The sequence below is a fragment of the Streptomyces sp. NPDC087270 genome (assembly GCF_044744625.1).
Lineage (GTDB): Bacteria > Actinomycetota > Actinomycetes > Streptomycetales > Streptomycetaceae > Actinacidiphila.
On record NZ_JBIUYR010000004.1, the window covers coordinates 48,071 to 105,741 of the forward strand.

Consider the following 57,671-nt stretch of genomic DNA (forward strand, 5'->3'; position numbering starts at 1 on the left):
CCCGCTGTGACCGCTCCGACTATGGTGCCGCTTAAACGGCGGTGGTCGTGTTCCACGTGGAACACGACCACCGCCGTTTGCTTCAACCCAGCGGGCCTGGAGCTGTGTCAGCCGATGAAGTCGGCGAGGTCCCTGACGAGGGCACCCTTCGGCTTCGCGCCGACGATGGTCTTCACGACCTCGCCGCCCTTGTAGACGTTGAGTGTCGGGATCGACATGACACCGTACTTGGCGGCGGTCACCGGGTTCTCGTCGATGTTGAGCTTGACGATGGTGATCTCGTCCGCGTGCTCGGCCGCGATCGCCTCAAGCGACGGGGCGATCTGGCGGCACGGGCCGCACCACTCCGCCCAGAAGTCGACCAGCACGGGCTTGTCGCTGGCGAGGACCTCCTCCGCGAAGGTTGCGTCCGTCACGTGCTTGGGCTTGGTGTCGCCCGTGGTGTTCTCGGCCACGGCGGGCCTCCTCAGGTTTCGGTGCGTATGAGAGGGAGTGCTGACGCGAGGTCAGGCGGTCTTCTCGGCGTCGGTGAGCGCCGCGAGGTAGCGCTCGGCGTCGAGCGCGGCCGAGCAGCCGGTGCCGGCAGCGGTGATCGCCTGGCGGTAGGTGTGGTCCACCACGTCTCCGGCCGCGAACACCCCGGGGACGTTGGTGCGGGTGCTCGGCGCCTGCACGGTGAGGTACCCCTCGGCATCCAGGTCGAGCACGCCCTTGAAGAGCTCGGTCCGCGGGTCGTGGCCGATCGCGATGAACAGGCCGGTGACCGGCAGCTCGGAAGTGTCGCCGTTCGTCGTGTTCCGCAGCGTCAGGCCGGCGAGCTTGCCGTCACCCTTGATCTCCGCCACCTCGCTGTCCCAGACGAAGGAGATCTTCGGGTCGGCGAACGCCCGCTCCTGCATCGCCTTGGACGCCCGCAGGCTGTCCCGGCGGTGCACGATCTTCACCGACTTGGCGAACCGGGAGAGGAAAGTCGCCTCTTCCATCGCGGTGTCGCCACCACCGATCACGGCGATGTCCTGGTCGCGGAAGAAGAAGCCGTCACAGGTGGCACACCACGAGACGCCGCGACCGGAGAGCTGGTCCTCGTTGGGGAGGTTGAGCTTGCGGTGCTGCGAGCCGGTCGTGACGATGATGGCCCGCGCCTGGTGGACCGTGCCCGCCGAGTCGGTGACCGACTTGATGTCACCGCTGAAGTCGACCGCGACGACATCGTCCGGAATCAGCTCGGCACCGAAGCGCTCGGCCTGGGCCCGCATGTTGTCCATCAGATCCGGGCCCAGGATGCCGTCCCGGAAGCCGGGGAAGTTCTCCACCTCGGTGGTGTTCATCAGCGCACCGCCCGCGGTCACGGAGCCTTCGAAGACCAGCGGGTTGAGAGAGGCACGCGCCGTGTAGAGCGCCGCGGTGTACCCCGCAGGCCCTGAGCCGATGATGATCACGTTACGGACGTCGGTCACGGATGTTTTCCTCGTCTCTGCGAACTACTGCGGGGCCCTGGCTGGACTCTCGTCCTGCCTAACGGATACTACGGGCCCGGCATTCCCCTGTCGGTACGCCGCTCGTGTGCTCGTCCGGGACCGGCTACCGACGCGGATAGGTGCCCTGGAAGAGCACGGTGCCCGGAGCATCGGCCGAGCAGGAGGCATCGACGACGAACGCGTCCACCAGCCCGCTGTCGGCCGGGTGTGGGAGCACCACAAGATACGAGTCGGTGCCCTGGTAGCGGTCCTTGCCGACGGCCAAGGGCGCCTGGGTCCGATGCGTGGCCTTGAACACACATGAAGGCGCGTCGGCCACCACGTGACCCTGGCTTTGGTCTTCACCGTTGCTCGGCGTCGAGCCGGTGCCCTGGCCGGTCCCGTTGAACATCGGGGACACGCCATCGTTGGGGGCTGTGGTGGAACCGCCGCCGGCCCGGTTCGGGGAGTAGGGATCGGCGAGCAGCTGCCGTACCTGGTCGGCGATCGAACCTGTCGCCCGAGTGGAGTCCGATCGCTTGGCGCCGGCGGCACTCGAGGCACTGGCGTCGCTACTCGACGAGTTCTGCCCGGCCGACACCACGCCGTAGACGATGCCGCCGAGCGCGAGGACTCCGACCGCCCAGCCGGCCGCGAGCGTGAAAGCCCGCCGCCGACGACGTCGGTCGGATCGGTTGGAACGCCCCGGCCCGATATCGGTGGTGGGACGACCGGCGGGAGCGGCGGATGTTCCACGTGGAACACGGCTCGCGCCGCTCGGCGATGTTCCACGTGGAACATCGCGCTGTGGAACATCGGGCCGACCGTTGTCGTCGGTTGCCGCCTCGGCCGCGAGCGCCGCGTCGATCCGGTCGGCCACGTCGGCGGGCATCTGCTCGTCCGCCGTCAGTTCGCCGAGCAGGCTGCTGATCTCCGTGAGGGAGACCAGGACGTCGGCGCAGAGCGGGCACTCCGCCAGGTGCAGGCGGACCTCGACCGCCCGCTCCGGTGCGAGCAGGTCCTCGGTCAGGTCGGAGAGCTCCGTGACCTCGGGATGCGGCCTGCTGTCCGGTGCCGATGTCATCGGTGTCCACCTCCGTCCTGCGTCGATCCTGTCGGTGGGACGGATGTCCCCTCCGCCCGGTTCCGTCCGTTCTCCGGGGCAGGCCGCTGCCCGGGTGGCCGATCAGCGGATGGCCGACCGGCCGTCGGTGCGGATGGAGCGACCGGTGCCTCTTCCGTGCCGGCCCGCAGATGGCGCAGGAGCGGCAGCAGACGGGCCCTGCCGCGGGCACAGCGGCTCTTCACCGTGCCGGTCGGCACATCGAGAACCGCGGCGGCCTCGGCGACCGGATAGCCCTGCATGTCGACCAGCACCAGCGCGGCACGCTGTTCGACGGGGAGGGTGGCGAGCGCCGCGAGCAGTTCCCGGTGCAGTTCGCCGCGCTCTGCTGGCGCCTCCGCGGACTCGTGCGGCTCCATGAGCGCGTCGAGGCTCTTCTCGTCCGTGACCGGCGAGGTGCGCCGGGAGGAGGCCCTGCGGACCCGGTCCAGGCAGGCGTTCACGGTGATGCGGTGCAGCCAGGTGGTGACGGCCGACTGGCCGCGGAAGGTATGGGCGGAGCGGAAAGCGGACACCAGCGCGTCCTGGACGGCGTCAGCGGCTTCCTCGCGGTCCCCCAGGGTGCGCAGGGCAACTGCCCAGAGCCGATCCCGGTGACGCCGTACCAGCTCGCCGAAGGCGTCAGGATCGCCCGCGACATGGCGGGCGAGAAGCTCGGCGTCCCCGAGTGCGCTTCCCTCCACTGCAGCCCCCTCGTCCGCTGACCGCCGGGCGCTCAGCCCGTGACGTGGATCTCGGACACCTGGCCACGGAAGTGGCCGTCCGAGGTGGGCGGCAGTGTGGTCAGCCAGACCAGCAGGAAGCGCGTGGTCACCTTGCTCTTCGGGGTGAGCTTCGCCTCCGTGCCCGAACCGCTGGCGACCTTGGTGAAGGTGTTGAAGTCGGTCGGCATCGTGGACGTGCCCGCGGGTGCCGCCATCAGGTCCACCGAGGTCTGCCCGACGAAGTCCACCTTCACGCTGCCGACGTTCTTGGCGCTGCCCAGGTCCAGGATCAGTCCGACTCCCGACTTGAGGTTGCCGAAGTGGGCGTCCGTGTACCAGCTGGTCTCCCAGGAGGTGCCCGGACGGTTGTCGTAGGCGAACTTCACCTGCGTCGGGTTCTCGCCGCCGTCCGAACCGAACGGGTCGTAGTCCTTGGCCGTGACGATGGGGATCGGCCCGGCTGACGGTCGCGCCGATGCCTGGCCGCCCTTCTGACCGGTGGGCGTCGGGGTGGCCGAGTGCCCTTCCCGGGATTGCAGGGTGTCCGCGAGCTGCCAGCTGCCGAGGCCGATCGCGACGATCAGCAGCGCGGCCACAGCCCACTTGAGCACCTGGCCGGTGCGGCCCGGCAGTGCGGGCGGCGGTCCGGCGATCACGGGCGCCTGGCGGGGAGCACCGGCCCTCGGGGGGGCCGGGGGCTGCTGGAAGGATGCCACTCCGTAGGCCGGTGAGGGCTGCTCCGGGGGCCGGATGCGCGGGATGCCCGCGACGACCTTGGCCAGCTCCTCCGGGGTGGTGCAGGGCGGCTCCTCGCGAGAAGCGGTGGCGCCGTCGTTGGCGAGGGCGCGCATCGCGATCTCCGACAGGCCGCGGTGGACGCCGGCCCGGACCTGGTCGGGGGCGATCAGGCCGACGCCCTTGGGCAGGCCGGTCAGACCGTGGGCGTCCTCCTCGTACGGCCAGCGCTGGGTCAACGCGGCGTACAGCAGCGCGCCGATCGCCTCGGTGTCCTGCCGCCGCTGCTGGTCCGACTTCAGGCCGCGCAGCGCCGCGGCGACGGCGAGCCCGCGGATGCGGTACTGGCCGGAGACCGTGCGCAGTACCGCGCCCGGGTCGAGCCGCAGATGGGACAGGCCCTCGCGATGGGCGGCCGCCATGCCCTGGGAGACCTGGCTGACCATCTGGTACGCCTCGTGCGGCTCCAGCGGGCCGGTCCTGAGCAGATCCCCGAGCGAGACGGCGTCGGGCAGCCATTCGTGGATCACGTAGACGAGGTCGTTGTCCTCGACGGCGTCGAGGACCTGGACGAAGCGGGGGTCGCCGAGCAGGGCGGCGGAGCGGGCCGCGGCCATCACCGGACGGGCCTGCGGGTGGTCGGCGGGCAGTACGTGGACGCCGACCGCCCGGCGCAGCTTCTCGTCGACCGCGCGCCAGCTGCTGAAGCCGTCGACCCGGGTCACGCATTCGGCGAGCTGGTAGCGGCGGGCCAGCTTGTGGCCGCTGTGCAGATCGGGAGCGGTGATCCGGGGCTTGGCCGGAGCAGGGGCGGGCGCGGGCGGCGCCGTGGCCGTCTTGGTGGCGGTCTTGGCGGACTCGGGGCTCGGCTGCGCGGGTTCGGCGGGTCGATCGGCGCCGGCGGCCTTGGCGGGCTTGCCGGCGGGCGCTACGGGTTCGGCCGGCGGGACGGCTTCGAGGGGTTCGGTCGGCTCGGCGGGACCGGTGTCCTCGTCAGCGGTCTCGATCCGTACGGTGTCCTGGGCCGTGCTCTCGCTCGGCGGCCCCGCGATCGGTTCGGCGGCCGGTTCGGTGTCGGGCTGCTCCTGGGCTGTGGTGTCCTCGGCGGTGCCGCTGGTCTGCTCGTCCGTCGTGGTGCCGTCGGGAGTGGCGCTGCCCTGCCGGGCGGAGGACGAACCCTCGCCGCCCTCGTTGGCCACTCCGACGGCGGCCGTGCTCCGATCCGCCACCGTCGTTCCTGCCTCCCCATCCATTGCACGTTCTCACGTCACGCCGATGACAATTGTGCCCGCACTCCGGCTCTATGCACGACACACAGCCCACCATGATGGTTGTGCGGTACGGAGCGGGAAAGCCGGGGCACGTGTTCAGCGGCCGAGACGACCCCGCACCATCCCGATCATCGCGGTCATCTCCTCGATTCTCATCCGCTTGGCCGCGATCACGAACACGCCCAGCAGCAGCCCGCCGCCGACCACCAGAGCGGCCATCGAGCCGGCCGCGCCACTGCCCAGGGCCTTGAGGATGACGACCACGGCGATCCCGGCCACGGCCGCCGCGGGCACGCAGGCGCCGGTGAGCCGGGCGTAGGTGCGCATGACCCGCTTGCCGTCCAGGTCGCCCTGCAACCGTCCGCGCAGCCGCTTGGCGGCCACCCCGACACCGACCGCGTACGCGAGGCCGTAGGAGAAGGCCATGCCGACGACGGCCCACCGGGTGGGCAGGATGAGGAAGGAGATGACGGAGGCGATCGCGTTGACCGCGGCCACCACCACCGTGTTGTAGAAGGGGGTGCGGGTGTCCTCGAAGGCGTAGAAGCCGCGCAGGATCACGTACTGGGCGGAGAACGGGATCAGCCCGACTCCGAAGGCCATCACGATGAAGCCGATGTTCCGGGCGGACTCCGCGCCGGTGCTGGCGTACAGCAGGCCGCACATCGGCACGCCCAGCGCCAGGAAGGCGAACCCGGCGGGCACGATCGCCACCGCCGATGTCCGCAGGCCGTAGGAGATGTCGTCGCGGACCGAGGCGATGTCGCCGTCGGCGGCCGCCCGGGAGATCCGCGGCAGTACCGCCGCCATCACCGAGACGGTGATGATGGCCTGTGGCATCTGCCAGATCAGCAGCGCGTTGTTGTAGGCGGTGATGCCTGTGCCCTGGTAGCCGCTCTTGTCCGCGTCGGCGCCCGCCCAGGTGGCGAGCTGGGTGACGACGATCAGCCCGGCCTGATTGGCCAGCACGAAGAAGAACGTCCACTTCGCCAGCTTGGCGGTGTGGCCCAGGCCGTGGCCGCGCCAGTCGAAGCGCGGCCGGAACTTGAAGCCCGCGTCCCGTAGATACGGCAGCATCGACAGCGACTGGACCACCAGGCCCAGCAAGGTGCCCATGCCCAGCAGCCGTGCGCCTTGCGGGGTGATCGTGCTGGAGTCCATCCGGGTGCTGCTGAAGGGGCCGTAGACCCAGATGAACATCAGGAAGGTGAAGATCACCACGATGTTGTTGAGCACCGGCGTCCACATCATGGCGCCGAACCGGCCGCGGGCGTTGAGCACCTGCCCCATCACGACGTGCACGCCCATGAAGAAGATCGTCGGCAGGCAGTAGCGGGCGAAGGAGATCGCCACGTCGTACGAGTCGGGGTTCTGCGCGATCTTCGGGGACATCATCTTGACCAGCAGCGGCGCTCCGGCCACGGTGATCGCCACGATGCCGCCCAGCACCACCATGACCACGGTCAGCAGCCGGTTGGCGTAGGCCGCGCCGCCGTCCTCGTCGTTCTTCATCGCGCGGGCGAGTTGCGGCACGAAGACGGAGTTCAGGCCGCCGCCGATGGTGAGGATGTAGATCATCGTCGGCAGCACGTTGGCGACCGCGTAGGAGTCGCCGAGGGTGGCCACGCCGATCGCGGCGGCGATGACCAGGGTGCGCACGAAGCCGGTCACCCTGGAGACGAGGGTGCCGGCGGCCATGAGCGCGCTGGACTTGAGGATGTTGCCGGCCTTGCCGCCGCTGGTGGGCGCGACGACCGGGATCTGACCGGTGGCGTCCCGCGGCGGCAGTCCGGTGCCCTCCCCCGGGGCGCCGGCCGGCACCCCGGCCGGGGCCGGCTGACCGGGCTGCGGCTGGTACGCCGGGGCGTATCGGGGGTCGGCGTAGCGCGGGTCCGCATAGCCGGCGCCGGCGCCCTGGCCGTACTGCCGGGGATCGACCTGCTGCGGGTCGACGTAGCCCTGCTCGACGTACTGGTGGTCGCCCTGGTAGGTGGTCGGCTGCCCGTACGGCTGTTCCTCGTACGCGGGCTCGGAGTAACCGGTGCCTTCGTTGTCGGGGACCTGCGGGTAGCCGTACGGCTGGGCGTATCCGGGCTGGGGCTGCTGGTAGTAGCCCTGGCGCGGGTCCTGCGGCTGCTGGTACGCCTGCTGGTAGCCCTGCCCCTGCTGCTGCGGGTCCTGCTGCGGCGGGGCGTACCCGCCCTGCTGCTGGTCGCGGAAGAGGTGCTCGTAGGAGTCGAAGACCGGAATCGCGCCGGTCTGGCCGAGGTCGTCGACATAGAGCGAGGCCGGGTTGTCGCCGTACGTCATCTGCTGGTAGGTCGCGGGAGACGGCTGCTGCCAGTAGTAGCCGGCCTGCTGCTGAGCTTGCTGAGCCTGCGGGGGGTGCGGCTGCTGCGGGGGGTGCGCCGACTGGTCGTAGAACTGGTCGCCGGACGGGCCGGGCCCCGCGGGGCCCGGCTGGGGGTACTGCTGCGGGTACGGCTGCTGGTAGGCGTAACCGTCCTGCGCATAGGGATCGGGTGGCGCGGCGTGCTGCTCGGGCGTGTGAGGCATCCGGCCCGCAGCGTCGCGATCACCGTCGTACGGCGCGTTCATCAGTGCCCCACCTTATTGTCCGCTGGCTATCCGTCCACTTTCTCACCTGCCGGGGACGGCTCGGTGCTGTCCTGGCCGGTGTCAGCTGCAGGGTCACCCGGCTGCTCGGGCCCGGTGCCGTCGGTGTCGCCGCCGCCGTCGCCGTTCGCTCCGCCGTTCGTGCCACCGTTCGTGCCGCCTTCCGCGGCTGCGTGGCGTTTGCGCTGACGATAGATCCGTACCCCGGCGAGCACCAGAAGCAGCAGACCGGCCGCGATGATCAGCATCACCAGGTCGGTGACGTTGGTGAGCTGGACCTTGAAGTCCACGGTGCCGCCGTACAGCGCGCCGTTCTGGGTGTAGAGGTGTGCGGTGATCTGTGCCGGACCGTTGGCGCTCGCCGTGGTCTGGAATTTCAGGGTACGGGTATGGCCGCCGTCGATGGTGATCGGCTGCTGCGGGTCCTTGATCTTGAGCCGGATGTTGGAGTTGGAGCTGAGCCGCAGCACCAGGCCGTTGATCTGCTGGCCCAGCTCGTTCTTCACGGTGACCGGAATGGTGCCGCTGCGGCCGGAGAGTGTGAGATTGGACTTCTGCAGGATGTGGACCGAGTCGATCAGGTCGGTGAGGTAGGTGCCGATCGAGTCGCGGTACGCCTTCTCGCCGCTGTCGTCGCCGCGCCACCCGGTGGAGGTCGCCCGCAGCATCGCGTTGCGGAACGGCACGGTCACGCGGTCCTTGATGGTGAGGATCACCACGAAGTCGTTGAGGTTGAGCTGCACCTCGTGGAGTTGCCGGAAGGCGTCGACGGGCAGTTCCTGCTTGCGCAGCGACTTCGGGTAGGCGCTGGACGAGGGAACCTTGTGGTTGGCCTTCGGGTCGGCCTTCGCCTTGGCGGCGGTGCCGTAGTCGGCCGACTCCGCCCACTGGCTGCTGTCCGCCGCGGCGATCGCGACCGCCATCGCCTTCGCCTGCGCGATGCTCGGCATGCGCTGCGGTGCCACCACGATGCTGCGCTGCGTGTCCGGCGCCTCGAGAGTGATCAGCAGGGTCTGCGCGAGGTAGTCCTGGATCGCGAGGCCGGCGTTCTGCGGCTTGCTCATGTCGCCGTCGAAATCGGTGGACAGCACCGCGTCGGTGTTCACCGCGGTGGTGCCCCCGCCGATGGAGCGGGCCGAGGTCGGGGTGTGGTCGAGTGTCGCGTGCTCCCGGAGGGAGTCGTTGCGGGTGATGATCTGGTCGGCGCCGGAGGCCCGCGCCACGGACACCACGGACGGGTCGATCGCGCCGTCCACCGGCCAGGCCACGTTGGTGAGGGACTGGACGCCGAGGATGAGGTCGACCGTGGTCTTGCCCAGGGCGGTGCCGGTCTTCACCAGGTTGAGGTCGCTGGTCTGTCCCTTGGCGTGGTGGGCGAGCGAGGCGATGTCCGGATCGCCGAACGGCAGCGCCACCACCTGGTGACCGGCGACGGCCGTCTTGAGTGAGTTCAGCCACTGCTTGGCCACCGTCGAGCCGGTGCCGTCGGTGGGGTGAGTGACATCACCACCTGGTCCGGCCACCCGGTAGGGCTTCGTCATCGCCTCGACGGTGGCCAGCAGATCGGGGTCGACGGCCCACGTGACCGGCAGGGTGCTGCCGAGCCTGACCATCTCGTCGAGCCGGCCGCCCGGTTTGAGCTCCTTGACCAGGTCGTCGTCGGTGAAGATCGGGCTCTGCTGGGAGTCGCTGTCCCCGCGCGGGTCGACGTGCGGCCGGTCCGTGAGCGGCCACAGATTGGTGAGCCGGGTCGACTTCGCGCCGCTGCTGTTGCCGTACCAGGGCAGGAAGACCCGCTTGATGCCGAGGACGTGGTCGGCCGGCACCTCGGCGTTCTGTCCGTCCAGCGCGATACCGACCACGTACACGCCGCCGGAAGGACCGAGGTAGAGGGCGCTCACCGGGATCTTCATGGTGAATTTCGCGCTCTGACCGGGCGCGAGGTCCGGCATGGTGACCTGGTGGCCGTTGATGTCCTTGCCGTCCAGGGTGACGTCGAATCCGGTCCTGGACTCCTCGCTCAGCAGCGCGCTGCGCGTGTGCACCGCTCCGCCGGGCGGCACGTGGGCGGCCATCCGCGCATCGGTGATCTTCGACTTGCCGTTGTTCACCACGGTGCCGGTCACCGTGATCGAGTCGCCCGAGGACGGGATGCGGGGGCTCAGGTCGGTGACGGTCACCGCGGCCGCACGCGAGCCGGTGGCGGCCGTTGCCGCCAGTTCCGGGGCGGCGTGCGAGGCGGTGGCTCCCACGGCCTGCAGCAGGCCGGTGAGGAGCGCGGCTCCGGCAAGGAGTGCTGTGCCCCGCAGCAGCCGTCGGCGCGGTGCCGTCGGAGCCCTACCGGCTGCCTGTGCCGCCTCGCCCACGCGCTCGCCCGTCCCTCGTTCGTCGTCTGCCGGTGGGTGCCACCGGTCGGTCGTCCGTCTGCCTTGTGCGTCCTGCGGAAGTGCGTGGTGGCATGTTAACGATCGTCGAGGTGTCCAAGTGCTGTGCGTCCGCCACAGGTACGCCACAGCTCGTGGGAAACCGGCGCGCCAGGGCCCGCCCGCGCCCCGTACCCTTTGACGTTGTGCCGAACGTCAGCAATGCCGCCCAGACCCCGCAGGCCCACCACCGGATCGAGCCGGTGGCCGAAGACCTCGGCCGGTTGTTCAGCGCCGCCGGTTTCAAGCTCGCCTTGGTCGGCGGCTCGGTCAGGGACACCCTGCTCGGCAGGCTCGGCAACGACCTGGACTTCACCACCGATGCCCGTCCCGAGCAGGTACTGAAGATCCTGCGGCCGTGGGCGGACGCGCTGTGGGAGGTCGGCATCGCCTTCGGCACGGTCGGTGCCCGCAAGGACGTGCCCGCCGGCGAGGGCGAGGAGGCCAGGAGCTTCCAGGTCGAGGTGACCACTTACCGGTCCGAGGTGTACGACCGGACCTCGCGCAAGCCGGAGGTCTCCTACGGCGACACCATCGAGGAGGACCTGGTGCGCCGGGACTTCACGGTGAACGCGATGGCCGTGGCGCTGCCCGAGACGGAGTTCGTGGACCCCTACGGCGGCCTGGACGACCTGGCGGCCCGGCTGCTGCGTACGCCGGGTACCCCGGAGTCGTCGTTCTCCGACGACCCGCTGCGGATGATGCGAGCGGCCCGGTTCGCCGCCCAGCTCGACTTCGAGGTGGCGCCCGAGGTGGTCGCCGCGATGACGGCGATGGCCGACCGGATCACGATCGTGTCCGCGGAGCGGGTCAGGGACGAGCTGAACAAGCTGCTGCTCTCCGACCACCCCCGCAAGGGCCTGCGGCTGCTGGTGGACACCGGGCTCGCCGATCAGGTGCTCCCCGAACTGTCGGCGCTGCGGCTGGAGCGGGACGAGCACTTCCGGCACAAGGACGTGTACGAGCACACCCTGACCGTGCTGGAGCAAGCGATCGACCTGGAGACCGACGGACCCGATCTGGTGCTGCGGCTGGCCGCACTGCTGCACGACATCGGCAAGCCGCGGACCCGTCGCTTCGAGCCGGACGGCCGAGTCTCCTTCCACCACCACGAAGTGGTGGGCGCCAAGATGACCAAGTCCCGGATGACGAAGCTGAAGTACCCCAACGAGCTGGTGAAGGACGTCTCCCGGCTGGTCGAGCTGCACCTGCGCTTCCACGGCTACGGCAGCGGCGAGTGGACCGACTCGGCCGTACGCCGCTATGTGCGCGACGCCGGCCCGCTGCTGGAGCGGCTGCACCGGCTGACCCGCTCCGACTGCACGACCCGCAACAAGCGCAAGGCCGCGGCGCTGTCCCGTACCTATGACGGGTTGGAGGCGCGGATCGCCGAACTTCAGGAGCGCGAGGAGCTGGACGCGATCCGTCCCGATCTGGACGGCAACCAGATCATGGGGATTCTCGGGGTCCCGCCGGGCCCGGTGGTCGGCAAGGCGTACCAGCACCTGCTGGAGCTGCGGCTGGAGAACGGCCCGCTCGGCGAGGACGCGGCCGTGGCCGCGCTGAAGGAATGGTGGGCGGCGCAGAGCTGATGCCGGCGGGGAACTGGCTGAGGTCGAGCGAGTCCCCTGCCGAGGGCCTGACGTCGAGAGGCTGATGCCACGGATTGATGCCGGCCGGGTCGATGTTTCACGTGGAACATCGATCGTCTCCGGTCCGGTGCCCTCAGCCGTTCTGCCTTCAGCCGTTCTCCTCCGCTTCCTGTTCCACGTGGAACATCGCCGGCCGATGTTCCACGTGGAACATCGCGTAGCCGACCCCCGCGTAGATCAGCGCCAGGGCGATCACCAGCATCGAGGAGCGGCCGTCCGACGGCAGGATCAGGGCGGCGATCGCCGCGGCTCCGACGAAGGCCACGTTGAATGCCACGTCATAGAGCGAGAACACCCGGCCGCGGTAAGTGTCGTCGACATGGGTCTGCACGACGGTGTCCGTGGCGATCTTGGCGCCCTGGGTGGTGACGCCGAGCGCAAAGGCGGCCACCATCATCGGAGTCTTCGCGAACGGTAGCGCCAACGGCGGCAGCAGGAGTGCGGACCCGGCCGAGCAGCCGGTGATCCACCCCGCGGTGCCGAACCGGGTGGTGGCCCAGGGAGTGATGACCGCGGCGACGAGGAAGCCGGCAGCGGACAGACCGAGGGCAAGGCCGAGCAGGGCGAGTCCGGCGTTGCTGTCGGACGGGTCCGACCAGGCATAGCGGCACAGCATCAGCAGGGTGACGGTCAGGGCGCCGTAGCAGAAGCGCATCGCCGTCATCGCCGAGAGCGCCTGGCGGGCGGCCGGCCGCTGCCTCAGATGCCCCAATCCCTCGGCGAGGCCGCGCGCGGTGCCGGCGAGTTCGGCGCGTACCCGGGTGCGGCCGCCCCGGATGTCCGGCCCGAGCAGGTCGCGGCCGAGGGTGAGCGCCGACAGGCCCGCGCACAGGTAGAGCACGGCTGCCAGCAGCACGGTGGCCGCGTCGGCGCCGGTTCCTGCCGCGTGGAAGAGGTGCACGACGAACGCGGCGCCGCCGCCCACCGCGGCGGCGAGGGTGCCCGCGGTGGGCGAAAGGGAGTTCGCCGTCACCAGGCGCTCGCCGTCCACCACACGCGGCAGTGCGGCCGACAGCCCGGCGAGCACGAACCGGTTGACGCCGGTCACCGACAGGGCGGAGAGGTAGAAGAGCCAGTCGGGCACATGGAGCAGGATCAGCCCGGCGGTTCCGCACGAGAGGACGGCCCGCAGGGCGTTGCAGTACAGCAGCACCTGGCGCCGCCGCCAGCGGTCGAGCAGGACCCCGGTGAACGGGCCGAGCAGGGAGTACGGCAGCAGCAGCACCGCCATCGCGGAGGCCACCGCCCCGGGCGACGCCTGCTTCTCCGGCGAGAACACCACGTAGGCGGCGAGCGCGACCTGGAAGACGCCGTCGGAGAGTTGCGACAGCAGCCGTACCGTCAGCAGCCGCCGGAAATCCGGCAGTCGCAGCAGTACCCGAAGGTCACGCAGAACACCCATGTGCACACCTTCACACGACGGACAGGGCCCCGGGTACGCGCCCCGGGGCCCTGCTCAGTCGTTCGGGTCGGTCGACCGACCGTCACATCGTCGTTCTGTCGGCCACCATTTCAGCGGTGAAGCTGTCGTGCGGTGGCCGGCGGTCCGGACGGGAGGTTCAGCGCTCGACGTCGCCGCGGATGAACTTCTCGACGTTCTCGCGGGCCTGGTCGTCGAAGTACTGCACCGGCGGGGACTTCATGAAGTACGAGGACGCCGACAGGATCGGGCCGCCGATGCCGCGGTCCTTGGCGATCTTCGCGGCGCGCAGCGCGTCGATGATGACACCGGCGGAGTTCGGGGAGTCCCAGACTTCGAGCTTGTACTCCAGGTTCAGCGGGACGTCGCCGAACGCGCGGCCCTCGAGGCGGACGTACGCCCACTTGCGGTCGTCGAGCCACTGGACGTAGTCGGACGGGCCGATGTGCACGTTCTTCGCGCCGAGGTCGCGGTCCGGGATCTGCGAGGTGACGGCCTGCGTCTTGGAGATCTTCTTGGACTCCAGGCGCTCGCGCTCCAACATGTTCTTGAAGTCCATGTTGCCGCCGACGTTGAGCTGCATGGTGCGCTCCAGCACCACACCGCGGTCCTCGAAGAGCTTCGCCAGCACGCGGTGCGTGATGGTGGCGCCCACCTGGGACTTGATGTCGTCACCGACGATCGGCACACCGGCCTCGGTGAACTTGTCCGCCCACTCCTTGGTGCCGGCGATGAAGACCGGAAGCGCGTTGACGAAGGCGACCTTGGCGTCGATGGCGCACTGGGCGTAGAACTTCGCCGCGGCCTCGGAGCCGACCGGCAGGTAGCAGACCAGGACGTCGACCTTGCGGTCCTTGAGGATCTCGACGACGTCGACCGGGGTCTCGTCGGACTCCTCGATGGTCTCGCGGTAGTACTTGCCGAGGCCGTCGAGGGTGTGGCCGCGCTGGACCGTCACGCCGGTCTGCGGGACGTCGGCGATCTTGATGGTGTTGTTCTCGCTGGCCCCGATGGCGTCCGCGAGGTCGAGGCCGACCTTCTTCGCGTCCACATCGAAGGCGGCCACGAACTCGACGTCACGCACGTGGTACTCACCGAACTGCACGTGCATGAGACCAGGCACCCTGCTGTCCGGGTCTGCGTCCTTGTAGTACTCGACACCCTGCACCAGCGAGGTGGCGCAGTTTCCCACGCCAACGATGGCTACGCGGACCGAACCCATACCGGTTGCTCCTTGTGAAATAGTCACGCGGTTCCCCGATCCCGGGTCGGCCGCCGTTCTCTTGGTTGTTGTCTAGTCGTCCCGCTCGGGGGTCGGACGCTCGACGCGTCCGGCCCGCTCGGTCTCGATCAGCTCGTTGAGCCATCGGACCTCGCGCTCCACCGACTCCATGCCGTGTCGCTGCAACTCGAGCGTGTAGTCGTCGAGCCGCTCGCGGGTGCGGGCCAGTGACCCGCGCATCCTCTCCAGCCGTTCCTCCAGGCGGCTGCGCCGCCCTTCGAGAACGCGCATCCGGACGTCCTTCGACGTCTGGCCGAAGAAGGCGAACCGGGCGGCGAAGTGCTCGTCCTCCCAGGCGTCGGGGCCGGAGTTGGCGAGCAGCTCCTCGAAGTGCTCCTTGCCCGCGGCCGTCAACCGGTAGACGATCTTCGCCCTGCGGCCGGCGAGGGGCGCGGTCAGCGGATCGCTGTCCAGCGCCGATTCCTCGATCAGCCACCCCTGGGTGACCAGCGTCTTCAGGCACGGATACAACGTCCCGTAACTGAAGGCGCGGAACACCCCGAGCGAGGTGTTGAGCCGCTTGCGCAGCTCGTAGCCGTGCATCGGGGACTCACGCAGCAGACCGAGAACCGCGAACTCGAGGATTCCGGAGCGCTTGCTCAATCCCTCGTCCCCTCGTCTCCCGATCGGATGTGCCGCGTGTGTGTCGGCTCGATGTATCGACTCGATACATCGTGACGATAGAACGGGCCGAGACATCATGCAAGGCGAGGCGCGGTGACCGGCGTCACATCGGCAAACCTGTGAGCAGCCAACTGCCCGATATGTGACGAACGTTCGTGCCGAGCGGCATTTGACCGTGCGTACTCTGTTCGCCATGCGGAGCACTGGGAACCCTGTGGCGTCAAGGTGCGTCATGATCCTTGGTGCGGTGCGGCCCGATCCAGCCGCGCGCAGGGGGACCCGACCGGAATGTCACCGATGCCTTCAGGCGATCCCGCCTGTCGAGGAGTAGCTGTTCAATGAGCGAGCACCGTCGCAAGCCGCCGCAGTCGCCTTCCGGCGGCCGCGCTGCCGCCCGGCGCGGGGGACAGCAGCCGACGCCCCCCTCCTCCGGTGGCAGGCGAGCCGCCGGAGGCACCCCGCCCGCGGACACGCCGCCGGGCGGCACCCCGGCCGGCGGTACGCACTCCGCGGGCTCGCCTTCAGGCGGCCGCGGCGCCGGCGACGAGCGGCAGCAGCCGTACGAGGGCCGCGCGGCCGCCCGCAGGGCCGCTCAGGGGCGCAGCAGGCGCCGTGCGGCCGCTACCGGCACCGCGGCGGGCGGCGGTCCGGCCGGGCGGGCAGGCCGCCGCCCCGGCAAGAAACGGTTCATCGACTACCCCCGCTTCGGCAAGGTGGGCTGGCGCCACTGGATGCCGTCCTGGCGCCAGATCGCGGCCCTGTGCGTCGGCTTCCTCGGCACCCTGGTCGGCGTGATCGGGATCGCGTACGCGATGGTGAGCGTCCCCAACGAGAACCTCGCGGCCCAGGCGCAGAACAACGTCTACTACTGGGCCGACGGCAGCCAGATGATCGCGACCGGCGGCGAGGTCAACCGCCAGAACATCACGATCGACGAGATTCCCCAGGCGATGCAGAACGCGGTGATCGCCGGCGAGAACAAGACCTTCGAGACCGACCGCGGCGTCGACCCCAAGGGCATCGCCCGCGCGCTGTTCAACATGGCCAAGGGCGGCGAGACCCAGGGCGGCTCGACCATCACCCAGCAGTACGTGAAGAACACCCGGCTCGACCAGCAGCAGACGTTCAGCCGCAAGTTCAAGGAACTCTTCATCTCGATCAAGGTCGGCGCGACGATGAAGAAGGACAAGATCATGGAGGGGTACCTCAACACCTCCTACTTCGGCCGCGGCGCCTACGGCATCCAGGCGGCGGCCCGTACGTACTACGGCGTCGACGCCATCAAGCTGGACCCGAGCCAGTGCGCCTTCCTCGCGGCGCTGCTCAAGGGCCCGACGTACTACGACCCGGCGGGCAACCCCACGATCGACCCGATCGCGACGGCGGCGAGCAACAAGAAGAACTCGATGATCCGCTGGAAGGACATCCTCGACCTCGAGGTCAAGGACAAGCTGCTGTCCGCCGGCCAGCGAGCGAAGTACACCACCTACCCGATGCCCGATCCGCCGAAGCAGAACGCGCAGATGGCCGGGCAGATCGGCTACATGGTCAACCTCGCCAAGAGCTACGTGATCAACAACAAGATCCTCACCGACGACCAGCTCAACCAGGGCGGCTACCAGATCCACACCACCTTCCAGAAGCCGAAGGTGCAGGCGCTGGAGGCCGCGGTCAAGAAGGTCCAGAAGAAGTCCATCAAACCCGGCGGCACCCATGTGGTGAACGGCGAGGACATGGACAAGTTCGTCCAGTTCGGCGGCGCCTCGGTGAACCCGTCGGACGGCGCGATCGTGGCCATCTACGGCGGCACCGACGCGACCAAGCACTTCACCAACAACGCCGACGAGACCGGCGCCCAGGTCGGGTCGACGTTCAAGCCGTACGTCCTGGCCGCCGCGATGACCTACGGCGTCCGGAACCCGAACGGGGGCGCCACCCAGAGCCTGAGCGAACGGACCCTGGTGTCGCCGGACAGCGAGTTCAGCGGTAAGGACAACCAGCTGATCAACGACTACACCGGCAAACCGTGGATCGGCTACGACAAGAACAACAAGCCGTTCCAGTGGCGCCAGCCGAACGACGACGGAGACAACTTCGGCAGGGTCACCCTGCGGGTGGCGCTGGACAAGTCGCTGAACTCGCCCTACGTCCAGCTCGGCCAGGACGTCGGCACCGACAAGGTGCACGACGCCGCGGTCGCGGCCGGGCTGGTCGCCGACGCCTCCAACGGCCTCGACGACTACAAGAACAGCGTCACGTACTCGATCGGCACCTCCTCGCCGAGCGCGATCCGGATGGCCGACGGCTATGCCACCTTCGACAACCACGGCCGGCAGAACGACCCGTACTCGGTCAGCACCGTCGTCCACAACGGCAAGCAGATCTACAAGCACCAGCTCAAGACCAAGGTCGCCTTCTCCCCGACGGTCGCGGACACCATCACCGACATGCTCACCGACGTGGTGAAGAAGGGCACCGGTACCCCGGCCCAGCTGCCCGGCGGCCGTCCGGCGGCCGGCAAGACCGGTACCACCGACGACAACAAGTCGGCCTGGTTCGACGGGTACACCCCGCAGCTGGCCACCTCGATCGTGATGTTCCGTCGCGACGACCAGTCCCACGACGGCAAGCAGAACGCCTTCCTGCCGATGTACGGCACCGGTGGCGCCATGAAGGTGCACGGTGACTCCTTCCCCGCGCAGATCTGGAAGGACTACATGAGCGCGGCGATGAAGGGCCAGCCGAACAAGGACTTCGAGCAGCCGGCGGAGGAGATCGGCAAGGTCATTTACGGCAACGTGACGAGCCCGACGCCCCCGCCGCCTCCCACCACGCCGCCGACCACGCCGCCGACGACGCCGCCGACGACCCCGCCGACGACGCCGCCGACCACCCCGCCGACGACGCCCACCACGCCCACCACCCCGCCGTGCTCCATCTTCGGCTGCCCCACGTCGCCCACCACGCCGCCCACCGGTACGGACAGCGGCAACACCAACGGTGGCAACACCAACGGTGGGACGGGCAACGGCGGCAGCAACGGCGGCAACGGGTGGCAGGGGACGACGAACAGCACACGAAAGCAATGACCCGGCCGTGACCCCGGCGCCGAGCCGCCGGTGGCACGACCTCTGAGACAGCCTGTGAGAGCCCCCGGAACCGTGACGGTCCCGGGGGCTCTCGCGCACACAGTCCGGTACGGCAGGATGGCGCCATGACGAGCGTGCGCTACCGAGCAGACGACGACCGGCGAGAGTCCCCCGTGCGCCCCACGGACGAGGACCCGGTGGCCGCGGCGGGCAGCGAGTTCATCGGCGGCCCGGCCGGCCGCTGGGCGCTGTCCGGGCACCGCTGGTGGAACCCGCTGCGGGTGATGGTGCTCGTCGTGATCGGCATGTTCGCGCTCGGCATGGTGCAGAAGACGTCCTGCTACTCGGGCGGCTGGTTCCAGCCGCCGCCCAGCGACCAGCAGTACGCCCACGCCTGCTACTCCGACATCCCGCACATGTACACCCAGCGCGGCTTCGGCGCCGACCTGGTGCCGTACTTCGACCGCATCCCCGACTCCCTCAGCGGCTCGGCCGACCTCCACTACCTCGAGTACCCGGTGCTGACCGGGCTGTTCATGGAGGTGGCGTCCTGGCTGACCCCGCCCGGCTCGGGGCAGCACAGCGCGCAGATCTTCTGGATCGCCAACTCCGGGATGCTGATGATCTGCGCGGTCGCGCTGGTGGTGTGCGTGGCGCGCACCAACCGGCGGCGACCCTGGGACGGCCTGTTCGTCGCCCTGTCCCCCGCGCTCGCGCTGACCGCCACCATCAACTGGGACCTGTTCGCGGTCGCCCTGGCGGCGGGCGGGCTGCTGCTGTGGTCGCGCGGCCGCCCGGGCCGGGCCGGCGTACTGATCGGGCTGGCCGCCGCCGCCAAGCTCTACCCGGTACTGCTGCTCGGCGCGCTGTTCCTGCTCTGCCTGCGGGCCGGCCGGCTACGGCAGTTCGGCCGGACCCTGGGCGCCGCGGTCGCTGCCTGGCTGGTGGTGAACCTGCCGGTGATGGCCTTCGCGCCGCACGGCTGGGCGCAGTTCTACACCTTCAGCAAGGACCGCGGCACGGACTACGGCTCCCTGTGGATGATCGTCAGGGACCGCTCCGGCAACGCGCTCGACGGCGTCAACGAGTACGGCATCGCCCTGATGCTGCTGCTGTGCGTGGGCATCGCCGCGCTCGCCCTGTACGCGCCGCGCCGGCCGCGGCTGGGGCAGATGGCCTTCCTGATGGTGGCCGCGCTGCTGATCAGCAACAAGGTCTACTCGCCGCAGTACGTGCTGTGGCTGCTGCCGCTGGCGGTGCTCGCCCGGCCGCGCTGGCGTGATCTGGCGATCTGGCAGGGCGCGGAGGTGCTGTACTTCCTCGGCATCTGGTACCGGCTGGCCTACCTCAACAGCGCCAAGCACCACGGCCTGACCGCCGACGCGTATCACCTGGCGATCGGTGTGCACCTGCTCGGCGTGCTGTACCTGTGCGCCCTGGTGGTGCGCGACATCCTGCTGCCCGAGCACGACGTGCTGCGGCAGGACGGGTCGGACGACCCGGCCGGCGGTGTCCTGGAGGGTGCCGAGGACGCGTTCGTCCTCGGCACACCCGTGCATGAGCCCAAGCACGCGTCGGCGCCGCCGGTGCCGTACGCCGACGGCGGGCCCCACCCCGAGGGCGGGTCCTACACAGGCTGAGCTGGCTTCGGCCGACCGACGCCGGCCGAGGCCCTACGCCGACTGGCGGTCCACGACGCGGTCGAACTGGGTGGTGGTGTGCCGCAGGTGCGCCACCAGCTCGTCGCCGACCGCGGGCGGCGCCACATCGCTGGGCAGGTACAGGATCGACACCTGCATGTGCGGCGGCTCGGCGAACCAGCGCTGCTTGCCCGCCCACACGAACGGCGACAGGTTGCGGTTGACCGTGGCCAGGCCGGCCCGGGCCACGCCCTTGGCCCGCGGCATCAGGCCGTGCACCGCCTTCGGCGCCTCCAGGCCCACGCCGTGCGAGGTGCCGCCGGCCACCACCACCAGGTGCCCGTCGGCCGCGGCCTTCTCCTGCCGGTAGCCGTACCGCTCGCCCTTGGCGATCCGGGTCACGTCGAGGACCGCGCCGCGGTACTCGGTGGCGTCGTGGTCGCCGAGCCACATCAGCGTGCCGATCCGGGCCCGGAACCGGGTCTGCGGGAACTGCTGCTGGAGGGTGGCCATTTCGGTCGCGCTGAGGTGGCTGACGAACATCGTGTGCAGCGGCAGCCGGGCCGCCCGCAGCCGCTCCATCCAGGCGAAGACCTCCTCCACCGCGTCGCTGCCGTCGGCGCGGTCCAGCGGCAGGTGGATGGCGAAGCCCTCGAGGCGCACGTCGTCGATCGCGGTGTGCAGCTTGACCAGGTCGTCCTCGGAGACGCCGTGCCGCCGCATCGAGCTCATCACCTCGATCACCACCCGGGCGCCGACGAGCCCGCGCACCCCCTCCACCGAGGAGACCGAGCGGATCGCCCGGTCCGGCAGCGGCACCGGTTCCTCGCCGAGCCGGTACGGGGTGAGCACCAGCAGATCGCCGCCGAAGTAGTCCTTGATGCGGGCGGCCTCGTAAGTGGTGCCGACCGCGAGCATGTCCGCGCGCAGCCGGGTCGCCTCGTCGGCGAGTCGTTCGTGGCCGAAGCCGTAGCCGTTCCCCTTGCAGACGGGCACGATGCCGGGGAACTGGTCGACCACGGACTGCTGGTGCGCACGCCAGCGCGCGGTGTCGACGTAGAGGGTGAGCGCCATCGCGTGGTCAGGACCTTTCTTCGGTGCTCCGCCCGGAGCCGGTCCGAGCGGAGAGTCGGCCGGTCAGCGGCGCGACATGTAGATGTCGAGTGCCTTGTGGAGCAGCTTGTTGAGCGGGAAGTCCCACTCGCCCAAGTATTCGGCAGCCTGGCCGCCGGTGCCCACCTTGAACTGGATCAGGCCGAACAGATGGTCCTTGTCGTCCAGGGAGTCGCTGATACCGCGCAGGTCGTACACGCTGGCGCCCATCGCGTACGCGTCACGCAGCATTCGCCACTGCATCGCGTTGGACGGGCGCACCTCACGCTTGTGGTTCGCGGAGGCTCCGTAGGAGTACCACACATGCCGGCCGACGGTCAGCATGGTCGCCGCCGCGACCGCCTCGCCCTCGTGCATGGCGAGGTACAGCCGCATCCGGTTGGGCTCCTCGCCGTTGAGCGTGGTCCACATCCGCTGGAAGTAGCTCAGGGGGCGCGGCCGGAAGTGGTCGCGGGTGGCGGTGATCTCGTAGAGGTTCTGCCACACCGGCAGGTCGTCGTAGCCGCCCTGGATCACCTGCACGCCGGCCTTGTCGGCCTTCTTGATGTTGCGGCGCCAGAGCTGGTTGAAGCCCTTGAGGATGTCGTCCAGCGAGCGGTTCTCCAGCGGCACCTGGTAGACGTACCGCGGCTGCACGTCGCCGAAGCCCGCGCCGCCGTCCTCGCCCTGCTGCCAGCCCATCCGGCGCAGCCGGTCGGCGACCTCGAAGGCGCGCGGCTCGACGTAGGTGGCCTCGACATCGCGCAGCCGCTTGACGTCGGGGTCGGCGATGCCCGCCTTGACCGCCCCGGCGTCCCAGCGGCGGATGATCACCGGGGGACCCATCTTCACGGTGAACGCACCCTGCTGCTTGAGGTGCTTGAGCATCGGCTGCAGCCACTCGTCGAGGTTCGGCGCGTACCAGTTGATCACCGGGCCCTCGGGCAGGTACGCGAGGTACCGCTTGACCTTGGGGAGTTGGCGGTAGAGCACCAGGCCGACACCGACCAACTCCCCGGTGCCGTCATCGAACCAGCCGAGGTTCTCCGAGCGCCATTCGTTCTTCACATCGGCCCATGCCGGGACCTGGCAGTGGCTCGCCGAAGACAGGCCCTGGATGTAGTCCAGGTGCTGCTTTCGGCTGATGGTCCTCAGGGACAGGCTCATACGGGGCGCTCCCCATGCTCCGACTGCGGGCTTTTGCTGGCCCGAAGCCTACTGCGGGAGGGGAGCGCCGCCGCTACTGCCCGTCAGCCGTTCCCTCGACGACCGACCGCCGTTTCGCCGAAGGAGGACGGACGGCGGGCGGGCAGGCGACGGAAGGGGCACGAACGGAGGACGGGAGGAGGAACGGCCTACGAGAAGCCGCCGTGTGCCACGCCCAGGTAGAAGCCGAGCGCGGCCATCCCCAGGCCGATGATGAGTGCGAACCGCTCGGCGGTGGTGACCGAGATGTACTGGCCCCACGCACCGGTGAGGATGCCGGCCAGGCCGGTCGCGGAGCTGACCACGTGCAGGCTGTGGAATCCGGCCGTGGTGACCGCGACGATGCCGAGGACGAGCGTGATCGCGAGGAGCGAGTTCTCCAGCGGATGGCGCTTGCCGTCGGTGTTGAAGGTGAGGTGATGGGTCCGGGCCGAGGACGTCTGGGCTGTGTGCTGCTGTGCCATGAGGCACCTCCGTGATGGAGAGGTGGCGCAAGGTAGCGCCGGCCACACCCGATGTATACAGATTGGGGGCATAACCGGGCGGATTTCAACCCGGGGGACCGACCCGGGTACGCTGGGCGGTCTGCACCGGCCTTTCGCCGGGCAACGGCGGCGCGGGAAGCACTGTCGGTGCCCCGCGTTACCGTTGCGACGCAAGCCAAACCCTCCTGCCACGGAAACGCCGTGGCCGCTGAGTCCAAAGGAGGTGGGTTCCCCTATGCGTCACTACGAGCTCATGCTCATTCTCGACCCCGATCTGGAGGAGCGCGCTGTCTCCCCGCTGATCGAGTCCTTCCTGTCCGTCGTCCGCGGTGGCGGCGGCAGTGTGGAGAAGGTCGACACCTGGGGCCGTCGTCGTCTCGCCTACGAGATCAACAAGAAGCCCGAGGGCATCTACTCGGTCGTCGACCTCAAGGCCACGCCCGAGGTCGTCAAGGAGCTGGACCGCCAGCTCAACCTGAACGAGTCGGTGCTGCGGACCAAGGTCCTGCGTCCGGAACTCCACTGATCCGGGTCTCCCGGACCACCGAGTACCGAACCACCGAGTAGCAGCCACCACCACTGCACCGCCCACCAAGCCAGTCGAGAGGTCATCCCAATGGCAGGCGAGACCGTCATCACGGTCGTCGGCAATCTCGTCGACGACCCCGAGCTGCGCTTCACCCCCTCCGGTGCGGCGGTCGCGAAGTTCCGCGTCGCGTCCACCCCCCGCACCTTCGACCGGCAGACCAACGAGTGGAAGGACGGCGAGAGCCTCTTCCTCACCTGCTCGGTCTGGCGGCAGGCAGCGGAGAACGTCGCCGAGTCGCTTCAGCGCGGTATGCGCGTCATCGTGCAGGGCCGACTGAAGCAGCGGTCGTACGAGGACCGTGAAGGCGTCAAGCGGACGGTCTACGAGCTGGACGTCGACGAAGTCGGCGCCAGCCTGCGCAGCGCCACCGCCAAGGTCACCAAGACCAGTGGCGGCGGCGGTCGCGGCGGCCAGCAGGGCGGCTACGGCGGCGGTGGTGGCGGTGGCCAGGCCGGCGGCGGAGGCAGCTGGGGCGGCCAGCAGGGCGGCGGCGGGGCTCCCGCCGACGACCCCTGGGCCACCAGCGCACCGGCCGGCGGCCAGCAGGGCGGCGGCGGAGGTGGCTGGGGCGGCGGCTCCGGTTCCTCCGGCGGTGCCGGCGGCGGCTACTCGGACGAGCCGCCCTTCTAGAGGGCGACCCTCACACACTTCTTGAGCTCACAGGAGAGAGACCATGGCGAAGCCGCCCCCGCGCAAGCCGAAGAAGAAGGTTTGCGCGTTCTGCAAGGACAAGACCGTGTACGTGGACTACAAGGACACGAACATGCTGCGGAAGTTCATTTCCGACCGCGGCAAGATCCGTGCCCGTCGCGTCACCGGCAACTGCACGCAGCACCAGCGTGACGTCGCCACCGCGGTGAAGAACAGCCGCGAGATGGCGCTGCTGCCGTACACCTCGACGGCTCGATAAGGAGAGGGTGACCAGCATGTCGAAGATCATCCTCACCAACGAGGTCAGCGGCCTCGGTGCCGCAGGCGACATCGTGGACGTCAAGCCGGGCTACGCCCGCAACTACCTGATCCCGCGGGGCTTCGCCATCGCGTGGACCAAGGGTGGCGAGAAGGACGTCGAGCAGATCCGCCGGGCCCGGCGCATCCGCGAGATCCACTCGCTCGAGGACGCGAACGTCGTCAAGGCCCAGCTGCAGGCCGTCAAGGTCAAGCTGAGCACGCGTGCCGGTGACACCGGTCGCCTCTTCGGGTCCATCACCCCGGCTGACATCGCCTCGGCGATCAAGGCCGCGGGCGGCCCGCAGGTCGACAAGCGCCGGGTCGAGGTGGGTGCGCCCATCAAGACGCTGGGCGCGCACAAGATCTCGGTGCGACTGCACCCCGAGGTCGAGGCCGTCCTCGACCTGGAGGTCGTGGCCGCGTAACGCGGCATTTGGTCGGCATGGTCGCCATGTTCCACGTGAAACATGGGGACCATGGCGATCGAGCGGAACGAGCGAAGGGCCGGCTCCCGGACGGGGGCCGGCCCTTTCGCGTGCCTCGGCGTCGCACGCTCAGCGGCTCGCCCCCGTCACCACCCACCGGCCGGACCGGGAGCGTAGCCACAGGGCCGCGAACCGGGTGAGCATCATCAGCCCCATCGCCCACCACAGCGCGGTCAGACCTCCGCCCACCGCCGGTACCGCGAACGCGACCGGCGCGAAGACCGCCAGCGTGACCAGCATCGACCCGGCCAGATAGGGCCCGTCGCCCGCGCCCATCAGCACGCCGTCGAGGACGAAGACCACCCCGCACACCGGCTGCGCCACGGCCACCACCAGCAGTGCCGAGGCGAGCGCGTGCCGTACCGCCGGGTCGGAGCTGAACAGCGGTCCGACCAGCGGCCGGGCCAGCACCACCAGCAGTCCCAGCGCGGCGCCGCAGACCAGGCCCCACTGGATCATCCGGTTGCAGGCCGCCCGCGCGCCCGCGGCGTCGCCGGCGCCCAGATAGCGCCCGATGATGGCCTGCCCGGCGATCGCGATGGCGTCCAGCGCGAAGGCCAGCAGCGACCAGACCGTGAGGGTGATCTGGTGGGCGGCGATCTCGGTGTCGCCGAGCCGGGCGGCGACGGCGGTGGCGATCATCAGGACGGCCCGCAGGCTGATCGTCCGGACCAGCAGCGGAACCCCGGCGCGGGCGCAGGCGCGTATCCCGGCGGCGTCCGGGCGCAACATCGACCGCCACGTGCCGGGGGCCTGGGCGCGGGCGCCGCGGACCACCATGGCGAGGTAGACCGCTGCCATGCCGTTCTGGGCGATGACGGTGCCCCAGGCGGAACCCGCGATGCCCAGCCCCGCGCCGTAGACGAGTGCCGCGTTGAGGCCGGCGTTGACGGTGAAGCCGCCCACCGCGACGTAGAGCGGGGTACGGGTGTCCTGGAGGCCGCGCAGCACCCCGGTGGCGGCGAGCACCATGAGCATCGCGGGGATGCCGAGCGAGCTGATCCGCAGGTAGGTGCTCGCGTAGGGGGCGGCGGTGTGCGAGGCGCCGAAGAAGCCGACCAGGCCCGGGGCGGTCGGGAGCACGGCGGCGATGACCAGGACGCCGATCAGGAGGGCCAGCCAGATGCCGTCCATGCCCTGCCGCAGGGCCGCGGGCAGGTCGCCGGCGCCGACCCGGCGGGCGACCGCGGCGGTGGTGGCGTAGGCGAGGAAGACGAAGATGTTGACTGCGGTGGTGAGCAGAGCGGCGGCCACGCCGAGCCCGGCGAGTTGGGCGGTGCCCAGATGGCCGACAACCGCGCTGTCCACCATGACGAAGAGCGGTTCGGCCACCAGCGCGCCGAAGGCCGGCAGCGCGAGGGCCACGATCTCCCGGTCGTGGCGGCGGCGCACCGAAGCGGGCGGCCGGGCGGGTTCGCGCGGCGCCGATGTGTCGACGGCCGGGGGTACAGGACTCACAGCGGCATATCCTAACCGTCCACAAGTAAGAGGTGAAGGCCAAGCCTGATCATTACGGGTGACTGCGCAGAGTGATCTCCTCCGCGTTGTTTGTCATGATCTTGGTCCGGGTGCAGAAGTTTTTCTCCTGCACAGGCTATGGACGAAGAATTTGCAGGTCAGGATGGGTTCTGCTGCGCGTCGACCGGCTTGTCCACAGCACTGTCCCAAGGGCTGTACACAGGTTCGGGGCAGTTCTCCACAGGTATGCCGCCGTCATCCACACCCCCTGTGGATAACCGGCTTGGTGTGGGCCGCCGGTGGGCCTAGCGTGGACCGTCCCCGACTCCGCGAAGAGCGTGCGCCGGGAGGCTCGTTGGACGGCTGCGCCGCCGTGAAAACCGGGGCGCCGCCGTGAAAGAGTGGCACGCACGCGGGGTCCGGCCGGCCCGGCCGGATGGGAGGAGGTGGCGGGAATGAGCCAACCCGAACCCGCGGACGACCATTGGGCGGACCACCCTCCCGACGAGCGCCCCGCGGTCGCCCCCTTCCGCAAGCGCGGCGCCGGTGGCCAGGACGAGGGCCGGTTCTCCGAGGGCGGCGGCGGCTTCGAGCGCGTCCCCCCGCAGGACCTGGACGCCGAGCAGTCCGTGCTCGGCGGCATGCTGCTGTCGAAGGACGCGATCGCCGACGTCGTCGAGGTGCTCAAGGGCGCCGACTTCTACCGGCCCGCTCACGAGACGATCTACAGCGCGATCCTCGACCTCTACGCACGTGGCGAGCCCGCCGACCCCATCACCACCTCCGCCGAGCTCACCAAGCGCGGGGAGATCGCCCGCATCGGCGGCTCCCCCTACCTGCACACCCTCGTCAACGCGGTGCCCACGGCGGCGAACGCCGAGTTCTACGCCGAGATCGTGCACGAACGTGCCGTGCTGCGCCGCCTGGTGGAGGCCGGCACCCGCATCACGCAGATGGGATACGCCGCCGACGGCGACGTCGACGAGATCGTCAACAGCGCCCAGGCCGAGATCTACGCCGTCACCGAGCAGCGCACATCCGAGGACTACCTGCCGCTCGGCGACATCATGGAGGGTGCGCTCGACGAGATCGAGGCGATCGGCTCCCGCAGCGGTCAGATGTCCGGTGTCCCCACCGGCTTCACCGACCTCGACTCCCTCACCAACGGCCTGCACCCCGGTCAGATGATCGTCATCGCGGCCCGGCCGGCGATGGGCAAGTCGACGCTCGCGCTGGACTTCGCCCGCACCTGCTCCATCGCGCACAAGATGCCCAGCGTGATCTTCTCCCTGGAGATGGGGCGCAACGAGATCGCGATGCGGCTGCTGTCCGCCGAGGCCCGGGTCGCCCTGCACCACATGCGCTCCGGCACCATGACCGACGACGACTGGACCAAGGTCGCCCGCCGGATGTCCGACGTCACCGAGGCGCCCCTCTACATCGACGACTCGCCGAACCTGTCGATGATGGAGATCCGCGCCAAGTGCCGCCGGCTCAAGCAGCGCAACGACCTGCGGCTGGTCGTCATCGACTACCTCCAGCTCATGCAGTCCGGCGGCTCCCGGCGCCCCGAGAGCCGCCAGCAGGAGGTCTCGGACATGTCCCGTAACCTCAAGCTCCTCGCCAAGGAGCTGGAGGTCCCCGTGATCGCCCTCTCCCAGCTCAACCGCGGACCCGAACAGCGCACCGACAAGAAACCGATGGTCTCCGACCTGCGCGAGTCCGGCTCCATCGAGCAGGACGCCGACATGGTGATCCTGCTGCACCGCGAGGACGCCTACGAGAAGGAGTCCCCCCGCGCGGGCGAGGCCGACCTCATCGTCGCCAAGCACCGTAACGGCCCCACCGCCACCATCACGGTCGCCTTCCAGGGCCACTACTCGCGCTTCGTGGACATGGCCCAGACCTGAGGTCCGGCGCTGTAGGTTCCGCGTTTCGCTGACCTTTTCCACGATTCCGTGACCTCTGCTTGGTCTATTGGTCAGGAATCGAGGAGTGGTGACACTGGGAGGAAGGTTGCGCCACGCAGCCTGGAGGGCCACCGCCGCAGGATGAGGGCGCGATGAGGACTGCCTGCACCGCCGAGGCGACACCGTTCTCAACGGCGACTGGAGTCCAGCCATTCTTCGCCGTTCCACATGACGGCGGCGGCGCCGACGGGTTCGAAGCGGATGTCGGGGTCGTTGCTGTGGATCAGGGCGAAGAAGCGGCGCTGGAGCACGGCGGCCTGTCGGGCCCGGTCGGCGATGACGTCCAGGACGATCTGCGCTGTCCGCGGGGAGGTGGTGGCAAAGCGGTCGTAGTCCGTCATGACGAGGACGAGGCCGGAGCCCTCCGGTGAGTCGTCGTACGGGCCGTAGCAGGCGATATCGCCGAGGCAGTCGTTGAGGGCGTCGAGGTTGCGGCCGTAGTAGTCCGGGAACTGGAGGGCTGCGGCGAAGTCCTGGTGCATGTCCTTGTCGGTTGCCCAGGTTCCGGCTGCGAGGTGCACTACGCGAAAGCCTCGTTCCTCCAGCCGCAGAGCTGCCTCGGTGAGGAGGCGCCTGCGCCAGAAGAGGGTGACGAAGGTGTTCAGCATGAAGTCGATGCCGGGCAGCCCCGTCGTGCGGACTGTCTCGGCGGGTGCGGGCGCGATGTCATGCCGGAAGGCATCGAGGAGGACGAAGAACTCGGCGACCGGGGTGCTGTGTGGAGGTGTGATGCGTTCGATCTCGGCTGCCCAGGTCAGGGAACTGGATGTCCCACGTCGCTCGTGGAGCCATTGGGTGAAGCGCTCTCCGGGCCAAAAGTCAAACGGTTCGTCGATGCCGTGCACGCCGAGCGCGACCCGGTAGCCGGTGAGGATCGACTGCAGGTGGAGGAGCGACCCGTCTGGCAGCCACATCTCGGGCCTGAGCCGAACCTGCTCCAAGAAGTCGTACACGTCCGCGCAGTCCTGCCAGTGCTTGACTGCCTTCTGCGGGGTCTGCTCAGTCGACATGGCCGGAGCCTACGGGTCACGCGCATTGCGCGATGAACCCGGAGCCCAGGGGCATAACATGCGGGTCTCATTCCTGTCTGGACATCCGAAGCCGAACGATGACCTGACAAAGTGTTACCAGAGCGCGGAATAATCAAGGTGCCACGCAGTGCGGACGCCGAACGCTCCAGGTCGCAGCGCCGGCAAAGGTCAGCAGAACGCGGAACCTACACGCCGGCGGTCCTGGCAACGGCGGTCCTGGAGACGGCGGTCCGGACGCCGCGGGTCACTCCGTGACGGGCAGGCACGCGCGACCATCGTCAGGCCGTCAGCCGGTATGTGATCGGGCGGGTGGTGACCGTCGTCATGGGATCGGGCCCGGTCAACGGGTGGTGAAGGCGCCGCCGTTGACGTGGAGGGTCTGGGCGGTGATGTGGCGCGCGCCGGGGGAGGCGAGGAAGAAGGCGGTCTCGGCGATGTCGTCGGGGGTGCCGGGGCGCTGGTTGTGGGTCTCCTGGACCAGGGCGGTGTGGCGGGCGTCGGTCATGCCGCCGCGGAAGAAGTCCGTGCCGGTGACGTAGCCGGGGGAGATCACGTTGCTGGTGACGCCATGCGGGGCGAGCTGCGCGGACAGGGAGGTGTTCCAGGCGCCGAGGGCCGCCTTGGCCGCGCCGTACGATCCGCCGCGCCGCTCGGCGCCGATCGAACCGATGCTGATCACCGCGCCGCCGTCCGTGAGCCTGTCCCGCACGGAAGCCGTGGTCAGTACGGCGCTGAGCAGGTTGCGGCTGAGGCTGGAGCTCCACTCGGCGAGCAGGGCCTCCAGCGGCGGCACGCCGTCGGGGGCCGGTGCGGGCAGGCCGCCGGCCGCGTTGACCAGCACGTCCACCGTGGCCAGTTGCTCGGCGAGCGCCGCGGTCTGGGTCGGGTCGGTCGCGTCGCAGACCACGCCGCGCACGCCCAGGTCCTTGGCGGTTCGCTCCACCGTGTCGGCGTGCCGCCCGGTCACCACGACCTGGGCACGGTCGGCGGCGAAGCGCGCGGCGATGGCGCGGCCGATGCCGCCGCTTCCTCCGGTGACGAGCACGGTACGGGTCAAGGGATCGCTCCTGGTCGAGGTGTCGGGATGCGGTGTCGAGCTGCTACGTTTAGAGCTAAACATAGCGCGAGGCGCACCGGCAAGAGGGGAATCCGCCATGGCCGACGACGAAGCCGACGCGCCGGCCGCTGCCGATACCGGCGGCGGCCGCAGCAGTGGAAGCGCCTACGTATCGGCCGACACCCCTCCGGGCGCTCCACCCGGCGCCCCACCGCCCTACCCCGCCGCCGACATCGCCGCCGCCTGGCAGCGTGAGCGCCCGGGCACCCCGATCACGTCGATCGAGGTCGTCACCCCCATCTGGCGCCTGGCGAAGCTCTTCGCCGACGATCGCGCCCGAGTGCTGCGCGCCGCCGGGATCGACGCGGCCACCCTCGACCTGCTCTCCGTACTCCGCCGCGCGGGACCGCCCTACACCCTGTCCACCCGCGAGATCGCCCGCCGCACCCTGGTCACGGCCGGCGCCGTTTCGCAGCGGGTCGCACGCGCGGAGGACGGCGGCCTGGTCAGCCGCGGCCCCGCGCCGACCGGCGGTCGTACGGTCCTGGTCGCGCTGACGGCCGAGGGGCACGCCCTGATCGAGCGCTCCGTCGACGCGGTGCTCGGGCGCGAGGCCGCGCTCGTGGCGGGCCTGTCCCCGCAGGAACGCGCACTGCTGGTCGGACTGCTGGACAAGCTATCCACTGACGTACGGGCGCGGATGAGCTGAAGCGAGGGCACCCCCGCGGCCCGAGCGGGTCGCGGGGGTGCCGTTCCGGCAGGTTCAGGCTGCCGTCAGGTGGCCGTCCAGACGAACGTCGCGGAGCCCTGGGAGCCCGCCGCGTTCCGGCCGGTGACCGTCACCGTCCAGGTGCCGGCCTTGTCGGCCGCGCCGGTGAAGGTGCCTCCGGCCGAGAGCGAGATGCCCGGCGGCAGCCCGGTCGCGGTGTAGCTGACGCCCTTGGCGTTCTTGTCGTACGTCCAGTCGACCTGCTTGTGCACCGGGCTGCTCATGCCGTACGGGTTGGGCACGGAGAGCGGCGCGGCGGTCGCGGCCGGGCCGGAGGCGGCTGCCTTCGGGGTGACGGTCGCGGCCAGGTTGCCGTTGACAGTGGTCGGCACGTTGAGCGTGCCGGTCAGCGGCAGGTTCCGCGAGGAGTCGCCCACCAGGATCTGGTAGTCGCCGGCCGCGGTCGTCCAGTTGCTGTTCGAGGTGTTCCAGTAGGCCAGGTCGTGGGTGCTGACGGTGAAGGTCACCGTCTGCGACTGGCCCGGGGCGAGCGTGACGCGCTGATAGCCGCGCAACTGGTGCACGGGCTCACCGGTGGACGCCGGGTCCCCGACGTAGAGCTGCGCGACCTCGCTGCCGGCCCGCGACCCGGTGTTGGTGACCGTGGCGTGCACGGTCGCCGTCCCCCCGCTCAGCGCTCCTACCTGGAGATTGCTGAAACCGAAGGTGGTATACGACAGGCCGAAGCCGAACGGGAAGAGCGGGGTGATGTTCTTCGCGTCGTACCACCGGTACCCGACGTCCAGACCCTCGCTGTACTGCACCTGCCCGTTGGTGCCGGGCCACTGCGCGGCCGTGTTCGCGGGCACGTCGGCGAGCGACTTCGGGAAGGTCACCGGCAGCTTGCCGGACGGGTTGACGTCGCCGAAGATCAGCGCCGCCATCGCCGTGCCGATCTCCTGGCCCGGGTAGAAGCCCTCGAAGACGCCCGCCACCTGGTTGAGCCACGGCATGTTGATCGCCGAGTTGTTGTTGAGCACCACGATCGTGTTCGGGTTGGCCGCGGCCACCTGGGCGATCATGTCGTTGTCGCTGACCGAGCTGCCGCCGTTGGCCGGCAGGTCGAGCGTGGTGGTGTCGTGTTCCTCGTTTCCGTAGTTGTCGGACGCGTAGACGATCGCCACATCCGAGCTGCGGGCCAGCGTGACCGCCGAGTTGAGGTCGGTCGCGTCGTTGTACTGGACAGTGGTGCCGGTGCCCGCGACCCGGTTCTGCATGCCGGTGATCGGCCAGACGGTGCCGGAACTGGTCGTGGTGCCGCTGCCGCCGCCGATGGTCTGCACACCGGCGCCGCCGTCCCAGCCGATCACCGCGATCGACTTGGTGGTGGACGTGGACAGCGGCAGGATGCCGTTGTTCTTGAGCAGCACCGCGCCTTCCTCAGCGCCCTGGAGGGCGACCTGCTGGTGGGCGGGGGTGGTGACGGTGGCGCCGGTCGAGCCGCTGGGCGCCTTGTCGAAGAGGCCGAACGCGAAGTACTGGGTGAGCAGCCGGCTGGCCATGGTGTCCAGCGTGGCCTGGCTGACGGTGCCATTGGCCACCGCCTGGGCGAGGAAGTCGGCGTAGAAGTACCCGTTGGGCATCTCCACCGTCAGCCCCGCGTTGGCGGAGTCCTGCGTCGAGTGCGTGCCACCCCAGTCGCTCGTGATGAAGCCGCCGAAGTTCGCCTGCTGGTAGAGGCCGACGTTCATCAGCGCGGGGTTCTGGCAGGCGGGCACGTTGTTGACCACGCTGTACGCGCACATGGCCGCCGCCGGCGAACCCTGCTCGACCGCCGCCTGGAAGGCGGGCAGGTAGAGCTCCTGAAGGGTGCGGTTGTCGACGATGACCGTGCCTGCCGGGTTCTCGATGTTGTAGACGGCGACGTGCTTCATCTCGGCCATCACGCCCTGGCTCTGGATGCCCTTGATATCGGCGGCGGCCATCTGCCCGTTGAGGTACGGGTCCTCGCCGAACGTCTCGAAGGCACGGCCCCAGCGCGGGTCGCGGACGATGTTCAGCGTCGGGCCGAGCGCCACCTGCGCGCCCTTGCCGGCGAACTCGGCGCCGATCGCGGCACCGTACTGCTGCTCGAGCGCGGTGTCCCAGGTGGCCGCCGAGGCGTTCGCCGAGGGCATCTGGGTGACCCCGCCGAGCCCGTCGCCCACCCCGTGCGGGCCGTCCTGGAGCCCGAGAGCGGGGATGCACAGCGACGGGATGCCGTTGATGTTGCCGATGTACGGCGAGGCGTTGTTGTTGCCGTGCAGGATCGACACCTTCTCGGCGTTCGTCATCTGCGCCATCACCTGCGACACGCGGTCCGCGACCGGTGCCGTCGAACCGACCCAGGGGCAGTCACCGTCGCCGCCGGTCGGCGGGGTGCCGGTGCCGCCCGGGGTGAGGACGGTGAACTCCCAGAGCGAGTAGCCGTACTGGGTGGCCCGCTGGGTGCCGTACATCCGCACATAGCGTCCGGTGCCGGTGAAGGAGAGGTTCTCCGTCCCGCCGGCCCCGGTCGTCGTGGAGTACACCGTGTTCCACGTGGAACCATCGTCGGAGAGCTGGATCTGGTACGCCGTGGCGTACGCCGTCTCCCAGGTCAGCTGGGCGCCGCAGATGCTCTGCGAGGAGCCGAGGTCGACCTGTATCCACTGCGGATCGGAGGCCGCGCTCGACCAACGGGTGCCCGCGTTCCCGTCGAAGGCCGCGGCCGCGGGGGTGCCGTCGTTCTCGGTCGACGAGGCGCTGGACGGCTTGCCGAGTGCCGCGTTGGTGTCACCGCACGTCGCCGGCGGGGTGCTTCCACCGCCCGAGCCTCCGTAGACCTGGAACTCCCAGAGTGAGTAGCCCCATTGGGTGGCCCGCTGGGTGCCGTACATCCGTACGTAGCGGCCGGTGCCCGTCACGTTGAGGGTCTGGACGCCGCCGGTGCCGGTGGTGGTGGAGTAGATGTCGGTCCAGCTCGTGCCGTTCTCCGAGGTCTGGATCTTGAACGACTTCCCGTAGGCGGTCTCCCAGTTGAGCACCACCTGGGTGATCGGCTGGCTGGAGCCGAGGTCGACCTGGAGCCACTGCGGATCGGACGCGGCACTGGACCAGCGGGTCCCGGTGTCCCCGTCCACCGCCGCGCCTGCGGTGAAGGCGTCCTGGACCGAGGAGGCGGTGGCCGCCTTGCCCTGGGAGAGCAGTTGCGGTGCGGCGGCGTGGGACGTGGTCGGGTTCAGCGAGAGGTACGCCGAGGCGATGAGCACCAGGGCGAGGAGGACGATTCCCTGCGGAGATCGTCGGAAACGTTTACGGCCTGGGTTGGAGAGCCCTTGTGGGGTGACCCTCATGTGTACTCCTGTATGACGGGTGGGGGCTTGCGTCTTGGGGGGACCGACAGATGGTGCGGAGGGAGAGAGCAGTGGTGTGAGAGCGCTCTCTGACCGACGTGATGGTCACGCTCGCCCATGGGGGGTGTCAACCTTTCTGACAAGTCCGACCGGGGGAAACTGCTTGATTTGCCCGGTAGTTGACATGGCGGCGACGCGGGGGGATGAGAGGCTGGCGCCATGGGCGACGGGGATGAAGCGAGCGGTGGTGCCGCGGACGGTGGCGGGACGGGCGGCGACGAGCCGGCGGGCGAGGTGACGGGCGAGCCGGCGGGCGAGGTGCGCGGCGCTTTCGCCGGGCAGGGCGCCGGCCGGATCAAGGTCGAGTTGGACGGTGTGCCGGCGACGCTGCTGTGGAACCTGGCCCATCGCGCCGCCGAGGCCCGTCGACCACCGGGGAACCGGCTGCTGGACGACCCCTACGCGGTGGACCTGGTGGACCGGATCGACTACCCCTTCGACCGCTTCGGCAGCACGGTGATGGCGCAGTGGCACGCGCTGCGGGTGCGCGCCTTCGACGACGAGGTGCGCCGGTTCGTCGCCGAGCACCCCGGCGGTACCGTCGTCGCGCTCGGCGAGGGCCTGGAGACGCAGTTCTGGCGGGTGGACGACGGCCGGGTGCGCTGGCTGACCGTCGATCTTCCGGAGACCGTCGCGGTACGCACCGCCCTGCTCCCCGACGCTCCGCCACGTCGCCGCACGGTGGCCCGGTCCGCGCTCGACCTGGAGTGGATGGACGAGATCACCGCGGCCGACGTGGCGAAGGGCGTTCTCGTCACCGCGCAGGGGCTGCTGATGTATCTGCCGGAACGCGATGCGAAGGGGCTGATCGCCGCGTGCGCGGAGCGGTTCCCCGGCGGGTGGTTCCTCTTCGACGCGCTGCCGCGGGCCCAGGTCGCACAGAACCAGGCGGGCAGGCTGGATGCGCGGGACGGCAGCTACCGGGCGCCGCGCTGGGAGTGGGGGATGGACTACCGGGAGTACCCCAAGGTCGCGGCGGCGTCTCCGCTGATCACGCAGGTGCGCAGCCTGCGGCTGGGACGCGGCCGGGGCCTGTATGCGATCGCCCCGTTCTCGCACCGCATCCCGGGGGTACGGTCGATGCGGATGTCGATCATCTCGGTGCGCTTCGGCGCGGCCGGGATACGCAAGCAGGACGCGGGCGAGTAGCGGCGCCCGCCGGCGGTGGTGTCGCTGGTCGCGGTCATGCGCGGTGGCGGTACGACCGGCGGCGGGCGCCGCTCCCCGTCCGTGACGGCGCCGGGCAGGGACCCGGCAGAAGGGCAGGGGACGTGTGACGACGAACGACTCTCCTCAGGCGTACGACGGGGGACTGCTGCCCGCCACGACCCGGGCGCTGATGCACCGGGTGGCGGTGGAGCAGGCCAGGGGCCGCACACCGTCGCTGGTCGGCGGGGTGGTGCGGGACGGAACGCTGGTGTGGAGCGGGTCGCGCAGCATGATCGAGGGGCATGCCCCCGACAGCGACACGCAGTACCGGATCGGGTCGTTGACCAAGACCTTTGTCGCGGTGCTGGTGATGCGGTTGCGCGACGAGGGCCGGCTGGCGCTCACCGATCCGCTGGAGGAGCACCTGCCCGGCACGTCGGTGGGCGGGGTGACGATCGGTCAACTGCTGGCGCACACCTCGGGTATCGCCTCCGAGACACCGGGGCCGTGGTGGGAGCGCACTCCGGGCGACCTGCGGCCCGAACTGGCGGATGTGCTCGGTACCGCACCGGTCAAGCACCCGGCGGGACGCAGGCACCACTACTCCAACCCCGGCTTCGCCCTGCTGGGTGCAGTGGTGGCCAGGCTGCGCGGCAAGCCATGGGGTGACGCGCTCCAGGAGGAGGTGCTGGACCCGCTCGGGATGGCCAGGACCAGCCTGCTGCCGAGGCAGCCCGCCGCCGGCGGTTTCGCCGTCCACCCGTGGGCCGATGTGATGGTGCCCGAGGCGGTGCAGGAGACGGGTGTGATGGCGCCGGCCGGTGAGCTGTGGTCGACGGTCGACGACCTCGCGCGGTGGGCGGCCTTCCTGGCCGGCGGTCACCCAGAGGTGTTGGCCGAGGAGACCGTGGCGCACATGCGCGAGCCGGCCGCGCCCGCCGAGGCGGACGAGCCGGGCACGGGTTACGGCCTCGGCATCCAGATCATGCGGCACCACGGCCGTACCCTGATCGGCCACACCGGTTCGATGCCGGGCTTCCTGGCGACGGTGTGGGTGAGCGTCGAGGACCGGCTCGGAGCGGTCGCCCTGGCCAACTCCACCTCGGGACCCAGGGTGGGCGGCCTCGCGGCCGACCTGCTGGCGATCACCGCCGACGCCGAACCCGCTTTCCCCGCTCCCTGGCGGCCCGCCGATGCTCTTGACCCGGCTCTGCTCGACCTGGCGGGGGCCTGGTACTGGGGCACTCAGGGGTACGGGCTGCTGGTGCTGGCGTCGGGTGAGGTGGAGCTGAAGCCGTTGACCGGCCAGGGCCGTGGCACACGGTTCCACGTGGAACATGACGGCACCTGGACCGGACGCACGGGCTACTACGCGGGCGAGACGCTGCGGGCAGTGCGCCGGGACGACGGCACGCTCAGCCATCTCGACCTGGGCTCCTTCGTGTTCACACGCGAGCCTTACGACCAGCAGGCCCCGGTGCCGGGCGGCTTCCCCGGCTGGAGCTGACGCCCAGCTCATCCGGGTCCGCCGTGCCGGTCGGGCTCTGCCCGGCCGGCGCCTGTCCCGCCGGGGTGCGCAGCAGCACCCCGGCGAGGACGGCCGCGGCGGTGAGCAGTCCCGCCGCCACGACGAAGGCCAGGTGGTAGCCGTCGGCGAGTGCCGTGGTCGCGGTCCGGCCGGCGGCCAGCCGGTGTTCGGTGCGGGTGCCGGCGATCGACGCCAGCGTCGCCAGTCCCAGCGCGCCGCCGATCTGCTGCGCGGTGTTGAACACCCCTGACACCAGGCCGGAGTCGGCCGGTCCCGCCTCGGCCATGCCGAGCGTCAGCAGCGAGGGCATGACCAGCCCGAACGCGACCCCCATCAGCAGGATCGGCGGCAGGATGTCGGCCACGTACGAGGCGTGGCTGCCGGGGCCGCCCGACGGTGTGCGGGCCAGCAGCAGGAAAGCGCCCGCGAAGAGCACCAGGCTCGGCAGGAGCACCGCCCGCTGCCCGAAGCGGGCTCCCAGCCGGGCGGACAGGACCAGCGACATCACGCCGATCGCGACGCCGGTGGGCGCCAGTGACAGCCCGATTTCCAGCGGGTCGTAGCCCAAGACGTGCTGGAGGTAGAGCGAGGTCATGAACTGGAAGCCGAACCCGCCCGCGACCACCAGTACCTGGACCGCGTTGGCACCGGCGACGATCCGGGACCGGAAGATCCGCAGTGGCATCAGCGGCTGCGCGGCACGGGCCTGGCGGACCAGGAAGGCGGCGAGCAGGGCGAGGGAGGCCGCGCCGAACCCGGCGGTGGGTGCCGAAGTCCAGCCGCGGTCGGTGGTCTTGACGATGGTGTAGACGCCGAGCATCAGGGCGGCGGTGACCAGTACCGCGCCCGGTGCGTCGGTACCGCGCAATCCGCCGCGGGCGGTGCCGGTGCCGGTCCCGGCGGTCCGGTCGGCCTGATCGTGGCCGGTGCGGGAGGGGCGGTCGTCGGGCAGCAGGCGCAGGCTCAGCAGGGCCGCGGCGAGGCCGATCGGCAGGTTGACGAAGAAGATCCAGTGCCAGTTGATCGCCTGGGTGAGGATGCCGCCGGCAAGGAGGCCGAGGACACCGCCCGCGGACTGGGTGAAGCTGTAGATGCCCATCGCCCGGGCCCGGCCGTGCGGGTCGGGGTAGAGGGCGAGCACCATGCCGAGCGCGACGGCCGAGACCATCGCACCGGCCGCGCCCTGCACGAAGCGGGCGGCGATCAGCAGGCCCGCGGAGTCCGCGATGCCGCACAGGAACGACGCGGCGGTGAAGGCGGCAAGCCCCGTCACCAGGACCCGGCGCCGGCCGAGCAGGTCGCCGAGCCGGCCGGAGAGCAGCAGCAGACCGGCGAAGGCGATCAGATACGCGTTCACCACCCACGCCAGATTGGCCTGGGAGAAGCCGAGGTCGTGCTGGATGGACGGAAGGGCCACGTTCACGATGGTGCCGTCGAGGATGATCATCAAGGTGCCCGCGCTGAGGACCGCGAGCGCGGCCGCGCGCGACCTGACGGCCTGGGAGTCCGGTGAATCGGGGACAGACATGGGGTCGCCTCCTGGCGGATCGGTATGCCAAGAGTGACCGTAGCAGATGGTTTTGTTGGAGACTATCTTTTACGGGTCTATCGCCGAGGCTTGGTGGCGCCTGTTGCGCGGCGCCTCACTTGCGCGACTGGCGCGGCCTGCGCACCCCCTGGCCGCCTTCCGGGGAGTCGGCGGGGGTGGCCAGGTGGCCACCGGCGAGCCGGTTCAGCGCGGAGACGAACGCTGCCCGCTCCTCCTCGGGCAGTGCGCCGAGCACGTCGCCGTGCACCCGGTCGACGATGTCCTGGCCGGTCGTCACGACCTGCTCGCCCTTCGGTGTGACCTTGATGATCCGGGCCCGGCGGTCATACGCCGAGGGCACCCGCTCGGCCAGGCCGTCCCGTTCCAACTGGTCGACGGTGACCACCATCGTGGTCTTGTCCAGGTCGGAGAGTTCGGCGATCTGGGCCTGGGTCCGCTCAGCCTGGGCGGCATGTGCGAGTACGCAGTGTGCGCGCGGTGACATGCCGATCTCCCCCAGGGCTGCCGCCATCTGTGTGGCCAGTACGTGGGCGGTGTGGTGGAGCAGGAAGGAGACGTCGGTGGTCGTCGCGGGTGCGGGCGTGGTCTCGACGGTCATGGGTCGAGGGTAGCAAAATAGTTCCGCTACGGGATTGTTTGCTGGCGGACCTATGTCGGGGTCGGAGTTGGTCACGCGGAGTGTTCCACGTGGAACACTGGCGGGGTAGACGAGTGAGCGAACGGACGAACGGGCGGAGCCTGTCGACGCGGGGGTGCGTCGGCATGAAGGCCGGGCCCGGTCGGCCGCGCATGAAGGAGGGGGACAGGATGGCGCGACTGCACATCTTCGACATGGACGGCACGCTGATGCCCGGTACGTCCGCCGCGATCGAGATCTCTCGGCAGATCGGTATGGTCGCCGAGTTCCGGGAGCTGGACAGAGCACTGTCCGTCGGTGAGATCGACTCGTACGTATACGCGCGGCGCGCCTACCGGATGTGGTCAGCGCTCACCGAGAGCCATGTGGCCGGCGCTTTCACGAGTGCGCCCTGGCTGAGCGGGATACGCGAGGTGTGGGCCGACATCACCGCCCGCGGCGAGCACTGCGCGGTGATCTCGCTCTCCCCCGACTTCTTCGTGACCCGGCTGCGCACGTGGGGCGTCCACGACGCCCGTGCCTCGGTCTTCCCCGCGCTCCCCTTCGTGCCCGGAGCCGCCTTCGATCCGTCCGGCATCCTGATGCCCGAGTCCAAGGTGACCATCGCCGACGAACTGTGCGCCCGCTACGGGGTCGGCCGCGCCGACTGCGTGGCCTACGGTGACTCGCTGTCGGACACCGCGCTGTTCGGCGTGGTCCCGGTCTCGGTCGCGGTCAATGGCGACGACCATGTCAGCGGCCTGGCCACCCATGCGTATGCCGGGGACGACCTGCGTGAGGCGTACGCCCTGGTCGCCGACGCCTGAGCAGCCCGTGGCGCGGCGCCGACCGGCCGGATCAGCTCAGATCGGGGCCGAGCAGCCCGAGCACCCCTTCGATGTTCGCGTCCAGGTAGTGCCGAAGGGTCAGCGGCACGATCTCCACGGAGGCGAGTCCCATCCGGGTGAAGGGCACCCGCACCACCTCGTAGCTGCCGCACGGTGCGTCGATCTCCGGGCCGTGCCGCTGGTCGAGGTCCATCGACTCCAGCCGGCAGGCGAAGAAGTACTGCACCTTCACGCCGTGCGACCCGTCGTCCGCGATGTGCTCGACGGTGTCGACGAAGGCGGGCACCGCGTCGGTGATCTTGCCGCCGAGCTCCTCGTCGATCTCGCGGTGCAGGGCGGCGAGCACCCCGGCGTCCTCCTCCTCGACGCCGCCGCCGGGTGTGACCCAGTACGGAGCGATGCCGGGTTTGGTCCGCTTGATCAGCACAAGCCGGTCGCCGTCGAGGATGATCGCGCGGGCCGTACGTTTGATCACCGGCCGGGTGGAGGGGCTGGGGTGCGAGTCCGGAGGCATGCCTGAGATCTGCCGCGACGAAGCGCCGAGCAAACGTGTCCGCGGCGGCGAAATCAGCGCCGTCGCGTCATCCCGTGCTCCTCACGCGCCTGCCGTGTATCGGTCACGACCGTGCCGTGCACCGCTCACGCGCCCGCCGCGTACCGCCAGAAGTCCCGTAGCTGCCGCGCGGGCACCGGGCTCGTCGCCGCGAGCTGGGTCAGCAGGATGTGGACCGAGCCGGTCGCGGGCACGACATGCGCCGACGTACCCGTGCCGCCGACCCAGCCGTAGCGACCAGGGACGTTCCACGGGTCGAGGGGCTCGACGTCCACGCAGGCGCCGAAGCCCCAGCCCTGCCCCTCCAGGAAGAGCCGGCTCGCCGCGCGCTGCGCCCCGGTGAGGTGGTCGGCCGTCATCAGCCGCACCGACTGCGCCGACAGCAGCCGCCGGCCGTCCGCGGTGGCGCCCTCGGCGAGCAGCATCCGGCCGAACGCCAGCCAGTCGTCGGCCGTCGAGGCCAGCCCGCCGGCGCCGGACGGGAAGGGCGGCATGCTGCTCCACTGGCCGTCCGGCCCGTCGGCCACTTCCAGGCCACCGGACGCGTCGGTCCGGTAGTAGCTGGTGAAGCGGTCCCGCTTCGCGGCCGGGACGACGAAGCCGGTGTCCCGCATGCCCAGCCGCTCGAAGATCCGCTCGGCCATGAAGTCGGGCAGCGACTCGCCGCTGACCCGCTCGATCAGCACGCCTTGCAGGTCGGAGGAAGTGTTGTAGAGCCACGCCTCGCCCGGCTGGTGCAGCATCGGAATGCCGGCCAGCGTCTGCAGCCACTCGTCGGTGGCCAGGAAGCGCTGCGGTTCGCGGCCGTCGGACTGCACGCCCTCGGCGAAGAGCGGCCGCACGGCGGGCAGTGCGAAGTCCGGCGCGAAACCGTACCCGGTGCGCGAGCTGAGCAGGTCCTCCACCGTGATCGGGCGGGTGGCCGGCACCACGTCGTCGAGCGGGCTGTCGGGGGTGCGCACCACGCTCGGCGCGGCCAGCTCCGGCAACCACCGCCATACCGGGTCCGCCGGATCGAGCCGGCCGTCGTCGACCAGCACCATCACCGCGGCGGCCGTGATCGGTTTGGTGATCGAGGCGATCCGGAAGATCGAGTCCCGGGCCATCGGCGACCGGCCCCCGGCGTCGAGAGACCCGACCGCCGCGAACTCGACGTCGTCGCCACGCGCCACCAGGCCGACCGCGCCGGGCAGGGTGCCGTCTTCCACATACGGTCGCAGGACGTCGCCGAGGCCCGCCGGGGCCGACCCGTTCGCTGACTTGGTCATGCCCTCACGCTAGCCGTGCGGTGCGACAGCGCTACTGCTGCCGCGCGGCCTCGTCGAGCGCACGGACCACGTCGGCCACGATGTCGTCCGGGTCCTCCACGCCCACCGAGAAGCGGATGAAGCCCGGTGCCACCGCGTCGCCGCCCCAGCGGGCCCGGCGCTCGGCGGTGCACTGCACGCTGCCGAAGCTCGTCGCCTCCGAGGTCATCCGCAGCGCGCCGAGAAAGCGCTCCGCGTGCTCCCGGTCGGGCAGCGTGAAGGAGACCACGCTGCCGAAGCGGCGCATCTGTGTCACCGCCACCTCGTGCGAGGGGTCGGTGGGCAGCCCCGGGTGCCGTACCCCCGTCACCTCGGGCCGCTCCAGCAGGGCGCGGGCGAGCGCCAGCGCGTTGTCCGCCTGGCGGTCCACCCGCAGCGCGAGCGTGGCCAGCGAGCGATGCGCCAGCCAGGTCTCCATCGGCCCCGGGATGGCGCCCACCGTCTTGCGCCACTTGCGTACGGAGTCGGCCAGTTCGGCGTTCCGCGTCGTGACGTACCCCATCAGCAGGTCGCCGTGGCCGTTGAGCGCCTTGGTGCCGCTGGCCACGGAGAAGTCCGCGCCCAGGGCGAGCGGCCGCTGGCCCAGCGGCGTGGCCAGCGTGTTGTCCACGGCGACCAGCGCGCCCGCCGCGTGGGCGGCGTCGGCCAGCCGCCGGATGTCGCACACGTCCAGTTCGGGGTTGGACGGGCTCTCCAGCCACACCAGGCGGGCGCCCTCCAGCAGCGGGAGTTGCGCGTCGCCGGCGGTCGGCGCCATCCGCACCTGCACGCCGTACGACTCCAGGCGCTCCACCAGCGCGCGTGTCGTCTGGTAGCAGTCCGACGGCAGGACGACCACCTCGCCGGAGCGCACCTGCGACAGCAGCACCGCCGAGATCGCCCCCATGCCGGAGGCGAAGGAGAGCGTGCTGGCGTCCGGGTCGCCGGGCGCCTCCAGCTCCGCGATCGCCTGCTCCAGCAGGTCCCAGGTGGGGTTGTCGTCCCGGCCGTAGACATACGGACCGGTGGGCTCACCTGGCAGGTGGTAGTGCGAGACGAAGACCGGACCGGGCAGCGACGGCTCGTACGGCCGGGCCTCGGGGCGGCCGGCGTGCACGCTGCGGGTGCTGTCGCCGACCTGGTCCTCTGCCATGCGATCCTGCGTCATGCGGTCCTCATCCTTCATGTCTCCTCGCTGCTCGCTCGGGTCGGTGCTCAGTCGTCCTCGTCCGGGAGGACGAGGTGCAGCGCCCACGCGACGACGCTGACGATCAGGCCGCCGAGCACGGCCGTCCAGAAGCCGTGCACGTGGAACTTCAGACTGAGCTGGCCGGCCAGCCACGAGGTCAACAGCAGCATCAGCGCGTTCACCACGATGGTGATCAGGCCCAGGGTGAGGATGAACAGCGGAAACGACAGCACCTTGACGACCGGCTTCACCAGCCAGTTCACCACGCCGAAGACGAGGGCGACGAGTATGAGCGTCAGTGCTTCGCGCCACGCCGAATGACCGGTGAGCGTGATGTCCTTGAGCAGCCACACGGCAACGCCCAGGGCCCCGGCGTTCGCCAGGGTCTTGACGACGAAATTCTTCATGGTGAGATCGTCGCAGGTCTGATCATCGGGACAAGAGACGGAACAGAACCGTGGCCGTACCGCAGCGGAGGAGCGATCGATGAAGGTGTTCCGGTTGGACGATCTGGACGCGGAGCGTGCCGCGAACCAGGGTGCGTACCTCCGCTTTCTGCGGGAACGCAACATGTCAGCGGGGCTGTACGCCCTCAAGGCCGGCGAGAGCGACTCGCAGCAGCCGCACGCGCAGGACGAGGTCTACCTCGTGGTCAGCGGTCGGGCCGCGATCACCGTGGGGGACGAGACCACCACTGTCGCGCGCGGCAGCGTGGTCTACGTGCCGGCCGGTACCCCGCACCGCTTCCACCACATCACCGAGGATCTCAGGGTCATGGTGGTCTTCTCGCCGCCGGAACCCTAAGGGGCGGATCAGGGTCGGATGGGGTCTTCCCGGCCTTCGCCCCGGCGCCGGGTGGACCTACAGTCGAAGTACGGCACAGTCGGAGTGCGCGCCCCGCGCAGCGACCTAGGAGCGAAAGAGCGTCATGGAGAATCTGCTGAAGAGCCTGCCCTGGTGGGTCAAGTGGATCGGCATCCCGGTCATCGCGCTGGTCGTGTTCGGCACGCTGATCGCGAGCCTGGTCAGCATCGTGATCGGCCTGCTGTTCAAGGTGCTCGTCTTCGTGATCCTGGTCGGCGCGCTGGTCTTCGTCGTGAAACGCGTCACGTCGGGGGGCTCCGGCAAGAAGCGCGACTGGTGACGTCGGCGTCCCGGCCGAGGCCGGGACCCCGGAATCGGCCCCGGACCGCGCGCAGCGCGCGCACCAACCGGACCGGCGAACGGCTCAGACCGTTCGCCGGTCCGCGTCATTTCACCCGGCGATGGCTGCGGCCCGCGCCGGCCGGGCGGGACGGGCCCGGGACCGTCGCCGCCTCGCCCTGACCGGCGCGACCGCCTGGGCCGCTCTGACCGCTTGCCTCGCCCCGGTTTCCGCGGTCGGCGCTGACCACCAGCGCGGCCAGCGCCGTCGTCAGCGGCACCGACGCCACCAGACCGATGCTGCCGACCAGGGTCCGTACGATCTCCTCGGCCACCAGCTCGCTGCTCGCCACCTGGAACACCCCGCTGCGGGCGATCGAGAAGAGCAGCAGCAGCGGGAGGGCGGCGCCGGCGTACGCCATCACCAGGGTGTTGACGACCGAGGCGATGTGGTCGCGGCCGATCCGCATGCCGGCGCCGTACAGCTTGCGCCAGTTCGCTGTCGGGTCGGCGTCCTTCAGCTCCCACACCGCCGCGACCTGGGTGACCGTCACATCGTCCAGCACTCCCAGCGAGCCGATGATCACCCCGGCCAGCAGCACCCCCTTGATCTCGATGTTCGGGTAGAGGGTGTGGATCAGGCCGGTCTCGTCGGAGGTGTTGCCGGTCAGCCGGGCCCAGGCGATGAAGACCGAGCCGAGCGCGCCGATCAGGAACAGCGAGCACAGCGTGCCGAGTACCGCCACGGACGTGCGGGCGCTGACGCCGTGGCACAGGTACAGCGCCATGAGCATGATCGCGCTGCCGCCCACCACAGCGACCAGCAGCGGATTGTCGCCGCGCAGGATCGCCGGGAGGATGAAGAACGTCAGGATGGCGAACGAGATGGCCAGGGCGACCAGCGCCATGAGCCCGCGCAGCCGCCCGATCAGGACCACGACGAGCGCGAATCCCAGTGCGAGCAGCGCGACCGGCATGCCGCGGTCCACGTCGGTGACCGAGTAGCGCAGGTTCTTGGGTGCGTCGGGGGCGTAGGCGAGTACAAGCCCCTCGCCCTTGGTGTAGCGGCGGGTCTGGTCCGGCTGCACGATCTCGGTGAACCTCGTGCCCTTGTCCGGGCCCGACATCACCTCGATCGTCGCCTTCTGGCAGGCGTCACTGGCGGCCGACCCCGCCGTCGAACCCCCGCCCGAGCCCGACGTCCCGCCCGCGCCGCTTCCGGTGCCGCCCGAACCGTCGCCCGCCCCATCGGCGTTGGGCAGCGCGCCGACCTGCTTGCAGGACACGTGCACGAGTTGCACCACCTTGCCCGGCCGGGTCTGCTGGTCGAAGCCGACCCCGCTGCGCGCGTGCGCCGGCGCACCGCCCGGCCACAGCAGCACCATGCCGGCCACCACCGCGGCCGCGAACGGCACGAGGACGGCCGCGATCACCTTGCGCAGATGCCGGGAGACCGGTGGCACGGGCCCGTGCGCGTGCCCATGGCTGTGTCCGTGTCCGTGTCCTTGGCCGTGTTCTTGTCCGGGTTCCTGGCCGTGGCCGTGGTCGGGAGACGCGGCGGAGTGCGGGCCGTGCTCGCCGGCCTGGGGGGAGTCCACGGCCCGATCATCGCAAGGGCCCTGGTGAATGTCCGTACGCAGCCGCTACCGTTGGCAGCACCTTTGCAAACGCGGGAGCTCGGAGCACCGGGCTGAGAGGGCGCTGACATCGCTTGAGGCGAGCGCTGCGCCGACCGCTGAACCTGTTACCGGGTAATGCCGGCGTAGGGAGTGGGTCTCACATGACCATGCAGGATGCGCGCACGCGTGAAATCGGCTGGCACAAGTCGTACGTCACCGGTCCCACCGGATCACGGCCGGACCTGCGGGTGCCGGTTCGCCAAGTGCATCTCACCAACGGCCGCGACGTGACGCTGTACGACACGTCCGGCCCGTACACCGACCCGTCGGTCGACACCGACGTCCGGCGGGGCCTGGCGCCCCTCCGGGAGAACTGGATCATCGCCCGCGGCGACACCGAGGAGTACCCCGGCCGGCCGGCCCGGCCGGAGGACGACGGGCTCAAGCACACCTCGCCCCGCGGCGGACTGCGCAACCTCGACGCGGTCTTCCCCGGCCGGCCCCGGCTCCCCCGCCGCGGCCGCCCGGGCCGGCCGGTCACCCAACTCGCCTATGCCCGGCGCGGCGAGACCACCCCGGAGATGGAGTTCGTCGCGCTGCGCGAGAACGTCCCGGTCGAGACCGTGCGCGAGGAGATCGCCGCGGGCCGGGCCGTACTGCCGGCCTGCGTCAACCACCCCGAGATCGAGCCGATGATCATCGGCAAGCGGTTCCTGGTGAAGGTCAACGCGAACATCGGCAACTCCGCGGTCACTTCCTCCATCGAGGAGGAGGTCGAGAAGATGACCTGGGCGACCCGCTGGGGCGCCGACACCGTGATGGACCTGTCCACCGGGCGCAACATCCACACCACCCGCGAGTGGGTACTGCGCAACTCCCCCGTCCCCATCGGCACCGTGCCGCTCTACCAGGCCCTGGAGAAGGTCGACGGCCGCGCCGAGGAACTGACCTGGGACGTCTACCGGGACACCGTCATCGAGCAGGCCGAGCAGGGCGTCGACTACATGACGGTGCACGCCGGCGTGCTGCTGCGCCATGTGCCGCTGACCGCCCGCCGCAAGACCGGCATCGTCTCGCGCGGCGGCTCGATCATGGCCGCCTGGTGCCTGGCACACCACCGCGAGAACTTCCTCTACGAGAACTTCGACGAACTGTGCGACATCCTCGCCGCCTACGACATCACCTTCTCGCTCGGCGACGGACTGCGACCTGGCTCGATCGCCGACGCCAACGACGAGGCGCAGTTCGCCGAACTGCGCACCCTCGGCGAACTCAACACCGTCGCCAAGCGGCATGACGTGCAGACCATGATCGAGGGCCCGGGCCATGTGCCCATGCACAAGATCAAGGAGAACATCGACCTCCAGCAGGAGATCTGCGAGGAGGCCCCGTTCTACACGCTCGGCCCGCTCACCACCGACATCGCACCCGCCTACGACCACATCACCTCGGGCATCGGCGCCGCGATGATCGCCTGGTGGGGCACCGCGATGCTCTGCTACGTCACTCCGAAGGAGCACCTCGGCCTGCCGGACCGCGACGACGTCAAGACCGGGGTGATCACCTACAAGATCGCCGCGCACGCCGCCGACCTCGCCAAGGGGCACCCCGGCGCCCAGGAGTGGGACGACGCGTTGTCCGACGCCCGCTTCGAGTTCCGCTGGGAGGACCAGTTCAATCTGGCCCTCGACCCCGACACCGCGCGTGACTTCCACGACGAGACGCTCCCCGCCGAGCCGGCCAAGACCGCGCACTTCTGCTCCATGTGCGGCCCGAAGTTCTGCTCGATGAAGATCTCGCACGACATCCGCCGTACCCACGGCGGCGGGGACCAGGGCGCCGAGCAGGACCCCACGCAGACGCCCACGGACGGCCCCGCGGAGGTGAGCGAGGCGGAGATCCGCGCCGGGATGGCGGCCAAGTCCGCGGAGTTCGCCGCGTCCGGCAACCGCGTGTACCTGCCGATCGCGGACTGAGCGTCCTGGGGGGACCGCCCCGCCCGCTGACCGAGGCGGCGGGGTCCGGCATGTCGCCGGGCCCCACCGCTCGGGGGCCCGGTGGAGCCCGGCGGGACGCTAGTTGAGGGTCGGTCCGATGTTCGCCGGGACCGGCGGCGGCCAGCCGACCGTGGAGAAGCTGTGCCACAGGCCCGGGGTTTCGGCGACTCCCGCGCTGAACGTGGTGGACAGGTAGGTGCTGGGGCGCCCCACCGGGTCCGTGCAGTTCAGCCCCTTGTGCAGCCAGATGTCGACACCGGTGTTGTTGGTGACGTGGTCGACGCCCAGCGGGGCGAACCGGTGGCAGGTGCCCTCGCCCTGGGTGGGGTTGGAGATGGTCTGGCTGAAGGTGAGACCTCGGGTGCCCGTCACCTGGCCCGCTGAGGAGTCGGAGCACCCGGTCGCCGCGAGGGCGAGCGGGATGGTCGTGCACAGAGCAGCGAGCGTACGGCGGCGGACGCGCATGGGCCTCTCCCGTTCTGGGCGGGTACGGGAGCAGTCAAGCAACGGTGCGCGGCCGCCGCGACCTGGGACGTCCATCCGTGCGGTCAGGGTGTTCGGACAGGCCGTTCGTGCAGGTCGTCCGCGCAGGTCGTCCGGACAGGGCAGTTCGGCCTTTCACACAGGGCGGCGGCCGGACCGCTCCAGCCGCCGCTCATGCCCTAGTCCGGCCGGTGGTCCGGGCCGCCGAAGTCCGGGCTGGTGAAGTCGGGCGAGGCGAACCGGGGCGTCGCGCGGTGCGGGTCCTGTGGCGAGGAGAAGTCGGGCCGGGTGTAGCCGAGGCGGGGCATCCGCGGACCGGAGGCGGGTGCGGTGGGCGGCGGCATGGTCGCTCGACCGGCCAGCGCGTCGTCGAGGAAGGGCAGCAGCCCCCGGTCGAGCAGCGCCCGCCGCCACGTGTCACGCGCCTGCGCGACTTCCGGCGGCAGCGACTCGGGCGCGTCGTGAATCGCGGTGGAGCCGTCGCGCAGCGCGGTCAGCAGCAGGCCGATACCGCCGAGCACGATCGCGGCGGCGGCCACGGCGGCGAAGAACCAGCCCGCGGTGCGCAGCGGTGAGGCGATCCCGGGCTCCGGGGACACCGCCTGGAGCGCGTAGCCGATCAGCAGGAAGATCAGTGCCGCGGCGCCGGCGAGCAGCGGGGTGAGCACGGCCATCATCGCGAGGATGCCTGCTCCTGACCCGGTACGGTCCGCGACGCCCATCGCGGCGTAGCTGAACGTCCGGCTGTCGCGGGCCCGGGCGGACTCGCGGGCCGCCGCCCGGCTGTCGGTACGGACCTGGCGGTACACCTCGTACTCCTCAGCGGCCCGCGCCCCGATCGACTCGGCGGCGGCGAGCGCCATGGTGCGCAACTGCTCGGCGTTCAGCAGGGAACCGGCCATGCCGTCCCCGGCTGCCGCGCCCTCCATACCGTCCATGGCGATACGCAGCGCCTCGTCAAGGACATGCTCGAAGTCCTGGCGGTCCTCGGTGAGCAGATGTGGAGCGCTGGTCATGTGCATCCCCCGATGCTCCGACTCTCCGTGCGCGGCAGGTGTTCCACGTGGAACAAGCTCTGCCTGCCGGATGCCCAGAGAGCGGTGGGACTACGGATACTGCCGATGGTAGGGCTGTACGGGGGGCCCTGACAGGGTGCAACCAGGAAATGTAGGAGCTAGCCCACCAGCGGGAGTTGGGCAACGAGCAGCCGCCCGTCCATCGTGACGCCACCGTCCATCGCCACCGCCAGGTTGTCGGCGTAGACCATCGGACCCTGCACCGCGTGCGCGGCCGCCTCACCGTCCGCCGGGTTCTCCCCGCCGACCTCGCCGAGCAGGTACGGGATCGGGCTGTGGCCGTGCACGACCCGCTTGCCCCCGTAGGTGCCCAGCAGTTCGCGGGCCGCCTCGGCGCCGCCGTCGCCGCGGAAGGCGAACCGCTTGGTGAACTTGCGGAACAGATCCCAGCATTCGTCGGCGTCGGAGCGCTGCAGCACGCTGGTGACCGCGTCGTTCATCTCCTCGATGCTGTTGCCGTAGTCGAGGTAGGCCGTGGTGTCGGAGTGCACCAGCAGGTGGCCGTCGGTGAGATGGGCGGCGTCCAACCGGGAGATCCAGGTCAGATGCCGGTCCTCCAGGCGCTCCATGTCCGACGGCTGGCCGCCGTTGAGCCGCCAGGCGGCGAGGAACGAGGCGGTGCCGCCGGTGGAGTTGACCGGGGTGTCGCCGAAGCGGTGGGCACCCAGCAGCAGCAGTTCGTGATTGCCCATCAGGGCGCGGCAGTAGCCGCCGGCCGCCGCGGCCTCCGCGGAGAGCTGCATCACCAGCTCGATCACGCCGATGCCGTCCGGGCCGCGGTCGGTGAAGTCGCCGAGGAACCACAGCCGGGCGCTGCCCGCGGACCAGTGGCCGTCCTCGTCGACCAGCCCCGACTCGCGCAGGGCGGCGAGGAGTTCGTCCAGGTAGCCGTGCACGTCGCCGACCACGTAGAGCGGGCCGGGACGCTCGCCCGGCAGCGCCGCGTCGGTGATCACGGGCAGGTCGTGCGTGGTGGGGGTGTAGCCCGGCGGTACCAGCGGCGTGTCGGGGCGGGTCGGCTCATAGCCGGGCGGTGCCGAGGCCGGAGGAGCCGCGGGCGGCGGGGTGCCGTCGTAGGCGGGCGCCGCCGACGGGTAGCCCGGTTCGTACCCGTCGGCCGGCTGGAAGTCGGGCGCCGTCCCGTAGCCGGGCGCGGGCTCGTACCCGGTGTCGGGCTCATACCCCTGACCTGCCCCCTGAGTCATCGACCCCTCCACGCTCGCGCCGCCATCCGCCCATCATAGGAATGCGGCTGGCGCGTTGTGACATACCCAGGCACCTCGTTTTCATGGGCCCTGGACAAACCGCCACGTAGTCACCTGGTCGGGCCGGTACTTCGGCGCCTGCCGTCCGTGCCGCCGCACCCTCCCGTGTCGGGCGAGGCGCGGCGATGGACGCGAAGCGAGCGGCGTTCGGCACTGATCGGCGGTACGTGGCATTCTGCGGGCGATCCGCGGCGGTGCGCGGCGGCGTCCCGTGGTTCACGCCTCATCACGGGCCGGACCGCGCGGTGGGCTGACGGTGGTGCGGTGCGCCCGCCGCTGCGAGGACGCCCGCACGATCAGCTCGGTCGGCATGACCTGCTGCACGGGATGGTTGGGCCCGATCCCCTCGATCGCGTCGATCAGCAGCTGGACGACGGCGGTACCGATCCGTCGCGGCTGCAGCGACAGCGTGGTGATCGGCGGGTCGGTGCCCGCGTAGCCGCCGCTCTCGCTGCAGCACACCAGCAGCAGGTCGTCGGGGACGCGCAGGCCGTAGCGGCGGGCGGCGGCGAGCAGGTCGGTGCCGTTGGGGTCGAAGAGTCCGTGCACGGCGTCGGGGCGGTCCGGACGGGCGAGTAACCGGTCCGCGGCGACGGCTCCCGCGCAGGGATCGTGGGCGGGGTACGCCTCGTACACCGGTTCCTGGCCGACGCGTTCGCACCATTCCAGGTAGGCCGTGGTGGACAGCCGGGTGTACGTGTCGGTGCTGGTGCCGGTGAGCAGCCCGATCCTGCGGGCGCCGGCCGCGGCGAGGTGGTCGAGGATGCCGAGCACGGCCTCTTCGTGGTCGTTGTCCACCCAGGCGTGCACCGGCAGGCTGCCGGCCGGGCGGCCGTCGCTGACCACCGGCACGCCCTGCCGGACGAGTTCGCCGACCACCGGGTCCTGGTCGGACGGGTCGATCACCACGGTGCCGTCCAGCGCCACGTTGCCCCACACGTCGTGCCGGGAGGAGGCGGGCAGGATGACCAGGGCGTACCCGCGGGCCAGCGCGGCGGAGGTGGCGGCTCTGGCCATCTCCGCGAAGTACGCGAACTCGGTGAAGGTGAACGGTTCTTCGCCGTATGTCGTCACTGTCAGGCCGATCAGGCCCGATCTTCCGGTGCGCAGAGTGCGGGCGGCGGCCGACGGGCGGTAGCCCAGCCGGTCGGCGACCTCGCGGACATGGCGCCTGGTGGTGTCCGGTAGTCGGCCCTTGCCGTTGAGCGCGTCGGAGACAGTCGTGATCGAGACGCCGGCGGCGGCGGCGACGTCCCTGATCCCCGCGCGCTCCAGCCGGCGTCCGATGGGTCGGCTCGCCTGGTGATTCCCTGCTGCTGTCATGGCGAGCCGATAGTAGGGCGGCACTGGTCCGTACGGCTGCCAGCCATGGGGGCCTCAGGAAGAACGGTTTCTGCAAGATCCAAAGCCGTATGCAAGGTGGAATATGCAGGCGGCAGGGCGGCAGGCCGGGCGGATAGCGGCCCGGTTGTGGTCTTCGCCCGGCCATTGGTCCGCCGAGATCGCTGTCGGCAACTCACTCCTACGGGGGACGCGCGCCAGGGCGCGCGCTACCAGCGCGCACGGTGACGTAGCGCACCTCCCCCGTTCGCGGCGGCCCTCGTAGGGTGTGGCCATGACCACCCCCAAGCTGCGCGCGGAACTGGACGGCATCCCGACGTACAAGCCCGGGCGACCCCCGGCCACGGAGGAGGACGGCGCCTCGGGGCCCGCCTTCAAGCTGTCCTCGAACGAGAACCCGTATCCCCCGCTGCCCGGCGTGCTGGAGGCGGCGGCCGCCGCCGCGGCCTCCTTCAACCGCTATCCCGACCTGTCCTGTGCCGCGCTGACCGCGGAACTGGCGACGCGGTTCGACGTACCGGTCGGACACATCGCCACCGGCACCGGCTCGGTCGGCGTGGCCCAGCAACTGCTCCAGGTGACCTCGGGGCCGGGCGACGAGGTGATCTACGCCTGGCGGTCGTTCGAGGCGTATCCGATCATCACCCAGATCAGTGGTGCCCGGGCGGTGCAAGTGCCGCTGGACGCGGCCGAGGTGCACGACCTGGACGCGATGGCGGCCGCGATCACCGACCGGACCCGGCTGATCTTCGTCTGCAACCCGAACAACCCGACCGGCACCGTGGTGCGCCGGGCGGAACTGGAGCGCTTCCTGGACCGGGTGCCGGCCGATGTGCTGGTCGTCCTGGACGAGGCGTACCGCGAGTTCAACACCGACCCCGAGGTGCCCGACGGCGTCGACCTCTACCGTGACCGCCCGAACGTCGCGGTGCTGCGCACCTTCTCCAAGGCGTACGGCCTGGCCGGGCTGCGGATCGGTTTCGCGATCGCGCATGAGCCGGTGGCCGAGGCGCTGCGGAAGACCGCGGTGCCGTTCGGGGTGAGCCAGCTCGCGCAGGACGCGGCGATCGCCAGCCTGCGGGCCGAGCCGGCGCTGCTGGAGCGGGTCGCGGGTCTGGTCGTGGAGCGCGCCCGGGTCGCCACGGCGCTGGCCGATCAGGGTTGGACGGTGCCCGAGACGCAGGCGAACTTCGTGTGGTTGCGGCTGGGGGAGCGCACCGCAGACTTCGCGGCGGCCTGCGAGCGGGCGGGTGTGACGGTCCGGCCGTTCGGTGCCGAGGGGGTGCGGATCACGATCGGGGAGACCGAGGCCAACGACATCATGCTGCGGACCGCTGAGGCGTTCCACAAGGAGCTGTAGCCGGAGCCCCACCGGGTAAAAAGTGCTTTGACCTGCTAATTCGCCCCCTCTCACCCCCCGGTGGGAGGGGGCGAACGCATGTGCGCGATACTCCTTGTGAATGAGTTCACGTTCACAAGCAGAACGCGTATCGGCAGTAAAGGAGACGTATCGTGCAGCTCGCTTTGGAGCCACTGAGCGTCGCCCGGTGGCAGTTCGGCGTGACGACCGTCTACCACTTCCTCTTCGTCCCCCTGACGATCTCGCTCTCCGCGCTCACCGCGGCACTGCAGACCGCCTGGGTGCGCACCGGCAAGGAGAAGTACCTCGGAGCCACCAAGTTCTGGGGCAAGCTCTTCCTGATCAACATCGCCATGGGCGTGGTGACCGGGATCGTGCAGGAGTTCCAGTTCGGTATGAACTGGTCTGACTACTCACGCTTCGTCGGCGATGTCTTCGGCGCGCCGCTCGCCTTCGAGGCGCTGATCGCGTTCTTCTTCGAGTCGACCTTCATCGGCCTGTGGATCTTCGGCTGGGACAAGCTGCCCAAACGCATCCACCTCGGCTGCATCTGGATGGTGTCGATCGGCACCATCCTGTCCGCGTACTTCATCCTGGCCGCCAACTCCTGGATGCAGCACCCGGTCGGCTACCACTACAACCCGAAGACCAAGCGGGCCGAACTCACCGACTTCTGGGCGGTGCTCACCCAGAACACCGCGCTCGCGCAGTTCTTCCACATCATGTCCGCGGCCTTCCTCACCGGTGCCGCGTTCATGATCGGCATCGCCGCCTACCACCTGGCCCGCAAGCAGCACATCGCGGTGATGCGCTCCTCGCTGAGGATGGCGCTGGTCGTCGCGGTGGTCGCCGGGGCGCTCACCGCGATCAGCGGCGACACCCTCGGCAAGGTGATGTTCAAGCAGCAGCCGATGAAGATGGCCGCGGCCGAGGCGCTGTGGGACGGCCAGAAAGGCGCGCCCTTCTCGGTCTTCGCGGTCGGCGACGTCAACAAGGGGCACAACGAGGTCGCCATCGACATCCCCAACCTGCTCTCCTTCCTCGCCACCGACGACTTCACCAGCTACGTCGGCGGCATCAACGACGTGAACAAGGCCGAGCAGCAGAAGTACGGTCCCGGCGACTACCGGCCGAACATCCCGGTCGAGTACTGGGGCTTCCGCTGGATGATCGGCTTCGGTGTGGTCTCCATCGGGGTCGGTGCGGCCGGGCTGTGGCTGACCCGCCGCCGTTTCTGGCTCGCGCCGGATCGGCGCACCGGCGAGGACGAGGTGCCGCACCTGATGCTCACCCGCACCCTCGGGCTCGGCTCGCGGCTGTACCGCTGGTACTGGCGGATCGCCCTGCTGACCATGGTCTTCCCGCTGATCGCCAACTCCTGGGGCTGGATCTTCACCGAGACCGGCCGCCAGCCCTGGGTGGTCTACGGCGTGCTGCGCACCAAGGACGCGGTCTCCCCCGGGGTGTCCGTCGGCTATGTGCTGACCTCGCTGATCGTCTTCACGCTGCTCTACGGGCTGCTCGCGGTGGTCGAGGTCCGGCTGCTGGTGAAGTACGCCAAGCAGGGGCCGCCCGAGCTCACCGAGGCCGACCTGAACCCCCCGACGAGGATCGGCGGCGGTCCCGGAGGCGACAGCGCCGGCGCGTCCACGGACGCCGACCGGCCGATGGCCTTCTCGTACTGACGGACTGACGACGGAAGGGAAGGGATACGGGACATGCATCTGCACGATGTCTGGTTCGTCATCATCGCCATCCTGTGGACGGGCTACTTCTTCCTGGAGGGCTTCGACTTCGGGGTCGGCGTGCTCACCAAGCTGCTCGCCCGCGACCGCACCGAGCGGCGGGTGCTGATCAACACGATCGGGCCGGTCTGGGACGGCAACGAGGTGTGGCTGCTCAGCGCGGGCGGCGCCACCTTCGCGGCCTTCCCGGACTGGTACGCCACGCTCTTCTCCGGCTTCTACCTGCCGCTGCTGCTGATCCTGGTCTGCCTGATCGTCCGCGGGGTCGCGTTCGAGTACCGCGCCAAGCGACCCGAGGAGCGCTGGCAGCGCAACTGGGAGCACGCGATCTTCTGGACCTCGCTACTGCCCGCCGTGCTGTGGGGGGTGGCGTTCGCCAACATCGTGCGGGGCGTGAAGATCGACGCGAACAAGGAGTACGTGGGCAACCTGGGGGACCTGCTCGGCGGCTATGCGCTGCTCGGCGGGCTGGTCACGCTGGCGCTGTTCACCTTCCACGGCGCGGTGTTCACCGCGTTGAAGACGGTCGGGCCGATCCGGGACCGGGCCCGGGCGATGGCCACCAGGGTCGGCCTGGTCACGGCGGTGCTTGCGGCGGTCTTCCTGGTCTGGACGCAGGTGCACAGCGGCGGCGCCCGCAGCCTGCCCGCCCTGGTGGTCGCCCTCGTGGCGATGCTCGCCGCGCTCGTCGCGAACCGCGCCGGGCGGGAGGGCTGGTCGTTCGCCTTCTCCGGCGTGACGATCGCCGCCACCATCGCGATGTTCTTCCTCTCGCTTTTCCCGGACGTGATGCCGTCCTCGCTGAACGGTGCGTGGAGCCTGACCGTCGGCAACGCCTCCGCGACCCCGTACACGCTGCGGATCATGACCTGGTGCGCGGCCATCGCGACTCCGCTGGTGATGCTCTACCAGGGCTGGACGTACTGGGTCTTCCGCAAGCGGATCGGCACCCAGCACATCGCGGAAGCGGCGCACTGATCATGTCCCGCCAGGTCAAGCCCCCTCTGCTCATGTTCCACGTGAAACACGAAAGGGGATGTTCCACGTGAAACCGATCGATCCCCGACTGCTGCGGTACGCGCGGACCACTCGGATCTTCCTCGCCGGCTCGGTGTTGCTGGGCCTGGCGGGGGCCGGGCTGATGGTCGCCCAAGCGGTGCTGATCGCCGACGTGGTGGTCGGCGGCTTCCAGCAGGGCCGCGGGGTGGGTGCGTTGCGCGGCGACCTGATCGCGCTGGCCGCGGTGGCGGTGGGACGGGCGCTGGTGGCCTGGCTCACCGAACTGTGCGCGCACCGGGCCGGCGCGGCGGTCAAGTCGCAGCTACGGCAGCGGCTGCTCGCTCATGCCACCGCGCTCGGCCCCAACTGGCTGACCGGGCAGCGCGGCGGCGAGCTGACCACGCTCGCCACCCGCGGGGTGGACGCACTCGACGACTACTTCTCCCGCTACCTGCCGCAACTCGGGCTCGCCGCGGTCGTGCCGCTGGTGGTGCTGGCCCGGATCGCCACCGCGGACTGGATCTCCGCGGTCACCATCGTGGTGACGCTGCCGCTGGTGCCGCTGTTCATGGCGTTGGTCGGGTGGGCGACCCGGGACCGGATGGACCGCCAATGGCGGCTGCTTGCGCGGCTGTCCGGGCACTTCCTCGACGTGGTCGCCGGACTGCCCACGCTGAAGGTCTTCGGCCGGGCCAAGGCACAGGCCGACAACATCCGGAAGATCACCGACGACTACCGGCGGGCCACCCTGCGCACCCTGCGGATCGCCTTCCTCTCGTCCTTCGTGCTGGAACTGCTCGCCACCATCTCGGTCGCGCTGGTCGCCGTCGGCATCGGCATGCGGCTGGTGCACGGCGAACTCGACCTGCGCACCGGGCTGCTGGTCCTGGTGCTCGCTCCGGAGGCGTATCTGCCGCTGCGGCAGGTGGGTGCTCAGTACCACGCGGCGGCAGAGGGGCTGGCGGCGGCGGAGGAGGTCTTCGAGGTGCTGGAGACCGCGCTCCCGGGCGCCTCGGCCACGGATGCCGGCCGGGTGCCCGCGCCCGACCTGCGGAAGGCCACGGTCCTCGTCGAGGGCGTCGAGGTGGCGCGGGACGGGCGGTTGGCCCGGACCACGCTGGAACTCGCGCCCGGCCGGACGGTCGCCGTCACCGGGCCGAGCGGCGTGGGCAAGTCCACGTTGCTGCGGGCCCTGCTCGGCTTCGTCCAGCCGTCCACCGGGCGCATCCTCGTGGACGGGATCGACCTCGCCGACATCGACCGAGCCTCCTGGCACCGGCAGATCGCCTGGGTGCCGCAGCGGCCGCACCTTTTCGCCGGGACCGTCGCGGAGAACGTGCGGCTGGCCCGGCCCGACGCGAGCGAGGCGGAGGTACGGTCCGCACTGGCCGCCGCCGGGGTGGCCGGATTCGCCGCTCCCGA

Annotated in this window: 47 protein-coding genes and 1 riboswitch (1 of these 48 cut by a window edge); of the genes, 19 read left to right on the forward strand and 28 right to left on the reverse strand. The window is 70.2% G+C overall.

All coding sequences use genetic code 11. The features are described 5' to 3' along the window. Positions 1-107 precede the first annotated feature (107 nt). The 7 genes from trxA to ACIPAE_RS09360 all read right to left on the reverse strand — a co-directional run bounded on the left by trxA (position 108) and on the right by ACIPAE_RS09360 (position 10,272). Complete coding sequence (gene trxA / locus ACIPAE_RS09330; protein ID WP_329367001.1) at positions 108-455, reverse strand: thioredoxin; 348 nt, start codon at positions 453-455, stop codon at positions 108-110. Between the two features lie 51 nt (positions 456-506). Continuing rightward, complete coding sequence (gene trxB, locus ACIPAE_RS09335) at positions 507-1,457, reverse strand: thioredoxin-disulfide reductase (RefSeq protein WP_329367003.1); 951 nt, start codon at positions 1,455-1,457, stop codon at positions 507-509. 124 nt (positions 1,458-1,581) lie between these two features. Further along, on the reverse strand, positions 1,582-2,541 hold the full coding sequence (locus tag ACIPAE_RS09340; RefSeq protein ID WP_402444016.1) for an anti-sigma factor family protein: 960 nt from the start codon (positions 2,539-2,541) through the stop codon (positions 1,582-1,584). Next, positions 2,538-3,263 (reverse strand): RNA polymerase sigma factor SigM, encoded by a 726-nt coding sequence (gene sigM / locus ACIPAE_RS09345; protein ID WP_402444018.1) that lies wholly within the window; start codon positions 3,261-3,263, stop codon positions 2,538-2,540. Before sigM ends, ACIPAE_RS09340 begins: the two co-directional genes overlap by 4 nt. 32 nt (positions 3,264-3,295) lie before the next feature. Continuing rightward, a complete protein-coding gene (locus ACIPAE_RS09350; protein ID WP_402444020.1) occupies positions 3,296-5,248 on the reverse strand; it encodes a serine/threonine protein kinase in 1,953 nt (650 codons plus the stop codon). Between the two features lie 138 nt (positions 5,249-5,386). Beyond that, complete coding sequence (gene murJ, locus ACIPAE_RS09355) at positions 5,387-7,888, reverse strand: murein biosynthesis integral membrane protein MurJ (protein ID WP_402444022.1); 2,502 nt, start codon at positions 7,886-7,888, stop codon at positions 5,387-5,389. Between the two features lie 26 nt (positions 7,889-7,914). Then, the gene (locus ACIPAE_RS09360) at positions 7,915-10,272 is read right to left on the reverse strand and encodes a DUF6049 family protein (protein WP_402444024.1); all 2,358 of its coding nucleotides are present in this window, start codon (positions 10,270-10,272) and stop codon (positions 7,915-7,917) included. Positions 10,273-10,475: 203 nt separating this feature from the next. Between ACIPAE_RS09360 and ACIPAE_RS09365 the strand changes: the two genes are divergently transcribed. Next, positions 10,476-11,921, forward strand: coding sequence for a CCA tRNA nucleotidyltransferase (locus ACIPAE_RS09365; protein WP_329367016.1), 1,446 nt, complete (start codon positions 10,476-10,478; stop codon positions 11,919-11,921). A gap of 148 nt (positions 11,922-12,069) precedes the next feature. Here the strand turns inward: ACIPAE_RS09365 and ACIPAE_RS09370 are convergent, their stop codons facing one another. The 3 genes from ACIPAE_RS09370 to ACIPAE_RS09380 all read right to left on the reverse strand — a co-directional run bounded on the left by ACIPAE_RS09370 (position 12,070) and on the right by ACIPAE_RS09380 (position 15,286). Then, on the reverse strand, positions 12,070-13,383 hold the full coding sequence (locus ACIPAE_RS09370) for an MFS transporter (RefSeq protein WP_329367018.1): 1,314 nt from the start codon (positions 13,381-13,383) through the stop codon (positions 12,070-12,072). A gap of 157 nt (positions 13,384-13,540) precedes the next feature. Continuing rightward, the gene (locus ACIPAE_RS09375) at positions 13,541-14,623 is read right to left on the reverse strand and encodes an inositol-3-phosphate synthase (RefSeq protein WP_329367020.1); all 1,083 of its coding nucleotides are present in this window, start codon (positions 14,621-14,623) and stop codon (positions 13,541-13,543) included. A gap of 72 nt (positions 14,624-14,695) precedes the next feature. After that, entirely contained in the window at positions 14,696-15,286 is a 591-nt protein-coding gene (locus ACIPAE_RS09380; protein ID WP_329367022.1) for a helix-turn-helix transcriptional regulator, read from the reverse strand. Between the two features lie 359 nt (positions 15,287-15,645). Here ACIPAE_RS09380 and ACIPAE_RS09385 point away from each other — a divergent pair, with 359 nt between their 5' ends. Both ACIPAE_RS09385 and ACIPAE_RS09390 read left to right on the forward strand, forming a co-directional pair. Further along, entirely contained in the window at positions 15,646-18,396 is a 2,751-nt protein-coding gene (locus ACIPAE_RS09385; protein WP_402444028.1) for a transglycosylase domain-containing protein, read from the forward strand. A 125-nt stretch (positions 18,397-18,521) separates the two neighbouring features. After that, positions 18,522-20,036, forward strand: a complete 1,515-nt coding sequence (locus ACIPAE_RS09390; protein WP_402444030.1) for a glycosyltransferase family 87 protein — start codon at positions 18,522-18,524, stop codon at positions 20,034-20,036. Positions 20,037-20,069: 33 nt separating this feature from the next. Here ACIPAE_RS09390 and ACIPAE_RS09395 read toward each other — a convergent pair whose 3' ends face one another. The 3 genes from ACIPAE_RS09395 to ACIPAE_RS09405 all read right to left on the reverse strand — a co-directional run bounded on the left by ACIPAE_RS09395 (position 20,070) and on the right by ACIPAE_RS09405 (position 22,798). Continuing rightward, complete coding sequence (locus ACIPAE_RS09395; RefSeq protein WP_328466573.1) at positions 20,070-21,110, reverse strand: alanine racemase; 1,041 nt, start codon at positions 21,108-21,110, stop codon at positions 20,070-20,072. Positions 21,111-21,173: 63 nt separating this feature from the next. Next, a complete protein-coding gene (locus tag ACIPAE_RS09400) occupies positions 21,174-22,295 on the reverse strand; it encodes a peptidoglycan bridge formation glycyltransferase FemA/FemB family protein (RefSeq protein WP_328466571.1) in 1,122 nt (373 codons plus the stop codon). Between the two features lie 188 nt (positions 22,296-22,483). Beyond that, a complete protein-coding gene (locus ACIPAE_RS09405; protein ID WP_328466569.1) occupies positions 22,484-22,798 on the reverse strand; it encodes a hypothetical protein in 315 nt (104 codons plus the stop codon). A 256-nt stretch (positions 22,799-23,054) separates the two neighbouring features. Between ACIPAE_RS09405 and rpsF the strand changes: the two genes are divergently transcribed. The 4 genes from rpsF to rplI all read left to right on the forward strand — a co-directional run bounded on the left by rpsF (position 23,055) and on the right by rplI (position 24,784). Further along, a complete protein-coding gene (rpsF, locus tag ACIPAE_RS09410; RefSeq protein ID WP_328466567.1) occupies positions 23,055-23,345 on the forward strand; it encodes a 30S ribosomal protein S6 in 291 nt (96 codons plus the stop codon). Positions 23,346-23,435: 90 nt separating this feature from the next. Then, positions 23,436-24,038, forward strand: a complete 603-nt coding sequence (locus ACIPAE_RS09415) for a single-stranded DNA-binding protein (protein WP_328466566.1) — start codon at positions 23,436-23,438, stop codon at positions 24,036-24,038. A gap of 43 nt (positions 24,039-24,081) precedes the next feature. After that, the gene (rpsR, locus tag ACIPAE_RS09420) at positions 24,082-24,318 is read left to right on the forward strand and encodes a 30S ribosomal protein S18 (protein ID WP_031512678.1); all 237 of its coding nucleotides are present in this window, start codon (positions 24,082-24,084) and stop codon (positions 24,316-24,318) included. A gap of 16 nt (positions 24,319-24,334) precedes the next feature. After that, entirely contained in the window at positions 24,335-24,784 is a 450-nt protein-coding gene (gene rplI, locus ACIPAE_RS09425; RefSeq protein WP_328466563.1) for a 50S ribosomal protein L9, read from the forward strand. A gap of 129 nt (positions 24,785-24,913) precedes the next feature. Here the strand turns inward: rplI and ACIPAE_RS09430 are convergent, their stop codons facing one another. Further along, positions 24,914-26,302, reverse strand: a complete 1,389-nt coding sequence (locus ACIPAE_RS09430; RefSeq protein ID WP_402444034.1) for an MATE family efflux transporter — start codon at positions 26,300-26,302, stop codon at positions 24,914-24,916. A gap of 455 nt (positions 26,303-26,757) precedes the next feature. Between ACIPAE_RS09430 and dnaB the strand changes: the two genes are divergently transcribed. Next, complete coding sequence (gene dnaB, locus ACIPAE_RS09435; RefSeq protein ID WP_328466561.1) at positions 26,758-28,212, forward strand: replicative DNA helicase; 1,455 nt, start codon at positions 26,758-26,760, stop codon at positions 28,210-28,212. Positions 28,213-28,400: 188 nt separating this feature from the next. Here the strand turns inward: dnaB and ACIPAE_RS09440 are convergent, their stop codons facing one another. Further along, positions 28,401-29,282: a barstar family protein gene (locus ACIPAE_RS09440; RefSeq protein ID WP_402444036.1), complete on the reverse strand. Its 882-nt coding sequence runs from the start codon at positions 29,280-29,282 to the stop codon at positions 28,401-28,403. Positions 29,283-29,643: 361 nt separating this feature from the next. After that, the gene (locus tag ACIPAE_RS09445; protein WP_329367029.1) at positions 29,644-30,360 is read right to left on the reverse strand and encodes an SDR family oxidoreductase; all 717 of its coding nucleotides are present in this window, start codon (positions 30,358-30,360) and stop codon (positions 29,644-29,646) included. A gap of 97 nt (positions 30,361-30,457) precedes the next feature. Here ACIPAE_RS09445 and ACIPAE_RS09450 point away from each other — a divergent pair, with 97 nt between their 5' ends. Beyond that, entirely contained in the window at positions 30,458-31,069 is a 612-nt protein-coding gene (locus tag ACIPAE_RS09450) for a MarR family winged helix-turn-helix transcriptional regulator (protein ID WP_402444038.1), read from the forward strand. Positions 31,070-31,134: 65 nt separating this feature from the next. On the opposite strand, the gene ACIPAE_RS09455 is transcribed toward ACIPAE_RS09450, so the two are convergent. Further along, positions 31,135-34,443, reverse strand: a complete 3,309-nt coding sequence (locus tag ACIPAE_RS09455) for a discoidin domain-containing protein (RefSeq protein WP_329367033.1) — start codon at positions 34,441-34,443, stop codon at positions 31,135-31,137. 219 nt (positions 34,444-34,662) lie between these two features. Here ACIPAE_RS09455 and ACIPAE_RS09460 point away from each other — a divergent pair, with 219 nt between their 5' ends. Beyond that, entirely contained in the window at positions 34,663-35,652 is a 990-nt protein-coding gene (locus ACIPAE_RS09460; protein ID WP_402444041.1) for a class I SAM-dependent methyltransferase, read from the forward strand. A 190-nt stretch (positions 35,653-35,842) separates the two neighbouring features. Further along, positions 35,843-37,159, forward strand: a complete 1,317-nt coding sequence (locus ACIPAE_RS09465) for a serine hydrolase domain-containing protein (RefSeq protein WP_329374134.1) — start codon at positions 35,843-35,845, stop codon at positions 37,157-37,159. On the opposite strand, the gene ACIPAE_RS09470 is transcribed toward ACIPAE_RS09465, so the two are convergent. Together ACIPAE_RS09470 and ACIPAE_RS09475 are read right to left on the reverse strand one after the other, a co-directional pair. Then, entirely contained in the window at positions 37,098-38,708 is a 1,611-nt protein-coding gene (locus ACIPAE_RS09470) for an MFS transporter (RefSeq protein WP_402444043.1), read from the reverse strand. The two genes, ACIPAE_RS09465 and ACIPAE_RS09470, sit on opposite strands and share 62 nt — an antisense overlap. 115 nt (positions 38,709-38,823) lie before the next feature. Continuing rightward, positions 38,824-39,327, reverse strand: coding sequence for a MarR family winged helix-turn-helix transcriptional regulator (locus ACIPAE_RS09475; protein ID WP_328466539.1), 504 nt, complete (start codon positions 39,325-39,327; stop codon positions 38,824-38,826). A 209-nt stretch (positions 39,328-39,536) separates the two neighbouring features. Here ACIPAE_RS09475 and ACIPAE_RS09480 point away from each other — a divergent pair, with 209 nt between their 5' ends. Then, positions 39,537-40,172 (forward strand): HAD-IB family phosphatase, encoded by a 636-nt coding sequence (locus ACIPAE_RS09480; protein WP_366411245.1) that lies wholly within the window; start codon positions 39,537-39,539, stop codon positions 40,170-40,172. A gap of 31 nt (positions 40,173-40,203) precedes the next feature. Here ACIPAE_RS09480 and ACIPAE_RS09485 read toward each other — a convergent pair whose 3' ends face one another. The 4 genes from ACIPAE_RS09485 to ACIPAE_RS09500 form a co-directional block, all read right to left on the reverse strand. Beyond that, on the reverse strand, positions 40,204-40,707 hold the full coding sequence (locus ACIPAE_RS09485) for an NUDIX domain-containing protein (RefSeq protein WP_402444046.1): 504 nt from the start codon (positions 40,705-40,707) through the stop codon (positions 40,204-40,206). A gap of 125 nt (positions 40,708-40,832) precedes the next feature. Then, positions 40,833-42,014 carry a serine hydrolase domain-containing protein gene (locus tag ACIPAE_RS09490; RefSeq protein ID WP_402444048.1) on the reverse strand — a complete coding sequence of 394 codons (1,182 nt, stop codon included), beginning with the start codon at positions 42,012-42,014 and terminating at the stop codon, positions 40,833-40,835. A 31-nt stretch (positions 42,015-42,045) separates the two neighbouring features. Beyond that, entirely contained in the window at positions 42,046-43,200 is a 1,155-nt protein-coding gene (locus ACIPAE_RS09495) for a cystathionine gamma-lyase (RefSeq protein ID WP_366411247.1), read from the reverse strand. A 47-nt stretch (positions 43,201-43,247) separates the two neighbouring features. Further along, positions 43,248-43,628: a phage holin family protein gene (locus ACIPAE_RS09500; RefSeq protein WP_329367048.1), complete on the reverse strand. Its 381-nt coding sequence runs from the start codon at positions 43,626-43,628 to the stop codon at positions 43,248-43,250. 79 nt (positions 43,629-43,707) lie between these two features. Between ACIPAE_RS09500 and ACIPAE_RS09505 the strand changes: the two genes are divergently transcribed. Next, positions 43,708-44,025, forward strand: a complete 318-nt coding sequence (locus ACIPAE_RS09505; protein WP_328466527.1) for a cupin domain-containing protein — start codon at positions 43,708-43,710, stop codon at positions 44,023-44,025. 124 nt (positions 44,026-44,149) lie between these two features. Beyond that, the gene (locus ACIPAE_RS09510; RefSeq protein ID WP_328466525.1) at positions 44,150-44,365 is read left to right on the forward strand and encodes a DUF5326 family protein; all 216 of its coding nucleotides are present in this window, start codon (positions 44,150-44,152) and stop codon (positions 44,363-44,365) included. A gap of 106 nt (positions 44,366-44,471) precedes the next feature. Here ACIPAE_RS09510 and ACIPAE_RS09515 read toward each other — a convergent pair whose 3' ends face one another. After that, positions 44,472-45,962, reverse strand: a complete 1,491-nt coding sequence (locus ACIPAE_RS09515) for a YibE/F family protein (RefSeq protein ID WP_402444051.1) — start codon at positions 45,960-45,962, stop codon at positions 44,472-44,474. Positions 45,963-46,023: 61 nt separating this feature from the next. Continuing rightward, a riboswitch (TPP riboswitch) is annotated at positions 46,024-46,150 on the forward strand. Here ACIPAE_RS09515 and thiC point away from each other — a divergent pair. Further along, entirely contained in the window at positions 46,145-47,959 is a 1,815-nt protein-coding gene (thiC, locus tag ACIPAE_RS09520; RefSeq protein WP_329367052.1) for a phosphomethylpyrimidine synthase ThiC, read from the forward strand. (Overlaps the previous riboswitch by 6 nt.) A gap of 99 nt (positions 47,960-48,058) precedes the next feature. On the opposite strand, the gene ACIPAE_RS09525 is transcribed toward thiC, so the two are convergent. From ACIPAE_RS09525 to ACIPAE_RS09540, 4 genes are all read right to left on the reverse strand, one after another. Beyond that, positions 48,059-48,445, reverse strand: coding sequence for a hypothetical protein (locus ACIPAE_RS09525; RefSeq protein ID WP_366411250.1), 387 nt, complete (start codon positions 48,443-48,445; stop codon positions 48,059-48,061). 197 nt (positions 48,446-48,642) lie between these two features. Further along, on the reverse strand, positions 48,643-49,485 hold the full coding sequence (locus ACIPAE_RS09530; RefSeq protein ID WP_402444054.1) for a hypothetical protein: 843 nt from the start codon (positions 49,483-49,485) through the stop codon (positions 48,643-48,645). Between the two features lie 152 nt (positions 49,486-49,637). Beyond that, a complete protein-coding gene (locus ACIPAE_RS09535) occupies positions 49,638-50,744 on the reverse strand; it encodes a metallophosphoesterase (RefSeq protein ID WP_402444055.1) in 1,107 nt (368 codons plus the stop codon). A gap of 276 nt (positions 50,745-51,020) precedes the next feature. Further along, a complete protein-coding gene (locus ACIPAE_RS09540; protein ID WP_328466513.1) occupies positions 51,021-52,127 on the reverse strand; it encodes a LacI family DNA-binding transcriptional regulator in 1,107 nt (368 codons plus the stop codon). Between the two features lie 286 nt (positions 52,128-52,413). Between ACIPAE_RS09540 and hisC the strand changes: the two genes are divergently transcribed. The 4 genes from hisC to cydD all read left to right on the forward strand — a co-directional run. Then, positions 52,414-53,505, forward strand: coding sequence for a histidinol-phosphate transaminase (gene hisC, locus ACIPAE_RS09545; RefSeq protein WP_402444057.1), 1,092 nt, complete (start codon positions 52,414-52,416; stop codon positions 53,503-53,505). Positions 53,506-53,657: 152 nt separating this feature from the next. Then, a complete protein-coding gene (locus tag ACIPAE_RS09550; RefSeq protein WP_402444059.1) occupies positions 53,658-55,190 on the forward strand; it encodes a cytochrome ubiquinol oxidase subunit I in 1,533 nt (510 codons plus the stop codon). A 33-nt stretch (positions 55,191-55,223) separates the two neighbouring features. Continuing rightward, positions 55,224-56,228: a cytochrome d ubiquinol oxidase subunit II gene (gene cydB, locus ACIPAE_RS09555; protein ID WP_329367063.1), complete on the forward strand. Its 1,005-nt coding sequence runs from the start codon at positions 55,224-55,226 to the stop codon at positions 56,226-56,228. 67 nt (positions 56,229-56,295) lie between these two features. Then, on the forward strand, positions 56,296-57,671 hold the 5' portion of the coding sequence (gene cydD, locus ACIPAE_RS09560) for a thiol reductant ABC exporter subunit CydD (protein ID WP_402444062.1). It continues 2,137 nt past the right edge of the window; the window shows 1,376 of its 3,513 coding nt (coding positions 1-1,376); the start codon lies at positions 56,296-56,298; the stop codon falls past the right edge of the window.

Bases quoted from the DNA above. Each gene is read 5' to 3' on its own strand.
- ACIPAE_RS09530 (WP_402444054.1), bottom strand. From the start codon at position 49,485: ATGCACATGACCAGCGCTCCACATCTGCTCACCGAGGACCGCCAGGAC.
- ACIPAE_RS09540 (WP_328466513.1), bottom strand. From the start codon at position 52,127: ATGACAGCAGCAGGGAATCACCAGGCGAGCCGACCCATCGGACGCCGG.
- ACIPAE_RS09510 (WP_328466525.1), top strand. From the start codon at position 44,150: ATGGAGAATCTGCTGAAGAGCCTGCCCTGGTGGGTCAAGTGGATCGGC.
- ACIPAE_RS09390 (WP_402444030.1), top strand. From the start codon at position 18,522: ATGACGAGCGTGCGCTACCGAGCAGACGACGACCGGCGAGAGTCCCCC.
- ACIPAE_RS09475 (WP_328466539.1), bottom strand. From the start codon at position 39,327: ATGACCGTCGAGACCACGCCCGCACCCGCGACGACCACCGACGTCTCC.
- ACIPAE_RS09375 (WP_329367020.1), bottom strand. From the start codon at position 14,623: ATGGGTTCGGTCCGCGTAGCCATCGTTGGCGTGGGAAACTGCGCCACC.
- ACIPAE_RS09405 (WP_328466569.1), bottom strand. From the start codon at position 22,798: ATGGCACAGCAGCACACAGCCCAGACGTCCTCGGCCCGGACCCATCAC.
- ACIPAE_RS09395 (WP_328466573.1), bottom strand. From the start codon at position 21,110: ATGGCGCTCACCCTCTACGTCGACACCGCGCGCTGGCGTGCGCACCAG.
- cydB (WP_329367063.1), top strand. From the start codon at position 55,224: ATGCATCTGCACGATGTCTGGTTCGTCATCATCGCCATCCTGTGGACG.
- ACIPAE_RS09370 (WP_329367018.1), bottom strand. From the start codon at position 13,383: ATGGGTGTTCTGCGTGACCTTCGGGTACTGCTGCGACTGCCGGATTTC.
- dnaB (WP_328466561.1), top strand. From the start codon at position 26,758: ATGAGCCAACCCGAACCCGCGGACGACCATTGGGCGGACCACCCTCCC.
- ACIPAE_RS09535 (WP_402444055.1), bottom strand. From the start codon at position 50,744: ATGACTCAGGGGGCAGGTCAGGGGTATGAGCCCGACACCGGGTACGAG.
- ACIPAE_RS09340 (WP_402444016.1), bottom strand. From the start codon at position 2,541: ATGACATCGGCACCGGACAGCAGGCCGCATCCCGAGGTCACGGAGCTC.
- ACIPAE_RS09440 (WP_402444036.1), bottom strand. From the start codon at position 29,282: ATGTCGACTGAGCAGACCCCGCAGAAGGCAGTCAAGCACTGGCAGGAC.
- rpsR (WP_031512678.1), top strand. From the start codon at position 24,082: ATGGCGAAGCCGCCCCCGCGCAAGCCGAAGAAGAAGGTTTGCGCGTTC.
- ACIPAE_RS09470 (WP_402444043.1), bottom strand. From the start codon at position 38,708: ATGTCTGTCCCCGATTCACCGGACTCCCAGGCCGTCAGGTCGCGCGCG.
- ACIPAE_RS09400 (WP_328466571.1), bottom strand. From the start codon at position 22,295: ATGAGCCTGTCCCTGAGGACCATCAGCCGAAAGCAGCACCTGGACTAC.
- ACIPAE_RS09415 (WP_328466566.1), top strand. From the start codon at position 23,436: ATGGCAGGCGAGACCGTCATCACGGTCGTCGGCAATCTCGTCGACGAC.
- rplI (WP_328466563.1), top strand. From the start codon at position 24,335: ATGTCGAAGATCATCCTCACCAACGAGGTCAGCGGCCTCGGTGCCGCA.
- ACIPAE_RS09500 (WP_329367048.1), bottom strand. From the start codon at position 43,628: ATGAAGAATTTCGTCGTCAAGACCCTGGCGAACGCCGGGGCCCTGGGC.
- ACIPAE_RS09485 (WP_402444046.1), bottom strand. From the start codon at position 40,707: ATGCCTCCGGACTCGCACCCCAGCCCCTCCACCCGGCCGGTGATCAAA.
- ACIPAE_RS09460 (WP_402444041.1), top strand. From the start codon at position 34,663: ATGGGCGACGGGGATGAAGCGAGCGGTGGTGCCGCGGACGGTGGCGGG.
- ACIPAE_RS09465 (WP_329374134.1), top strand. From the start codon at position 35,843: ATGCACCGGGTGGCGGTGGAGCAGGCCAGGGGCCGCACACCGTCGCTG.
- ACIPAE_RS09455 (WP_329367033.1), bottom strand. From the start codon at position 34,443: ATGAGGGTCACCCCACAAGGGCTCTCCAACCCAGGCCGTAAACGTTTC.
- thiC (WP_329367052.1), top strand. From the start codon at position 46,145: ATGACCATGCAGGATGCGCGCACGCGTGAAATCGGCTGGCACAAGTCG.
- ACIPAE_RS09495 (WP_366411247.1), bottom strand. From the start codon at position 43,200: ATGACGCAGGATCGCATGGCAGAGGACCAGGTCGGCGACAGCACCCGC.
- ACIPAE_RS09490 (WP_402444048.1), bottom strand. From the start codon at position 42,014: ATGACCAAGTCAGCGAACGGGTCGGCCCCGGCGGGCCTCGGCGACGTC.
- ACIPAE_RS09385 (WP_402444028.1), top strand. From the start codon at position 15,646: ATGAGCGAGCACCGTCGCAAGCCGCCGCAGTCGCCTTCCGGCGGCCGC.
- ACIPAE_RS09525 (WP_366411250.1), bottom strand. From the start codon at position 48,445: ATGCGCGTCCGCCGCCGTACGCTCGCTGCTCTGTGCACGACCATCCCG.
- ACIPAE_RS09505 (WP_328466527.1), top strand. From the start codon at position 43,708: ATGAAGGTGTTCCGGTTGGACGATCTGGACGCGGAGCGTGCCGCGAAC.
- rpsF (WP_328466567.1), top strand. From the start codon at position 23,055: ATGCGTCACTACGAGCTCATGCTCATTCTCGACCCCGATCTGGAGGAG.
- murJ (WP_402444022.1), bottom strand. From the start codon at position 7,888: ATGAACGCGCCGTACGACGGTGATCGCGACGCTGCGGGCCGGATGCCT.
- ACIPAE_RS09450 (WP_402444038.1), top strand. From the start codon at position 30,458: ATGGCCGACGACGAAGCCGACGCGCCGGCCGCTGCCGATACCGGCGGC.
- ACIPAE_RS09480 (WP_366411245.1), top strand. From the start codon at position 39,537: ATGGCGCGACTGCACATCTTCGACATGGACGGCACGCTGATGCCCGGT.